This is a genomic window from Pseudomonas sp. NFR16 (assembly GCF_900108875.1).
Classification (GTDB): domain Bacteria; phylum Pseudomonadota; class Gammaproteobacteria; order Pseudomonadales; family Pseudomonadaceae; genus Aquipseudomonas.
In genome coordinates this window covers 1-44,661 of record NZ_FNYJ01000010.1, presented here as the reverse complement: position 1 = coordinate 44,661, position 44,661 = coordinate 1, and the positions used below count along the sequence as shown (strand labels likewise).

At 60.2% G+C, this 44,661-nt stretch carries 37 protein-coding genes and 3 pseudogenes; 20 read left to right on the top strand and 20 right to left on the bottom strand.

What is annotated here, in order from left to right:
* Window positions 1-266: 266 nt before the first annotated feature.
* The 3 genes from yjiA to BMZ10_RS26975 form a co-directional block, all read right to left on the bottom strand.
* On the bottom strand, window positions 267-1,244 hold the full coding sequence (gene yjiA, locus BMZ10_RS26985; RefSeq protein ID WP_093469795.1) for a GTPase: 978 nt from the start codon (window positions 1,242-1,244) through the stop codon (window positions 267-269).
* Window positions 1,245-1,392: 148 nt separating this feature from the next.
* Complete coding sequence (locus BMZ10_RS26980; protein WP_081566497.1) at window positions 1,393-1,590, bottom strand: YbdD/YjiX family protein; 198 nt, start codon at window positions 1,588-1,590, stop codon at window positions 1,393-1,395.
* A gap of 26 nt (window positions 1,591-1,616) precedes the next feature.
* Complete coding sequence (locus BMZ10_RS26975) at window positions 1,617-3,686, bottom strand: carbon starvation CstA family protein (RefSeq protein ID WP_093469793.1); 2,070 nt, start codon at window positions 3,684-3,686, stop codon at window positions 1,617-1,619.
* 150 nt (window positions 3,687-3,836) lie between these two features.
* Here BMZ10_RS26975 and BMZ10_RS26970 point away from each other — a divergent pair, with 150 nt between their 5' ends.
* Entirely contained in the window at window positions 3,837-4,205 is a 369-nt protein-coding gene (locus BMZ10_RS26970) for a PilZ domain-containing protein (protein WP_093469791.1), read from the top strand.
* Between the two features lie 134 nt (window positions 4,206-4,339).
* On the opposite strand, the gene radA is transcribed toward BMZ10_RS26970, so the two are convergent.
* The gene (radA, locus tag BMZ10_RS26965) at window positions 4,340-5,710 is read right to left on the bottom strand and encodes a DNA repair protein RadA (RefSeq protein WP_093469789.1); all 1,371 of its coding nucleotides are present in this window, start codon (window positions 5,708-5,710) and stop codon (window positions 4,340-4,342) included.
* Window positions 5,711-5,907: 197 nt separating this feature from the next.
* On the opposite strand from radA, the gene mscL reads away from it, so the two are divergent.
* On the top strand, window positions 5,908-6,357 hold the full coding sequence (mscL, locus tag BMZ10_RS26960) for a large-conductance mechanosensitive channel protein MscL (protein WP_093469787.1): 450 nt from the start codon (window positions 5,908-5,910) through the stop codon (window positions 6,355-6,357).
* 162 nt (window positions 6,358-6,519) lie between these two features.
* Here the strand turns inward: mscL and BMZ10_RS26955 are convergent, their stop codons facing one another.
* Window positions 6,520-7,296, bottom strand: coding sequence for a ferredoxin--NADP reductase (locus BMZ10_RS26955; protein WP_093469785.1), 777 nt, complete (start codon window positions 7,294-7,296; stop codon window positions 6,520-6,522).
* A 322-nt stretch (window positions 7,297-7,618) separates the two neighbouring features.
* On the opposite strand from BMZ10_RS26955, the gene BMZ10_RS26950 reads away from it, so the two are divergent.
* On the top strand, window positions 7,619-7,864 hold the full coding sequence (locus BMZ10_RS26950) for a helix-turn-helix domain-containing protein (RefSeq protein WP_093469783.1): 246 nt from the start codon (window positions 7,619-7,621) through the stop codon (window positions 7,862-7,864).
* Window positions 7,865-8,010: 146 nt separating this feature from the next.
* The gene (locus BMZ10_RS26945; protein WP_093469781.1) at window positions 8,011-9,135 is read left to right on the top strand and encodes a methyltransferase; all 1,125 of its coding nucleotides are present in this window, start codon (window positions 8,011-8,013) and stop codon (window positions 9,133-9,135) included.
* Window positions 9,136-9,226: 91 nt separating this feature from the next.
* Here the strand turns inward: BMZ10_RS26945 and BMZ10_RS26940 are convergent, their stop codons facing one another.
* The 8 genes from BMZ10_RS26940 to BMZ10_RS26905 all read right to left on the bottom strand — a co-directional run bounded on the left by BMZ10_RS26940 (window position 9,227) and on the right by BMZ10_RS26905 (window position 18,344).
* Window positions 9,227-9,409 (bottom strand): DUF2474 domain-containing protein, encoded by a 183-nt coding sequence (locus BMZ10_RS26940; RefSeq protein WP_093469779.1) that lies wholly within the window; start codon window positions 9,407-9,409, stop codon window positions 9,227-9,229.
* Between the two features lie 58 nt (window positions 9,410-9,467).
* Window positions 9,468-10,475 (bottom strand): cytochrome d ubiquinol oxidase subunit II, encoded by a 1,008-nt coding sequence (cydB, locus tag BMZ10_RS26935; RefSeq protein ID WP_093469777.1) that lies wholly within the window; start codon window positions 10,473-10,475, stop codon window positions 9,468-9,470.
* A 3-nt stretch (window positions 10,476-10,478) separates the two neighbouring features.
* Window positions 10,479-11,918: a cytochrome ubiquinol oxidase subunit I gene (locus BMZ10_RS26930; protein WP_093469775.1), complete on the bottom strand. Its 1,440-nt coding sequence runs from the start codon at window positions 11,916-11,918 to the stop codon at window positions 10,479-10,481.
* A 403-nt stretch (window positions 11,919-12,321) separates the two neighbouring features.
* A complete protein-coding gene (locus BMZ10_RS26925) occupies window positions 12,322-13,251 on the bottom strand; it encodes an alpha/beta hydrolase (RefSeq protein ID WP_256214608.1) in 930 nt (309 codons plus the stop codon).
* A gap of 133 nt (window positions 13,252-13,384) precedes the next feature.
* Window positions 13,385-14,326 carry a choline ABC transporter substrate-binding protein gene (choX, locus tag BMZ10_RS26920; RefSeq protein WP_093469771.1) on the bottom strand — a complete coding sequence of 314 codons (942 nt, stop codon included), beginning with the start codon at window positions 14,324-14,326 and terminating at the stop codon, window positions 13,385-13,387.
* 291 nt (window positions 14,327-14,617) lie between these two features.
* Window positions 14,618-16,825, bottom strand: a complete 2,208-nt coding sequence (locus tag BMZ10_RS26915; protein WP_093469829.1) for a xanthine dehydrogenase family protein molybdopterin-binding subunit — start codon at window positions 16,823-16,825, stop codon at window positions 14,618-14,620.
* A gap of 11 nt (window positions 16,826-16,836) precedes the next feature.
* Window positions 16,837-17,823, bottom strand: a complete 987-nt coding sequence (locus tag BMZ10_RS26910) for an FAD binding domain-containing protein (RefSeq protein ID WP_093469769.1) — start codon at window positions 17,821-17,823, stop codon at window positions 16,837-16,839.
* Window positions 17,820-18,344 (bottom strand): (2Fe-2S)-binding protein, encoded by a 525-nt coding sequence (locus tag BMZ10_RS26905; RefSeq protein WP_093469767.1) that lies wholly within the window; start codon window positions 18,342-18,344, stop codon window positions 17,820-17,822. Before BMZ10_RS26905 ends, BMZ10_RS26910 begins: the two co-directional genes overlap by 4 nt.
* A 509-nt stretch (window positions 18,345-18,853) precedes the next feature.
* Here BMZ10_RS26905 and BMZ10_RS26900 point away from each other — a divergent pair.
* The 3 genes from BMZ10_RS26900 to BMZ10_RS26890 all read left to right on the top strand — a co-directional run bounded on the left by BMZ10_RS26900 (window position 18,854) and on the right by BMZ10_RS26890 (window position 22,892).
* Window positions 18,854-20,146: an NCS2 family permease gene (locus BMZ10_RS26900; protein WP_093469765.1), complete on the top strand. Its 1,293-nt coding sequence runs from the start codon at window positions 18,854-18,856 to the stop codon at window positions 20,144-20,146.
* Window positions 20,143-21,228, top strand: a complete 1,086-nt coding sequence (gene trmA, locus BMZ10_RS26895; RefSeq protein ID WP_093469763.1) for a tRNA (uridine(54)-C5)-methyltransferase TrmA — start codon at window positions 20,143-20,145, stop codon at window positions 21,226-21,228. Before BMZ10_RS26900 ends, trmA begins: the two co-directional genes overlap by 4 nt.
* A 371-nt stretch (window positions 21,229-21,599) precedes the next feature.
* Window positions 21,600-22,892 carry an MFS transporter gene (locus BMZ10_RS26890; protein WP_093469761.1) on the top strand — a complete coding sequence of 431 codons (1,293 nt, stop codon included), beginning with the start codon at window positions 21,600-21,602 and terminating at the stop codon, window positions 22,890-22,892.
* 134 nt (window positions 22,893-23,026) lie between these two features.
* Here BMZ10_RS26890 and araD1 read toward each other — a convergent pair whose 3' ends face one another.
* The 5 genes from araD1 to BMZ10_RS26865 all read right to left on the bottom strand — a co-directional run bounded on the left by araD1 (window position 23,027) and on the right by BMZ10_RS26865 (window position 29,571).
* The gene (gene araD1, locus BMZ10_RS26885) at window positions 23,027-24,022 is read right to left on the bottom strand and encodes an AraD1 family protein (RefSeq protein ID WP_093469827.1); all 996 of its coding nucleotides are present in this window, start codon (window positions 24,020-24,022) and stop codon (window positions 23,027-23,029) included.
* Between the two features lie 136 nt (window positions 24,023-24,158).
* Window positions 24,159-25,334 (bottom strand): L-rhamnonate dehydratase, encoded by a 1,176-nt coding sequence (locus tag BMZ10_RS26880; protein WP_093469759.1) that lies wholly within the window; start codon window positions 25,332-25,334, stop codon window positions 24,159-24,161.
* A gap of 934 nt (window positions 25,335-26,268) precedes the next feature.
* Entirely contained in the window at window positions 26,269-27,273 is a 1,005-nt protein-coding gene (locus BMZ10_RS26875) for a 4-hydroxythreonine-4-phosphate dehydrogenase PdxA (protein ID WP_093469757.1), read from the bottom strand.
* The gene (locus BMZ10_RS26870) at window positions 27,270-28,229 is read right to left on the bottom strand and encodes an amidohydrolase family protein (RefSeq protein ID WP_093469755.1); all 960 of its coding nucleotides are present in this window, start codon (window positions 28,227-28,229) and stop codon (window positions 27,270-27,272) included. Before BMZ10_RS26870 ends, BMZ10_RS26875 begins: the two co-directional genes overlap by 4 nt.
* The gene (locus BMZ10_RS26865) at window positions 28,222-29,571 is read right to left on the bottom strand and encodes an MFS transporter (RefSeq protein ID WP_093469753.1); all 1,350 of its coding nucleotides are present in this window, start codon (window positions 29,569-29,571) and stop codon (window positions 28,222-28,224) included. Before BMZ10_RS26865 ends, BMZ10_RS26870 begins: the two co-directional genes overlap by 8 nt.
* Before the next feature lie 333 nt (window positions 29,572-29,904).
* Between BMZ10_RS26865 and BMZ10_RS26860 the strand changes: the two genes are divergently transcribed.
* A complete protein-coding gene (locus tag BMZ10_RS26860) occupies window positions 29,905-32,013 on the top strand; it encodes a TonB-dependent siderophore receptor (RefSeq protein ID WP_093469751.1) in 2,109 nt (702 codons plus the stop codon).
* Between the two features lie 66 nt (window positions 32,014-32,079).
* Here the strand turns inward: BMZ10_RS26860 and BMZ10_RS26855 are convergent.
* A pseudogene (locus tag BMZ10_RS26855) lies at window positions 32,080-32,990 on the bottom strand (LysR family transcriptional regulator).
* A 159-nt stretch (window positions 32,991-33,149) separates the two neighbouring features.
* Here BMZ10_RS26855 and BMZ10_RS26850 point away from each other — a divergent pair.
* From BMZ10_RS26850 to BMZ10_RS26810, 10 genes and pseudogenes are all read left to right on the top strand, one after another.
* Window positions 33,150-34,160 carry a zinc-dependent alcohol dehydrogenase family protein gene (locus BMZ10_RS26850; protein WP_093469749.1) on the top strand — a complete coding sequence of 337 codons (1,011 nt, stop codon included), beginning with the start codon at window positions 33,150-33,152 and terminating at the stop codon, window positions 34,158-34,160.
* Between the two features lie 237 nt (window positions 34,161-34,397).
* Window positions 34,398-35,021 carry an isochorismate family cysteine hydrolase YcaC gene (ycaC, locus tag BMZ10_RS26845; protein WP_093469747.1) on the top strand — a complete coding sequence of 208 codons (624 nt, stop codon included), beginning with the start codon at window positions 34,398-34,400 and terminating at the stop codon, window positions 35,019-35,021.
* A gap of 195 nt (window positions 35,022-35,216) precedes the next feature.
* Window positions 35,217-36,011: pseudogene (locus BMZ10_RS28445) on the top strand (MCP four helix bundle domain-containing protein); the annotation flags it as partial.
* Window positions 36,003-36,866, top strand: coding sequence for a methyl-accepting chemotaxis protein (locus tag BMZ10_RS28440; protein WP_371266329.1), 864 nt, complete (start codon window positions 36,003-36,005; stop codon window positions 36,864-36,866). The pseudogene BMZ10_RS28445 and the gene BMZ10_RS28440, both read left to right, overlap by 9 nt.
* Window positions 36,867-37,118: 252 nt before the next feature.
* Window positions 37,119-38,150, top strand: a complete 1,032-nt coding sequence (locus BMZ10_RS26835) for a Bug family tripartite tricarboxylate transporter substrate binding protein (protein ID WP_093469743.1) — start codon at window positions 37,119-37,121, stop codon at window positions 38,148-38,150.
* Between the two features lie 61 nt (window positions 38,151-38,211).
* Window positions 38,212-38,745, top strand: a complete 534-nt coding sequence (locus BMZ10_RS26830; protein WP_093469741.1) for a tripartite tricarboxylate transporter TctB family protein — start codon at window positions 38,212-38,214, stop codon at window positions 38,743-38,745.
* The gene (locus BMZ10_RS26825) at window positions 38,742-40,268 is read left to right on the top strand and encodes a tripartite tricarboxylate transporter permease (RefSeq protein ID WP_093469739.1); all 1,527 of its coding nucleotides are present in this window, start codon (window positions 38,742-38,744) and stop codon (window positions 40,266-40,268) included. The genes BMZ10_RS26830 and BMZ10_RS26825 overlap by 4 nt, the downstream gene beginning before the upstream one ends.
* A 71-nt stretch (window positions 40,269-40,339) precedes the next feature.
* Window positions 40,340-41,278 carry a LysR family transcriptional regulator gene (locus BMZ10_RS26820; RefSeq protein ID WP_093469737.1) on the top strand — a complete coding sequence of 313 codons (939 nt, stop codon included), beginning with the start codon at window positions 40,340-40,342 and terminating at the stop codon, window positions 41,276-41,278.
* Window positions 41,279-41,454: 176 nt separating this feature from the next.
* Window positions 41,455-41,943 (top strand): Hcp family type VI secretion system effector, encoded by a 489-nt coding sequence (locus BMZ10_RS26815; protein ID WP_093464123.1) that lies wholly within the window; start codon window positions 41,455-41,457, stop codon window positions 41,941-41,943.
* Between the two features lie 10 nt (window positions 41,944-41,953).
* The gene (locus BMZ10_RS26810; RefSeq protein ID WP_093469735.1) at window positions 41,954-42,916 is read left to right on the top strand and encodes a hypothetical protein; all 963 of its coding nucleotides are present in this window, start codon (window positions 41,954-41,956) and stop codon (window positions 42,914-42,916) included.
* A 607-nt stretch (window positions 42,917-43,523) separates the two neighbouring features.
* Here the strand turns inward: BMZ10_RS26810 and BMZ10_RS27605 are convergent.
* Complete coding sequence (locus BMZ10_RS27605) at window positions 43,524-43,754, bottom strand: hypothetical protein (protein ID WP_143070354.1); 231 nt, start codon at window positions 43,752-43,754, stop codon at window positions 43,524-43,526.
* Window positions 43,755-43,969: 215 nt separating this feature from the next.
* Here BMZ10_RS27605 and BMZ10_RS27600 point away from each other — a divergent pair.
* Window positions 43,970-44,140, top strand: a pseudogene (locus BMZ10_RS27600) (LysR family transcriptional regulator); the annotation flags it as partial.
* A gap of 170 nt (window positions 44,141-44,310) precedes the next feature.
* Window positions 44,311-44,661 (top strand): Hcp family type VI secretion system effector (locus BMZ10_RS26795; protein ID WP_143070353.1); only part of this gene is annotated, 351 nt, incomplete at its 3' end.

Sequence of the window (44,661 nt, the reverse complement as noted above, 5' to 3'; positions counted from 1 at the left end):
TTCTGCGCTCGACACAAATCCCTTGTAGGAGCGCGGCTTGTCCCGCGATCTGGCACGCAGCGGCAGCAGAATGGGATGACGCGGTGCATCAGGCAGACCGCATGTGCAGGTTTTACGACGGCTGCGTCGCCGATCGCGGGACAAGCCACGCTCCCACAGGTAGTGCGTTTGACACAAAACCTGGCAACGTCACAAATCCCTTGCAGGAGCATCATGTCTTCGCGAGCAAGCGCGCTCGTGCAAGGTTACGCAGTGCGCATGAGGGCTCAGCCAGCCGCCACTTTGGCAAACCCTTCTCGTATCTTTTCTTCCGGCAAGTCATCGGCAATGAACACGATCACGCTTTCGCGCTGTTCATCGGGCGCCCACTCCACGTCGAAGTCGAAGCCATACAGTTTCAGCACGCCCTGAAACACCAGCTTGCGGTCTTCGCCCGCGATGTTGAGGACGCCCTTGTAGCGCAGCAATTGCTTGCCGTGGTCTTCCAGCAGCGTGTTCATGAATTCGCTGAGTTTGTCGATATCCAGCGCCTTGTCGCTGCGCAGGACCAGGCTGCTGATGCGGTCGATCGATCGGCCCGCTGGCGACGCCGGACGCAACACCATGCCCCCGACGTCGGCATTGAGGTTGAACCCACGCACGTCCAGCAGTTCGGCCAGATCGATCTTGCCATGCTCGACCACGCGTATCGGCGCGCGGCGGTTGATCCGTGTCAGGCGCTCGCTCAAGGCAGTGAACGCGGCCTCGTCTACCAGATCGGTCTTGCTCACGAGCAGGCGGTCGGCAAATCCGATCTGCGCCTGGGCGATGGTTTGTTCCAGATGAGTGTCGGCATGGGCCGCGTCGACGAGCGTGATGATGCCGTCGAGGATGTAGCGCTCGCGAAGCTCTTCATCGATGAAGAAAGTCTGGGCAACAGGCGCCGGATCGGCCAGCCCGGTGCATTCGATCACCAGCCGGTCGAAGAAAATAGCGCCGCTGTCCAGCCGCTCCAGCAGCAGAACCAGTGCCTTGGTGAGATCGGTGTGGATGGTGCAGCACACGCAGCCGTTGGACAGGGTCATCACTTGCACGGGCTCATCGCCGAGCAATTGGGTGTCGACGCCCGCGTCGCTGAATTCGTTTTCGATCACGGCGATCTTCAAGCCGTGCTCTTCCTTGAGCAGGTGACGCAGCAACGTGGTCTTGCCTGCGCCGAGAAAACCACTCAGCACCGTGACGGGAATGGGTTGCGAAACGGTCATGCCGACTCCTGCTTTTAGATGCGTGCCGACGCACGCTTGTGGGCGCGAATTCGTTCCCGCAGCGTCGGCACAGACAATAAAGTATCCAAATGAAAACGCGCCACGACAAGCGTGGCGCGTCAGTCAAACGTGTCGATAGCCTAAGCCATCAACAGCACTTGGGCCCACCCTTGCCACCGTAGCGTGCGTCCTGACGTTCGCGAAAGAACGCTTCGTACGACATCACCGGCTTGTCCGGGTGTTTGTTCTGCATGTGCTCGACGTAATTGTCGTAGTCAGGCATCCCGACCATCAGACGCGCGGCCTGGCCGAGGTACTTACCCAGACGACTCAGATCATTGAACATACGCAGCTCCTCGCCTCACAGCGCACTCAGTGGGTTTTCGGGAAGGCCTGGAATGGCGCTTCCTTGTCGGTACGCTCTTTCTTGACCCATGCCGCGCGACCCACTTTGATTGCGTAGAACAGGATGCTCAGCACCACGAACAGGAACAGCGTGGTGAGTGCCGCGTTGGTGTAGGCGTTGAAGATCACGTGCTGCATCTGTTCCATGCTCTTGGCAGGCGCCAGCACCTGACCGGCATCCGCCGCCGCGCTGTACTTCTTCGCCAGCGCCAGAAAGCCCACCGCCGGGTTGGAATCGAACAGCTTGATAAAGCCTGCGGTCACGGTGCAGATCAGCAGCCACGACGCGGGCAGAATGGTCACCCATGCATACTGCTGGCGCTTCATCTTGATCAGCACGACCGTTGCCAGCATCAAGGCGATCCCGGCGAGCATCTGGTTGGAGATGCCGAACAGCGGCCACAACGTGTTAATGCCGCCCAGCGGATCGATCACGCCCTGGTACAGCAGGTAACCCCACAAGGCGACGCAACCACCGGTGCCGATGGCGTTGGCGGTCCAGGACTCAGTGCGTTTCAGCGCGGGCACGAAGCTGCCGAGCAGGTCCTGCAGCATAAAACGACCGGCGCGGGTACCAGCGTCAACGGCGGTCAGGATGAACAGCGCTTCGAACAGAATCGCGAAGTGATACCAGAACGCCATGGTGTTCTGGCCGGGGAAAGCCTGATGGAGGATCTGCGCGATACCCACAGCCAGCGTTGGCGCACCACCGGCACGGGCCAGGATGGTGTTCTCACCGATGTCCTTGGCCGTCGCAACCAACTGATCCGGGGTGATCACGAAGCCCCAACTGCTGACCATCTGCGCGACCGCGTTGACGTCCGTGCCAACGATGGCCGCCGGGCTGTTCATCGCGAAGTACACACCGGGCTCGATGACCGACGCGGCCACCATGGCCATGATCGCCACGAACGATTCCATCAGCATGCCGCCGTAACCGATGTAGCGCGCGTTGACTTCGTTATCCAGCAGTTTTGGCGTGGTGCCCGACGAGATCAGGGCGTGGAAGCCCGACACCGCACCGCAGGCAATGGTGATGAACAGGAATGGGAACAGCGTGCCCTTCCAGACCGGGCCGGAACCGTCGGTGAACTGGGTCAACGCCGGCATTTTCAGCTCGGGCGCGAGGATCAGAATGCCGATCGCCAAGGCAATGATGGTGCCGATCTTCAGGAAGGTGGACAGGTAATCACGGGGCGCCAGCACCAGCCAGACGGGCAGCATGGCGGCGACGAAGCCATAACCGACCAGCATCCAGGTGATCTGCACGCCAGTGAAAGTGAACAGCGGCGCCCATTCAGGGCTGGCCGCGACCTGACCGCCGATCCAGATCGACAGCAGCAACAGCACCACGCCGACCACAGAGATTTCGCCAATGCGACCCGGGCGGATGTAGCGCATGTAAATGCCCATGAACATCGCGATCGGGATGGTCGCCATGACCGTGAACATGCCCCACGGGCTTTCGGCCAGGGCCTTGACCACGATCAGTGCCAGCACCGCGAGGATGATGATCATGATCAGGAAGCAGCCGAACAGCGCGATGGTACCGGGAATTCGACCCATTTCTTCGCGGACCATGTCGCCCAGCGACCGGCCGTTACGGCGAGTGGACAGGAACAGGATCATGAAGTCCTGCACCGCACCGGCCAGCACCACGCCGGCAATCAGCCAGAGCGTGCCGGGCAGGTAGCCCATTTGCGCGGCAAGCACCGGACCGACCAGCGGGCCCGCGCCAGCGATGGCAGCAAAGTGGTGACCGAAGAGGATGTGCTTATTGGTGGGAACGTAATCGAGCCCGTCGTTGTTAAGCACCGCGGGCGTGGCCCGGGTCGGGTCGAGTTGCATGACACGTGTTGCGATGAACAGGCTGTAGTAGCGATAGGCGACCAGATAAATGGCCACCGCAGCCACCACGATCCAGAGTGCGTTGATCGCCTCCCCGCGACGCAATGCAACTACCCCCAGGGCCCAGGCCCCAAGAATCGCAACAATCAGCCAGGGCACATGGCGCAGCAGACTATTATTATTTTTCATTTTTTATTTCCAGCTGAGTGGACTTATTTGGAGCAGCAAAAAGAGTTTAGCGCTGCTGAAGCGAAAGGCCACCCCCCACGATGGTCTGACGCCGGTTTTGTCCTATAGTCAACTCAGCTATGGCCAAGCACGCACTGGAGAAGTCGGCTTATGACAGCATCCCATGAAGACCGTCGGCGCTTTAAACGCATTTCGTTTGACGCCAGGACTGAACTGACCCAAGGCGATAAAAGCTGGCCCGTTCACTTGATCGATCTCTCGCTAAAAGGCCTGCTGATCGAGCGGCCTTCGCCCTGGCTTGGCGACCCGGACCAATCATTCATTGTGGACATCCACCTGAACGTCGATATCGATGTGCAGATGGAAGTGCGCCTGACCCACGACGACCATAATCATCTGGGCTTCGTGTGCGAGCACATCGGACTGGATTCGGTCACCCATTTGCGTCGGCTGATCGAGCTGAATCTGGCCGATCACGACGAGCTGGAGCGAGAGTTGGCGGCGTTGATCGAGGTGTGACTGCAGGCCGAAATCCAGTCCTCTGCAGGAGCGCTTGCCTGCGATGCGATGGCGGACCCGACCTTTGATTGCCGGTGCACGAATGTTTTCGCCAGCAAGCGCGCTTCTACGATGTTTTTGCCGCTCCCTCCGAATTACTCCTCGAACAACGCATCCAGCGCCTGATCCAGTCGCGTCACGCCAATCACGGTCAGGCCCTGCGGCGACTCTTTCGGCGCATTGCCTTTGGGCACGATCGCCCGTTTAAAGCCGTGCTTGGCCGCTTCCTTGAGGCGTTCCTGCCCACTGGGCACCGGACGGACTTCGCCTGACAGCCCCACCTCGCCGAACACCAGCAGATCCCCCGGCAGGGCGCGGTTGCGCAGGCTGGACATGACGGCCGCCATCAACGCAAGGTCAGAGGCAGTCTCCAGCACTTTCACCCCGCCCACCACGTTGAGGAACACGTCCTGATCATGGGTCGGAATGCCGCCGTGCCGGTGCAGAACCGCCAACAGCATCGCCAGCCGGTTTTGATCAAGGCCCAGCGTGACGCGGCGCGGGTTGGACAAATGGCTGTCATCGACGAGCGCCTGGACTTCTACCAACATGGGCCGCGTGCCTTCCCACGTTGCCATGACCACGCTGCCGGCGACTTCCTCCTGCGCCCGGGTGAGAAAGATCGCCGAGGGATTCGAGACTTCTTTCAGACCTCTGTCGGTCATGCCGAAGACGCCAAGCTCGTTGACCGCGCCGAAACGGTTCTTCACTGCGCGCAACAGGCGCAGGCGACCGTCTGACTCGCCTTCGAAGTACAGCACGGTGTCGACCATGTGCTCCAGAACACGCGGGCCCGCCAGCGCACCTTCCTTGGTCACGTGGCCGACCAGAAAAATCGCCGTGCCGCTCTGTTTCGCGTAACGCACCAGCAACGCCGCGCTTTCCCGAACCTGCGACACGCCGCCGGGGGCCGATTGCAATTGTTCGGTGAAGATGGTCTGGATCGAGTCGATCACCATGACTTTGGGCTGCTCGACGCGCGCGGTCGCGATGATGGTTTCGATGCAGGTCTCGGTCATCACGCGCAACTTGTCCTGGGGCAGCCCGAGGCGCCGGGCGCGCATGGCAACCTGCTGCTGCGATTCTTCGCCGGTCACGTACAACGCAGGCATGCGCTCGGCAATGGCGCACAGGGTCTGCAACAGAATCGTCGATTTGCCGATGCCCGGATCGCCGCCGATCAGCACCACCGAGCCATCGACCAGACCGCCGCCCAGCACACGGTCAAGTTCGGTCGAGTTGGTGGAGAACCGCGGTATTTCCTCGACACTGACCTCCGCCAGGGTCTTGATCTGCGCCTGCTGGCCGGTCCAGCCCGCGCGACCGCTCGGGGCCGCTGCCGTGCTGCTGTCGATGACTGTTTCGACCAGGGTATTCCAGGCGCCGCACTCACCACATTGCCCGGCCCATTTGGGAAAGGTCGCGCCGCACTCGGTGCAGCCATACATGCGCTTGGCCTTGGCCATGAAACCCCCGATGCGAAAAAAGGCAATGATACCCCATGGCTCAACACGCTGCGTCCAACACCGGTGCAGGCCGCCTTTTTGGGGAATTGGATAAAACTAACCGGGCATGAGCCGGTCGATTGGAGGGATTACGCGGGATGCGGATAGCTGACATACACTGCATCCACAACACTCATCTGTAACAAAGGAACACACCCATGAGCGTACTAAGCGAGTTCAAAGCCTTCGCCGTCAAAGGCAATGTGGTCGACATGGCCGTCGGTATCATCATTGGCGCGGCATTCGGCAAGATCGTTTCGTCGTTCGTCGGCGATGTAATCATGCCGCCCCTGGGGCTGCTGATCGGCGGCGTGGACTTCAGCGATCTGGCCGTGACCCTGCGCGCTGCCGAAGGCAATGCCCCCGCTGTGGTCCTGGCCTACGGCAAGTTCATCCAGACCGTGGTCGATTTCATCATTGTCGCGTTCGCGATCTTCATGGGCGTCAAGGCGATCAACCGTCTGAAACGCGAAGAGGCCAAGGCTCCGACGCTGCCGCCGACTCCCAGCAAAGAGGAAGTGCTGCTGGGCGAGATCCGCGACCTGCTCAAGGAGCAGAACAACAAACCCGCCGCGCCGATTCAGGTGACGCCAGACCGGTTGGTCTAAGCAAAGCGCCTGGCCATAGCCCGCGCGGCTTGGCGTGAAATTCTGGGAAGGAATTCATTCGCGGTGCCGGCCCATCAGACGCCAGGTCTTTAGCTGGATGTAACGGCGTCTGGTGAATGAATGTGCTTCCACCGCGACGGTATCCGCCAACTGATACCTGCCCTACCAATAATTCTCCACTGCGATCTGCCCCGGCTTGCGGGTCAATGCCAGCCGCATGTCGCGGGCCTTCAGCACTGCGCGGGTGTCTTCGATCATCTGCGGATTGCCGCAGATCATCACGCGCGAATGTTCCGGGCCAAGCGCTACCCCGGCGGCCTGTTCCAGCTCACCGTTTTCAATCAATGTCGTGATGCGACCATGCAGCGCGCCGGGAAGCTCTTCGCGAGTGACGGTCGCGATGAACCGGAACTTGTGCGCGTATTCGGCCAGATAGTCGCGCTGGGTCAGCTCAGCGATCAGTTGCTGATACGCCAGCTCCTTCGCCTCACGAACGCTGTACACCAGAATGATCCGCTCGAATTTTTCCCACACTTCGAAGTTCTGAAGTATCGACAGGAACGGGGCCACGCCCGTCCCGGTGGACAACATCCAGAGATCGCGGCCATCGGTAAATCGATCCAGCGTCAGATACCCGACCGGCTGTTTTTCCACCATCAGCGTGTCGCCTTTTCGCAGCCTGCTCAGCTCGCTGGTGAACTCGCCGCCCGGTACGACAATGGAGAAAAACTCAAGAAACTCATCGAACGGCGAAGAGACGACTGAGTACGCCCGCCATACCGTGCTGCCGTCGGCTTTGGTCACGCCCAGTCGTGCGAATTGTCCGGCGGTGAAGCGGAAACCGGCATCCCGCGTCGTACGAAAGGTAAACAGACTTGGCGTCAGCGGGGTAACGTCCAGCAGCGTTTGCCGGGTGAATTTCTCTGCACTGGCAGTCATGAGGGCGCTCCTGGCTCCTGTCATTCCAAACGGACGTCCAGTTTCCCGCAAACCGACGCGGATAAACACCGCAGGTTTGTAGTGGTATCACGAAGCGCCCGCCTCGCTTTTAAGATTGTTTGGCTATTGGGGCTATCGCGCCAAGCTCTCAGCAGCCTGGCGTACGTCGTAACCCGTTGATTCGATGAGGGGTCGCTGGAGCGAGTCGGACAGGTCAACATGGCCCGGCGCCAGACTGCGATGGATGCGTGTATCGCGTCCTTATTTTCTTCCTAGACTTTGATCACATGGACGAAAGCGCGATCCGGCCTGGAGGCTGATGATGGAAGACATGATGGCTGCAACCTCGCGCATGGAGGTCGTGAGTGCTGAGCACGACGGCCTCACCGTACGAGAAGTCGAAGTACTGAAATGGTCCGCCGAAGGCAAGACAGCAGCGGAAGTCGCGATGATTCTGGAGTTGAAAACCCGCACCGTGAACTATCACATTGGCCGCGCGATTCAAAAGTTCGGCGTTGCCAACAAGACCTGCGCAGTGGTGAAAGCAGCCCGCAGAGGGCTGTTTTGAGGCACACGGCCCCGACTGGAAAAACCTCGGATACGAACGCACAGAAAACACGTAAAATCGGCGCTTTTCGCGAGCCCGATCACTGCGGCGCTTACGTGACCCACGCCGATTTCTGATTGCGTCCTCAACGATGGATTTTCCCGCTCATGCCCCTGCTTACCACGCCCTTTGCCCAGCTTGACCTGATCCGCCAGCCGGAGCAGTCGGACGAGCCTTTGCAGGCTTTCGATGCCGCTGACGAATACTTGCTCAATCATGTGGCCGAACATGGGCTGACGCTTCAGACCCGCGTGCTGGTGCTCAATGACAATTTCGGCGCACTGGCCGCCAGTCTGGCGCCCCACGCGGCGGTGTTCAGCAGCACCGACTCGTTTCTGGGCGTGCAGGCGCTCGAGAAGAATCTTGTGCGCAACGATCAGGCCTACGATGCCGTGCCGGTGATTCCTGCGAGCGAACCGCTGCAGGGGCCCTTCGACTGGGTATTGATCCGCGTCCCGAAAACCCTTGCCCTCCTCGAGGAGCAATTGATTCGTCTGCAAGGCCAGCTGGCGCCGAACGCCAAAGTGGTCGCGGCAGGCATGATCAAACACCTGCCGCGCTCGGCGGGCGAGCTGATGGAGGAATACATCGGGCCGGTGCAGGCCTCGCTTGCGGTGAAGAAGGCGCGGCTGCTGTTCTGCACACCACAAGACAAGCCAGCCCAGACTTCGCCCTTCCCCACCCGTTATACGCTGGACGATCCGAAGATCGTTCTGATCAACCACGCCAACGTCTTCTGCCGCGATGGTCTGGACATCGGCACCCGTGCGTTTCTGCCCCACTTGCCTAAAAACCTGGGATCGGCGCGTGTGGCTGACCTGGGCTGCGGCAACGGTGTGCTCGCGATCGCAAGCGCGCTGGCTAACCCGGACGCCCATTACACGCTGGTGGACGAGTCGTTCATGGCCGTGCAATCGGCCCGGGAGAACTGGGACCTCGCGCTGGGTGAGCGACCTGCGGTGATCCGGGCCGCCGACGGCCTGGCGGGCCAGGAAACCGATTCGCTCGATGTGGTGCTGTGCAATCCACCCTTCCATCAACAGCAGGTCGTAGGCGACTTCCTTGCCTGGCGGATGTTCCAGCAAGCGCGCTCGGCGCTGGTGACCGGGGGATCGCTGTACATCGTCGGCAACCGGCATCTGGGTTATCACAGCAAACTGGCACGGCTGTTCAGGGGTGTCGAGCAAGTGGCGGCGACGCCCAAGTTCGTCATTCTCAAAGCGCGCAAGTAATCTCGACTGCGGGCACAGCGTCCGGTCAGGCGGATGAATGGCCAGCCAACAAAAAACCCGCCGAAGCGGGTTTTTATTGCGCAAGCGGCGCTCAGTGAGTCTTCATCCCGGCAGCCGTCATGAACATGCGCAGCAGGCTGGCGACGATGAACAGCGCGAAGACGCTCCCGGCCCAGATGATCGCCAGCCAGCCCAGTCGCTTCCACAGCGGCGTGTTCTTGGCGGGGTCTTCTTCATGGGCAGGTTTATCGTGGAAAGATTCTTTGCCAGACATCACAGGACCCTCGTCTCAAATTCCGCGCCGGTGCAGCACGCATCGGCGCGGACCGTACTCAGTGGTAGCCGTCTTCGTGGGTCACCTTGCCGCGGAACACGTAGTAGCTCCAGAAGGTGTAACCCAGGATGAACGGGATGATGAACAACGTACCGACCAGAATGAAGCCCTGGCTTTGAGGCGGCGATGCGGCGTCCCAGATCGAGATCGACGGCGGCACGATGTTCGGCCACAGGCTGATGCCCAGACCGCTGTAACCGAGGAAGACCAGCACCAGCGTCAACAGGAACGGCGTGTAATGCGCGTTGCGTGCCACCGCTTTGAACAGGCCGTACAGGGTCACCAGCACCAGCGCCGGAACCGGCATGAACCAGAACAGGTTCGGGATGCTGAACCAGCGATCGGCGATGTCCTGATGCGCCAGTGGCGTCCACAGGCTGACGATCGCCATCACGACCAGCAGAACGATCGCCAGCGGCCGCGCCAGGTCGTGCATGGCCTTCTGCAGATCGCCTTCGGTCTTCATGATCAGCCAGGTGCAGCCCAGCAGCGCGTACGCCACGATCAGTGCCAGACCGCAGAACAGCGAGAACGGCGTCAGCCAGTCCAGTCCGCCGCCGGCATAGGCCCGGTTCACCACCGGAATGCCGTCGATGAATGCCCCCAGCGCCACGCCCTGGAAGAACGTCGCCACCAGCGAGCCGCCGATGAACGCCTTATCCCACAAATGACGCTTGGCATCAGTGGCCTTGAAGCGGAACTCGAAGGCCACGCCACGGAAAATCAGGCCAATGAGCATGAAAATCAACGGCAGATACAGCGCCTCGAGGACGACCGAATACGCCAGCGGGAACGCGCCGAACAGGCCCGCGCCACCCAGCACCAGCCAGGTTTCGTTGCCGTCCCAGACAGGCGCCACGGTGTTCATCATCACGTCACGGTCGGTTTTGTCCTTCATGAACGGAAAGAGAATTCCGATCCCGAGGTCGAAGCCATCCATGATGACGTACATCATGATGCCGAAGATGATGATCACGGCCCAGATCAGTGGAAGATCGATACCCATGGCTCAGTTCCCCTCACGCAGGCTGGAAGGTTCGCCTTCGCCGTCGCCTTCATGGGCGGCGGAGAGAGGGCGTGCGGGTGTGCGTTTCTGGCCAGGCCCGCCATGTGGCGTATCTTCGCCTTCATGGGTTTTCGGCCCTTTGCGCACCAGACGCATCATGTAGCCGAAGCCTGTACCGAACAGCGCGAAGTACACCACCACGAACAGCACGAGGGTCAGACTCATTTGCCCGACGCTGTGGTTGGACGATGCATCGGCGGTGCGCATCAGGCCGTAGACGACCCATGGCTGACGCCCGATTTCAGTGGTGAACCAGCCTGCGAGCAGCGCGATCAGGCCGGACGGGCCCATGCACATCACCAGCCTCAGGAACAGCCGGTTGCTGTATAACCCGCCGCGCCAGCGCAGCCAGGCGCTCCAAAGACCGACGGCAATCATCAGCATGCCGAGGCCAGCCATGACCCGGAACGACCAGAAAATGATGGTCGAATTAGGACGGTCTTCAGGTGGAAACGACTTGAGCGCCGGAATCTGTTTATCCAGGCTGTGGGTCAGGATCAGGCTGCCCAGATAAGGAACCTCGATTGCGTACTTGGTCCTTTCCTCTTTCATGTCCGGAATGCCGAACAGGATCAGCGGGGTCGGTTCGTCACCGACGTTTTCCCAGTGCCCTTCAATGGCCGCAATCTTGGCCGGCTGATGTTCCAGAGTGTTCAGACCGTGAGCGTCGCCGACCATTGCCTGAATCGGCGCGACGATCAGCGCCATCCACATGGCCATCGACAACATGCGACGAATGGCCGGGTTGTCGCGGCCGCGCAATAAATGCCATGCCGCCGAAGCGCCGACGAAGAAAGCAGTGGCGACGAACGCGGCAATTGCCATGTGCGCCAGGCGGTAAGGGAACGACGGGTTGAAGATGACGGCCAGCCAGTCCACCGGCACGACGCGACCATCGACAATGTCGAAGCCCTGAGGCGTCTGCATCCAGCTGTTGGAGGCCAGAATCCAGAACGTCGAGATCAACGTGCCGACCGCGACCATCGCGGTGGAAAAGAAGTGCAGCCCACGTCCCACGCGGTTCCAGCCGAACAGCATGACACCCAGGAATCCCGCTTCCAGGAAGAAGGCGGTCAGCACCTCATAGGTCAGCAACGGGCCGGTGATCGCCCCGGCAAAATCGGAGAACCGACTCCAGTTGGTGCCGAATTCATACGCCATGACCAGCCCGGAAACCACGCCCATCCCGAAGTTCACGGCAAATATCTTGGACCAGAAATGGTAGAGGTCCCGGTAGGTATCGTCGTGGGTTTTCAGCCACAGGCCTTCGAGCACCGCGAGAAAGCTCGCCAGACCGATGGTGATGGCAGGGAAAAGGATGTGAAATGAAACAGTGAATGCGAACTGAATTCGGGCGAGATCGAGTGCCTCTAAACCGAACATAGGTCTTCCTCTATCAGGTGAAACCGGCTTCAGACCTCGGGGCCTGCAGCATCTGCCCCCACGGATTTATTGAGTGCGACATTGTGCGTTTGTTCTTTTTAGTTCGCGCTCAGGTTGTCGACGCGGGAGTTGTGTCAAGCGGCCCGGTCAATCAATCCGTGTAAAGACATTGATTCAGGTCAACCGACCCTCAAAGAGTAGTCTCATTTTGTCACATGCTCCGCGTGGTCTTTTGTCGCGTGGCGAGTTGCCTCACCCTCAGATGCAGAGCAGTTCGCGCGTGACCGGATCAGTTGAGTGTCCCGGCGGGCTTGGGCGGCGCCGAGAATCAGAGCAGCCGCGCGCAGCGGGCTATCTCGCCGGGCATCCGGCGGCAGTGAGCCGTCTTCGCCGGAGTGATTGCTTACAACGGCGAACGGATGAACCCCAGCAACGCCGAGACAAGTCGCCGGTAGAGAGCGTCGACCTCGGGCGCCAGTCCCTTCGCCCGCAAGCTGCCGTGCACCAGCCCCGATCCCGCATCGAATTCAGTCGTGACGCCCGCTTCGCGCAAAGCACGCTCGTAGCAGACACCGTCGTCGCGAAGCGGATCGAATTGGGCGACCGCGATAAATGCCGGCGCCAGACCGCGGAAGTCGGTAGCCTGGAGCGGTCGGGCGTACGACGAATGCTCGCCTTCCTTCATGTAGAGCTGGTCATAAAACGCCAGCTCGGAGGTGCTGAGCAGTGGCGCGTCAGAACATTCCGTCCGCGAGGGCAGATTATCGGCGCCACCCAGCGCGGGATAAATCAGGGCTTGTCCCACCGGCTGTCGGTCGCCGGCGTCACGCAACGCCAGACAGACGGCGGCTGCAAGATTGCCGCCCGCGCTGTCACCGGCAATGGCCACCCGACGCGGATCGATATCCAGCCGTTGGGCCTGAATCTGCACCGCATGCCAGACTGCCAGGCAATCGCCGAAACCGGCCGGAAACGGATGCTCCGGCGCCAGACGGTAATCCACAGCAATCACCACCGCATTGAGATCGGCCGCCAGTGCGGCAGTCAAGAAGTCATGGGAATCAAGATCGCCCACCACCCAGCCACCACCATGCAGGAAAACCACGCATGGCGCCGGATGCTCGGGGGAAAGAAGATGCGGCCGATAGCTGCGCACGGGCACGCCAGCCAGGGTGAAATCCCGGACCTCCAATCCTTCCGGACGCACCGGGGTGAAGGCCTCGCACATGCGCGAGTAAGAACGGCGCTGGTCATCGAAATCAGGCGAGTCGCTGCTCAAGCTCAGCGTTCGCGCAATGAAGTCAGCCATGGCGGGTGAAAGTCGGTAGGACATGACAGCACTCCCCTCAGCGTTGAACTGCTCATCCCGCAGCCGACAAACGCACGAAGCAGTCAGGCCTCTCAGCGGTCGTCACCAGGGACGCTGCCGACAGGCCGGACTGCCAGGTGATCAGCCTGTCCGCCGCTTATTTATTAACGGCCACCTGTACGGCAGCTGCTGCATCCTTTCCGTCAAACGTAGTGACGCCATCGAGCCAGCGGCGCATGTCGTCCGGATGATCCTTGAGCCACTGTCTGGCAACATCGTTCGGCGCCTTGCGGTCCATGATCGGCACCATCATCTGACTCTCCTGCGCCGCCGTGAATTTCAGATTGCTCATCAGTTTACTGACGTTCGGGCAACGGGTCGCATAGTCCGGGGCGGTCACCACCGACACGGTTGCGGCGCCTTCGTGCGGGCCGAACACGTCATCGCTGCCGGTCAGGTAGGCGATTTTCATGTTGATGTTCATCGGGTGCGGGGTCCAGCCGACGAAAACCACCCATTCGTTACGCTTGATCGCACGTTGAACCGCAGCGAGCATGCCGGCCTCGCCGGATTCGACCAGCTGGAAACCGCCGAGGCCGAACTGATTTTTCTCGATCATGCCCTTGATGTTGGCGTTCGCGCCGGTGCCGGGCTCAATGCCGTAAATCTTGCCACCGAGCTTGTCCTTGAATTTGGCAATGTCGGCGAATGTTTTCAGCCCGCCTGCGGCCACGTAATCGGGCACGGCAAGCGTTGCCTGGGCATCGCTCATGCTCGGGGCGTCGAGGACTTTCACCTGATTGGCGGCCAGGAACGGCGCGATGTTCTTGTCCATCGCCGGTTTCCAGTAACCCAGGAACACGTCGAGACGATCATCACGCAAGCCGCCGAAAACGATCTGTTGGGCCGCGCTGGTCTGTTTGACGTCGTAACCCATGTTTTGCAGCAAGACCTCGGCGACGGCGCTGGTGGCGACCACGTCGGTCCAGTTGACCACGCCCATGCGCACACTCTGGCACTTGGCTGGCTCCGCCGCCAGCAACACAGTGCTGCTCAGCATCAACACACCGCAACTGATGTGACGAATAAATCTCTTCATGCGTGCTCCTCGGGTCGGCTCGTTATTTTATTCAGCTCTTTGCGGCAGTTTTAAGGCTTCAAGACCCACGGCAATTCGAATGCTGCCGCGTAGATGCAAATTACGCAGCAGCCCCTTGCATGAAGCGCACCAGCGCGACCTGTGCTTGCACTGGGGCGACATTGAATGAGTAGCGATGATGAGCAAATTGCAGGATTTGCATCCGCCGCGCTCGCGCGCATCAGGCTTCCCTCGATAAGCCTGATGCGTTGCAGACGCGGGTGGGATGCGTACCTGTATAAGGCGCTGCGGTTAAAGCACTTTATCCAGGGTAATCGGGAACTCCCGAACCCGCTTGCCAGTAGCGTGGAAGATGGCATTGGCGATCGCGGCAGCCACACCGACGATGCCGATTTCGCCGACACCTTTTGAGCCGAGGTCGTTGACGATGCTGTCATTTTCCTCGACGAACACCACATCGATGTCGCCAATGTCGGCGTTCACCGGGATGTGATATTCAGCCAGGCTGTGGTTCATGACGCGCCCCAGATTGTGATCGGTCTGGGACTCTTCCTGCAGGGCCTGACTGATGCCCCACACTACGCCACCGAGTATCTGGCTGCGCGCCATCTTCGGATTGACGACCCTTCCCGCCGCCACTGCACTGACCACGCGGTTGACCTGAACGGAGCCCAGGTCTTCATCGACTCGTACCTCGACGAACACCGCCGAATGGGTCGCCGTCGCGTAGCCTTCGCGTTTCTCATCCGGTTCGCAGTCGATCTGAACGTCGAGCACGTCGTGCGAAGAGTCCCTGACGATGTCGGCGTAGGAAAAGCGCTGGTCGTCGATATGCAGATAGCCGTCGCCAAAGCCCACGTCCTTTATGTCCACGACAGCGTATTGCGGGTTGGCCATGCGCACGGCATCGAGCAGCTTGGCGCGCAGTGCATGGCAGGCCTGCTGGACGGCAGTCCCTACAGACGAGACCGTGAAAGATCCCCCTTGAAGCGGCGCCGTCGGCAACGAGGAATCACCCAGGACGAAAGTGACGTTCTGCGGCATCACGCCTGCGGCTTCGGCCGCGATCTGCGTCATGACCGTGTAGGTACCCGTCCCGATGTCGGTGGTCGCACTGCTGACGGTCAGTTTGCCGTCGCTGTCGATGCTGGCCTTGGCACTGGCCTTCATCTGCATGGCTTCCCACACACCGCCCGCCATGCCCCAACCGACCAGCTGGCGACCTTCGCGCATGCTCCGAGGCTCCGGATTACGCTTGCTCCAGCCGAATCGTTCAGCGCCCTGCTCATAACAGGCGCGCAGCTCTTTGCTGGAGTACGGCTTGTCTTCATTGCCGTTGCGCTCGGCGAAATTGACCACGCGCAGTTGCACCGGATCGATGCCCGCTGCGCAGGCAAGCTCGTCCATGGCGCACTCCAGCCCGATCATGCCCGACGCAGCGCCCGGCGCGCGCATGTCCAGCGGCGTATAGACGTCCAGCGGCGCCAGTTTGTAAGTCAGCTGCACGTTGTCGCACTGGTAGAGCATTCCGCTCCACTCCACCACGTGCTCAGTGAAATCCTCGAACCGCGACGTCTGGCCGATCACGTCGTGTCCGACAGCGACCAGTTTGCCGTCCGCCGATGCACCCAGGCGCAGGCGCTGCAAGGTATTGGGGCGGTAGCCGAAGGTGAACATCTGCTGGCGCGTGAGCGTCACGCGCACTGAACGCTTCAGGTGCAAAGCGGCCATTACGGCCAGCGGCAACTGATATTGGGGACGCAAGCCGGAACCGAATGCGCCGCCGACAAACGCTGCAAAGATCCGGATCTTGTCCTTGCCCAGGCCGAATACCTTGTGCAGATAGTCCTGACAGTTCTGGGGGCCTTGGGTCTTGTCATGGATTTCCAGGCAGTCGTCGTCACGGTACAGCACGGTGGACGCGTGCGGCTCCATCGGGTTGTGGTGTTCGTTCGGCGTGGTGTAGTGGGCGTCCATGGTCACCGCCGCGCTGGCGAAGCCGGCCTGGAAATCGCCTCGCGGCTTCGGCGTCTCGGCCGGCGCGGTGTGGGCCGTTTCCTTTACAGCAGTGAGATTGGTCTCGTGACCATCGACCTGGTATTCGATTCGCACAAGCGACCCGGCGTAGCGAGCGAGCTCGAGCGTATCGGCGACCACCAGCGCCAGAGGCTGGCCGCTGTAGAGCACGCGGTCGTTATAAAACGGTCGGAAGGGCGAGCCTTCGGCCGAGTCGGCGTCGGTGTAATCCTCATCGTAGCTGGCGATGTGGGGACGATTGGTGTGGTCGAGAACCGCTACCACGCCCGGCACCTGCATCGCTGCGGAAGTGTCGATGCTGACGATCCGTCCGCTGGCGATGGTGCTGGACACCACGCTTGCGTACAACAGGCCCAGTTCCTGGTATTCGCCGGCGTAACGTGCCTGTCCGGTGACTTTCAGCAGACCGTCGACGCGGTCCATCGGTTGCCCGAGCGACGGCGTGGTGCCAGGTGGAGACATTTTTGCGTTCATCAGGATTGCCCTCCCACAGCGGCATCGCTCAAGGCGCGCACAATTGCGCGACGCGCCAGCTTGATCTTGAAAGCGTTGTGCGCAAGCGGCTGAGCATCACGCAGCATGGCATCGGCCACCGCGACGAAATTCTCGCGGGACACCGGCTTGCCCACCAACAGCTGCTCGACTGCTTTGTCGCGCCACGGCTTGTGCGCAACGCCGCCCAATGCCAGACGCGCATCGCTTACCACATCGCCATCCAGCTCCAGCGCGGCGGCGACAGAAACCAGCGCGAAGGCATAGGATGCGCGGTCGCGGATCTTCAGGTAATGACTGTGCCGGGTGAACCTTGCCGGTGGCAGCTCAATGGCGGTGATCAGCTCATCGTCGGCCAGTTGGTTGTCGCGCTGCGGTGTGTCCTCGGGCAGACGATGGAAATCGGCGAATTCGATGGTGCGTTTGCCAGCGCGGCCCTCGACGTGAACCACGGCTTCCAGCGCCGCCAGCGCCACGCACATATCCGAAGGATGGGTGGCGACGCATTCGGCGCTGGCGCCAAGGATTGCGTGAATCCGGTTCAAGCCGTCTTTGGCGGGACAACCGCTGCCTGGCTCACGTTTGTTGCAGGGCACGCTTGCGTCGTAGAAGTAGTAGCAGCGGGTGCGCTGCAAGAGGTTGCCGCCAGTGCTTGCCATGTTGCGCAACTGCGGCGACGCGCCAGCCAGGATCGCCTGGGACAGCAACGGGTAACGTTGCTCGATCAAGGGATGCCACGCGAGGTCGGCATTGCTGACCAACGCGCCAATCATCAATCCGCCGCTGCCCGTCTCGCGCACTTCCTTGAGCGGCAGCCCGGTGATGTCGATCAGATGCTCGGGGCGAGCGATGTTTTCCTTCATCAGATCAAGAAGGTTCGTCCCTCCCGCGATGAAACGGCTGGCCGGGCCTGCGAGATTGATCGCTTGGCTGACATCTTCCGGCTTGCTGTAGCTGAACGGATTCATTGACCACGCCCTCCCTGGTCCGGCGCCGCGCTCATCTGCGGCAACACCTCTTCGACCGCCGCGCGAATGTTGCTGTAGGCCCCGCATCGGCACAGATTGCCGCTCATCAGTTCCTTGATTTCATCATCAGTGCGCGCCCGACCTTCATTGGCCAGGCCCACGGCCGAGCAGATCTGACCCGGTGTGCAATAGCCGCACTGAAATGCGTCATGCTTGATGAAGGCTTGCTGCATCGGGTGCAGCACATCGCCGCTGGCCAGACCTTCGACAGTGGTCAGCTCGGCGCCATCGCACATCACCGCCAGTGTCAGGCAGGCATTGATGCGTTTGCCATCGCGCAACACGGTGCAAGCGCCGCATTGGCCGTGATCGCAGCCTTTTTTGGTGCCTACCAGATCCAGCTGATCACGCAGCAGGTCCAGCAGAGTGGTCCAGGGCTGCACTTCCAGTTGTCTGGTCTGGCCGTTCAATGTCAGGGCAATGGTGTGCTCTGCGAAGGCCTGTTGGTTCGTCGCGCTCATGGGAAACCTCACGGTAAGTACTCGTTCAGCGCAGTTGATAGCCATGTGATGCTCTGCGTCTTAAGGGGTACGACTTGCGGGTTTTGGCAAACGTTCACGGTTTGTGATGAGCGTGCGGGATCACGGGCGGCCGGCTTACTGCGGGTATGGGCTGACTCCAGCCTCGGTGGGTGCGTGCTTGCTCGGGAAGACGTCAGTTCATCCGGCATGGCTCTATCTGCGGCAAATCCGTACCCCGCACGGAATGTGGGAGGTCGGCATGGGTAAGAACATGCCCGCAGGTGAAAAATCGCTTTGCGCGCCCGGATCCTGCACCTTGAGACTGCAATCGGGGCAGGTACGCCTGGCTCTTGAAGACCGATCAACGCCAGCAGCCTTTCCCGGGGGACGCTGGTATGATGCGCCGCTTTTTGCAAGTGGCAGAATTTGTGCAAGCCGTTTCGGCTAGCTGTGCTTTGCTGTTTTAGTCGATTACATAAATGACGCGGAGCGTCACCGGGGAGCCATACATGCTGGAGCGGCTGTTTCAACTCAATGCACATAACACCAATGTGCGCACCGAAATTCTGGCCGGGGTCACGACCTTTCTGGCCATGGCCTACATCCTGTTCGTGAACCCGAGCATTCTCGGCGAGACCGGCATGGACAAGGGCGCCATCTTCGTCGCCACCTGCCTGGCCGCCGCCATCGGTTCCACGGTCATGGGCCTGATCGCCAACTACCCGATCGCACTCGCGCCGGGCATGGGTCTGAACGCCTTCTTCACCTACACCGTCGTGCTGCACATGGGCCACACCTGGCAAGTGGCGCTGGGCGCGGTGTTCATTTCGGCGGTGATGTTCTTCCTGCTCTCGATCTTCCGGATCCGCGAATGGATCATCAACAGCATCCCGCTGCCCCTGCGTTCGGCGATCGCCGCCGGTATCGGCCTTTTCCTGGCACTGATCGCGCTGCACAACGCCGAAATCGTGGTCAGCAATCCGGCGACCATGGTCGGTCTGGGCGACCTGGCCAAACCGGCACCGATCCTCGCCGCGCTCGGTTTCGCACTGATCGTGGCGCTGGACGCCCTGAAAGTGCGCGGCGCGGTGCTGATCGGCATTCTCGCCGTCACCGTGATTTCCATCGTGCTGGGTTTCTCGCCTTTCGGCGGTGTGATTTCGATGCCGCCATCGCTGGCACCGACCTTCCTGCAGCTGGACATTCCTGGCGCGCTGAACATCGGTCTGGTGAGCGTGATCTTCTCGTTCCTGTTCGTTGACCTTTTCGATAACTCGGGGACCCTCATCGGCGTCGCCAAGCGCGCGGGGCTGATGGGCAAGGACGGTCATATGCCGAAAATGGGCCGTGCCCTGATCGCCGACAGCACCGCCGCCATGGCTGGTTCACTGCTGGGCACATCGACCACCACCAGTTACATCGAATCGGCGGCCGGCGTCAGTGCCGGTGGCCGTACCGGTCTGACAGCCATCGTGGTCGCCGTGCTGTTCCTGCTGGCGCTGTTTTTCGCACCGTTGGCGGGCAGCGTTCCGGCGTTCGCCACGGCGCCTGCGCTGTTGTTCGTTGCAGTGCTGATGACCTCGGGCCTGGCTGAAATCAACTGGGACGACATCACCGAAGCCGCGCCGGTGGTCATCACCGCGCTGGCGATGCCGTTCACTTATTCCATCGCCAACGGCATCGCCTTTGGTTTCATTTCCTGGACAGTGATCAAGCTGTTGTCGGGACGCGGCCGTGAGCTGAATTCGGCGCTGGTCGTGCTGTCGATCTTGTTCGTGATCAAGCTGGGCTTTTATCCATGAGTTCTACGTTCGACCCTTCGAGCTACACCCTTCAGCTCGATGAAAAAGCCGACCGTCTGCGTGAGTTGCTGGCGCCGTTCGACGCGCCGCAACCCCAGGTGTTCGATTCGCCGCGCGAGCATTACCGCCTGCGCGCTGAGTTCCGCCTGTGGCGCGACGACGGCAAGCGGCACTATGCGATGTTCGCTCCGGGCGACAAGCACACGCCGATCCTGATCAACGATTTCCCGATTGCCAGCCAGCAGATCAACGCGCTGATGCCAGTGCTGCGCGATCGGTGGGAAGCCAGCAAGACGCTTAATCACAAGCTGTTCCAAGTGGATTTTCTGACCACGCTGGCGGGCGACGGCATGATCACGCTGTGCTACCACCGCCCGCTGGATGACGCCTGGAAGCTGGAGGCCGAACAATTGGCGGCGGAGCTCTGCGTCAGTGTGATCGGGCGCTCCAAGGGCCAACGCCTGGTGGTCGGCCGCGACTACGTGACCGAAGAGCTGGAAGTCGCGGGCCGCACCTTCAGCTATCGCCAACCGGAAGGTGCGTTCACCCAGCCCAACGGCACCGTGAACCAAAAGATGCTGAGCTGGGCCTACGAAGCGCTGGGCCAGCGTGAAGATGACCTGCTGGAGTTGTATTGCGGCAACGGCAACTTCACCTTGCCGCTGGCCACACGGGTACGCAAAGTCCTCGCGACGGAAATCAGCAAGACGTCGGTCAATGCGGCGCTGAGCAATCTGGCGGACAACGCGGTGGACAACGTGACGCTGGTGCGTCTGTCCGCCGAAGAGCTGACCGAAGCGCTCAATGACGTGCGTCCATTCCGGCGCCTGGCAGGGGTCGATCTGAAAAGCTACGAGTTCGGCAGCGTTTTCGTCGATCCGCCTCGCGCAGGGATGAACCCCGATACCTGCGAGCTGACCCGACGGTTCGAGCGCATTCTGTATATCTCCTGCAACCCGGAAACCCTGGCCGCCAACATCGCTCAACTGCACGACACCCATCGGGTGAAGCGCTGCGCGCTGTTTGACCAGTTTCCGTATACGCACCACATGGAATCGGGCGTGTTGCTGGTACGGCGCTGATCTGCTTTTCCAGTTTCATATCCACATTGTGAGAACGAGTGAGTTCGCGATTGGCCGTGTCAGGTGTATTGATGTTCAAGGCACCGATGCCATCGCGAGCAATCTCACGCCTACAAGGTTTGTGTCTGTCCGGAGATCCGTATGGGAGTGAGCCTGCTCGCGACGGCTGATTTCCAGACGCTGCATCTCTAGAGCATTCACCGGCCTCTTCCCCGCTGAAGCCGGTCCTACAGCGTGGGGCCATGTCCTTGCGCTATGCACAGGCCTTATATCCCGCCGCTTTCGTCATTAAATTTCTGACAGTAAGCGGCACACATCCGCTTACAGGTGTATAACACTCGGCCGTCTTTCGATTTGATGGATGTCCTGCCTTGAGTTCCGAATCGCCTGCTCCAGCTTCAGAATCCTCCTCTGAAAGCGTCATCCGCCAGCCTGGCTTCTTCGCTTTTCTGACGGCCCGCCTCGCCGCCGTGTTCGCCATGCAGATCCAGGCCGTGGTTGTCGCCTGGCAGGTCTACGACATGACGCGCAGCCCGATTTCGCTGGCGTATGTCGGTCTTGCGCAGTTCATTCCCATGTTGCTGTTGCTCATGCCCGCAGGCGACCTGATCGACCGTTATGACCGCAAGCTGATTCTGACCATCAGTTGGAGCGTGCAGGCGTTTTGCAGCCTCATGCTGATGTTGTTCTCGGTGACGCACCATCAGGACACCCGCCTCATTTACGCCACGCTCGCCCTGTTCGGCTGCGCCCGGGCCTTTACCGGGCCCGCGCTGCAGAGCCTGTTGCCGCAGGTCGTGCCTCGGGAAAAACTGGCGTCGGCGATTGCCACCAACAGCATGATCATGCGCATCGCCACGATCGCCGGCCCTCTGGTGGGCGGCGGTTTGTATGCCGCCGGTGGCGGCGGGCTGACCTATACGGTGTGCATGGCCAGCTTCATTGCCGGCGTGCTGTTGCTGACTCGGGTACCGGTGTTGTACGCCGGGAAGAAGCAGACTCTCGAATCCACGGCGTGGAAACGCTTCACGGCCGGCATTGCGTTCATCCGCTCGCGTCCGATCATTCTCGGGACCATCTCGCTGGATCTGTTCGCCGTGCTGCTGGGCGGCGTGGTGGCGCTGCTGCCGATCTACGCGCACGAAGTCCTGCATCTGGGTCCGCAGGGGCTCGGGGCCTTGCGCAGCGCGATGAGTCTGGGCGAAGTCGCGACCGGCTTGTACCTGAGCGTGCGGCCGTTCGACCGTCACGTCGGCATGGTCATGTTCATCGCGGTGGCGGTGTTCGGCCTGGCGAATCTGGTATTCGCGCTGTCCACGTTGTTCTGGCTGTCGCTGCTGGCGCTGATGATCGCCGGAGCAGCGGACATGGTCAGCGTGTACATCCGCTCGACGCTGGTGCAGTTCTCGACGCCCGATGACATGCGTGGCCGGGTCAACGCGGTGAACATGCTGTTTATCGGTTCTTCCAACGAACTGGGCGAATTCCGCGCCGGGAGCAGCGCAGCGCTCTGGGGGGCGGTGCCCGCGGCGGTGATTGGCGGGTTGTGCACGCTGGGCGTGGTGGGGACCTGGATGGTGGGCTTCAAAGCGTTGCGTCAGGTGAACCGCTTTGCGGATGCCTCGCCCGCCGAAGTCACTGAGAAACAGACTGCGCGAGTCTGACGGGACCAATGCGCACGACGGACACGCAGATCAAGGTGCAGCGCCTGACCCATTGATTCGCGAATCAACTCGCCCGGGACGCCGTCGATGCCGGCGCCCCGAATTACGTGGAATCAAGAGGCCCTTCGCCTCACTTATAGCGCCTTGATCTCACCTATTGCCACCGGGCGCGGGCCTTCGCCGATACCATTTTCAAGCGGCGCCCCAAACGCCTCCAGGCTAATCTGAAAGCGGTCTGCGGACTGCGTCTTCACGCCATCGGCGAATGACAGCGTGGCGGTGCCGAAGTAATGAATATGCACATCGCCAGGGCGCAGAAACTGCGCGTACTTGAAGTGGTGGTATTCAAGATTCGCCAGGCTATGGCACATGTTGTCTTCGCCGCTGAGAAACTCTTTCTCCCAGATCACCTCACCGTTACGGATGATGCGGCTCATGCCCGCCAGATGGCGGGGTAACTCACCGATGCGCAACTCGGGCCCGTACGCGCAGTAACGCAGCTTGGAGTGGGCGAGGTAGAGGTAGTTGCGCCGCTCCATGACGTGATCGGAGAACTCGTTGCCCAGCGCGTAGCCGAGTCGATACGGCTGACCGTCGTCACCGATGACGTACAGACCGGTCAGCTCAGGCTCCTCGCCCGCGTCTTCAGCGAACGGCGGCACCGGAAAGTCGCCGCCCGGACGCACGACGATGCTGCCGTCGCCCTTGTAGAACCATTCGGGCTGCGCGCCGATCTGGCCATGATCCGGCTTGCCGCCTTCGATGCCCCATTTGAAGATCTTCATGGTATCGGTCATACCGGCTTCGACCTGACCGTCATGCTGATGCATCTTGTCCCTGGCCGACGCGCTGCCCAGATGGGTCAGACCGGTGCCGCTGATCAGGCAGTGGGCAGGGTCTTCGTGATCCAGCGGTGGCAGGAGCCGGCCACTCTGCAGCAGCGGCGCGTAATCAGGACCCGGTTCGGTGCCGCGGCCTTGCACTTCAGCTTGCAGACTTCGCCGGCTGCGAATCGCCGCCAGGGCGAGTTCGCGAGTGCTGGTCGTGTTGCGGACGACATCGATCCGCGAGCCCTCGACAACGCCGACCTGGCGCTGTCCCTGTGGGTTTTCAAATTGAACCAGGCGCATGGTCTGAAACTCCGAAAAAGTGAGAACGATGTAAACCTGTGGGACGAACGCCACCCAAGCGTCGGATATGACGCCCTCTTCGCGAGCAAGCTCACGCCTACAGGTCTGCGTCGTCGTAATGGGCTAGCGATCGACATCACTCGATGATGTTGAACTCGCTCAGGTATTCGTCGGAGATTTCCAGGCCCAGGCCCGGCGTGTTGTCGTCCAGCTGGATGTAGCCGTTGACCGGCTGCGGCTCGCCTTTGAACACGTAGTAGAACAGCTCGTTGCCGACCTCGACGTCGAACACGGGGAAGAATTCGGCCATCGGCGACGCGGTGGTGGACATGGTCAGGTGGTAATTGTGCATCTGGCCCGCGTGCGGGATGACCGGCACCGACCAGGCTTCGGCCATGGCGTTGATCTTGCGCGCTGCGGTGATGCCTCCGACGCGGTTGGTGTCGTACTGAATCACGTCGACGGCGCGACGCTCAAGCATGTCTTTGAAGCCGTACGAGGTGAACTCATGCTCGCCGCCGGAGATCGGCATGATGCCCATCTTCTTCAGCTCGATGTACCCTTCGAGGTCGTCCGCAATCACCGGTTCTTCCAGCCAGCGCGGTTCGAACTCCGCGAGTTTAGGCAGCATGCGGCGCGCGTATTCCAGGGTCCAGCCCATGTAGCATTCCAGCATGATGTCGACGTCGGGGCCGGCCAGTTCGCGCAGCGCGCGGACTTGCTCGATGTTGCGGCGCATGCCGGCCGGGCCGTCCTTGGGTCCGTAGCCAAAGCGCATCTTCATCGCCGTGAAACCCTGACTCAGGTAGCCCTGCGCTTCCTCCAGGAAGAGGTCCAGGTTGTCATTGGCGTACAGCTTGGAGGCGTAGGTCCAGATCTTCTCTTTGGTCCGTCCGCCGAGCAGTTTGAAAACAGGCTTGTTCACGGCCTTGCCCATGATGTCCCAGATGGCGATGTCGATCGCCGAGATCGCCGCCATGCCAATGCCCTTGCGGCCCCAGGCATGGCTCTGGCGATACATTTTCTGCCAGATGTATTCGTTGTCGAACGGGTCTTCGCCAATGGCGATCGGCGCCATGTAGGTGTCGATGATTTCTTTCGCCACACGCGGCGCCAGCGCGCAGTTGCCAATGCCGACCAGGCCACTGTCGGTCTCGACTTCAACAACCAGCCAGCCGTGGAAACGGAACGAGCCCATGGCATCGCCGCGCTCGAACAGGATGTCGCTGGCGTTGGTGCAGAAGTGCGCCTGAGGTGGCACGACTTTGCCTTTCCATTCGAATACGCGGGTACGGATTGCTTTGATTTTCATGAGGAAGTCCTTGCCACTGCTGGTTGTGCCCAATGATTCCGTGGGGTTCGGGTCAGGGCTTCTTGTAGTTGTCGTTCGATCCGTTGCAGTACGCCGCAGGCTCTGCATCACGTGTCGATGAGAGAATTTAGCCAGCCGCGCAAGGGCTCCGCTAATCACTTATGCGTATCCAGTGATAGCTACAGGTGATGGGTAGCGATAGTTGATGGGCGTGGGGGTTATAGGGACGTAACGCACAAGCTGTGGGAGCGTGGCTTGTCCCGCGATCGGCGACGCAGTCGTCGTGGAACCGGTCAATGCGGTCTGCCTGATGTACAGCGTCGTTCGATTCTGCTGCCGCTGCGCGCCAGATCGCGGGCAAGCCACGCTCCTACAAGGGATTTGCGGCGTTGCCAGAGCTTGTGTCGAACGCAGAAGTTGTAGGAGCGAGCTTGCTCGCGATCGGCGACGCAGTCGTCGTAGAACCTATGCGGTCTGCCTGATGTACAGCGTCGTTCGATTCTGCTGCCGCTGCGCGCCAGATCGCGGGCAAGCCACGCTCCTACAGGGGATTTGTGGCGTTGTCGGAATTTGTATCGAATGCAAAAACTGTGGGAGCGTGGCTTGTCCCGCGATCGGCGACGCAGTCGTCGTGACCCCGGGCCAGGCGGTCTGCCTGGTGAACCGTGTCATCCGATTCTGCTGCCGCTGCGCGCCAGATCGCGGGACAAGCCACGCTCCTACAAGGGATTTATGGCGTTGCCAGAACCTGTGTCGAGCGCAGAACTTGTGGGAGCGAGCTAGCTCGCGGAGGCTGACTCCCAGTCGCTACTGACGGGTTGCCCTTGAACAGAGGCTCCCCGAGAAATCTCAAGTAAGACGCACGCAAAAAAGCCGCGAAGCGTCTGTTCAACGCCCCGCGGCCAGAAGGTGGTGTCTCGAAAGGGTTAATCGGTCAGACGTTGCTCTGCCCCATCCGGCAGGCGATTTCGAACGCCTGGCGAATCGCCCCGACATTCGCTTTGCCTTGCCCGGCGATATCGAACGCCGTTCCGTGCGCCGGTGTCGTGATGGGGATCGGCAACCCGCCCTGGACCGTCACCCCACGGGAGAAGCCCATCAGCTTGATCGCGATCTGGCCCTGATCGTGATACATCGTCACCACCGCGTCGAAAGCGTTGGCATCGCCCTGCACTTTCAGGAAAATCGTGTCCCCCGGATACGGCCCGTCGGCGTTCATGCCCTGCGCCTGCGCGGTTTTGACTGCAGGCCCGATGATGTCGATTTCCTCGCGCCCGAACGAGCCGTTGTCGCCGTTGTGCGGGTTCAGCCCGCAGACACCGATACGCGGCGCCTGCAGCCCGTTGCGCTTGAGCGCCGTGTCGATCAGCCGGATCGCCTCGACCACCCGCTCCTGCGTCAACATCCCCGGCACAGCCGACAACGCCACATGGGAAGTCACCCGAGAGGTCCACAAATTGTCCATCACGTTGAATTCGCAGAACGGACCGGTGAAGCCCAGCAACTCTGCGAACCAGTGAAGTTCGTCGTTATGGTTCATCCCGGCCATGTGCAGCGACGTCTTGTTCAACGGCCCGAACAGCACGGCGTTTGTGGTTTTCGCGGCCGTCAGTTCCAGCGCAACTTTCAGGGTGTCGAGGCAATAGCGGCCGCCGATGGCGCTCGCTTCGCTGCGTGGGAAGTCGCCGACGGTGTCGCCGCGAAAGTCATAGAACAACGTCGTGTCGTCACTGAGTTGCAGCGCGTCGAGGGTGTTGATCTGCCGATACGGAAACGACAGCCCGGCGATGTCCATGCCGCGACGCATTTCTGCCTCGTCAGCGATCAACAGCACCTGCGCCTGACTGCGGACGTTTTCATCGCTGAGCAGACGGGCAATCAGTTCCGGACCAATGCCTGCAGGGTCGCCCAGTACCATCGCGATTCGGGTTTTGTTCATGCCTGACTCCTCATCTGTTCCTGCTCCGCACGTTCTACGACGGCAGGTTCACAGCGGTAGATACGCTGCGCAGTGCTGTAGAAAAGACGCTCCTGATCGGCCGCCGGCAGATCACGAACGATGTACTTGAAACCGCTATAAATGTCGTCGAACGTGCCGCACAGGCTGTCGACCGGAAAGTTGCTGGCAAACATCGCGCGATCGGCGCCGAACATGGCGACGATCTCGCGTACGATCCAGGCGTTGTCCTGCGCACGCCAGGGTCTGCCGGGCTGTCCGAGCCCGGAAATCTTCACCACCACATTCGGTTGTTCGGCCAGTCTGGCCATCGCGCCGTGCCAACCTGCAAGGCCTTCGTCACTGCGGTCGGACGGCAATCCGGCGTGATTGAGAATCAACGTGGTGGCAGGAAAATCTCGAGCCAGCCGTTCGGCTTCCGGCAAATTCCACCAAGGCGTCTGCAGGTCAAAACGCAGCCCCAACTCATGCAGCGCGGCGTAACTGCGCCGCCAGTGTTCGTCGCTCATCAAGGTGCGCTGTGCGCCCACCTGTTCAGGCGCTGTCGGCCCGCCCGGCTTGTGCCGAACGCTGCGCACGCTGGGGAACGAAGCTTGCTCGGCGAGCAATGCAATCGCATCCGGATGATCGAGCCAGGCTTGCGCCACCACCGCGTTGGGCACGCCGTAACGCCTCGCGATCCGCTCGATGAAGCGCGTTTCGCCGATGGGGTCCTCGGGGTCCCACTCGGTTTCGACGTAGACCGTCTGGACCACGTGATGCCCGGCGGCGTCGGCGAAGTATTCGGGCGGCAGATACCGTCGTTTGATCGATGAGTAATCGCCATACCGAAACGGGATATTCGCGCCCTCCGCAAGCCAGGGATGGTAGTTGGTCTGCGGGTCCCAGAAGTGGTGGTGGGCATCGATGATCGGCCCGGCGTAAAGCGCATCAGCCATTGTTCACCTCACGCTGGCCGTCCAGACCGATGAGCAGCGTGGCGAGTACAAACAGCGCCGCGCAGATGGCGAAGAACGCCAGCACCGCGCCGAAGCCACCGAAAAACTGCAGGATCAGGCCCACCAGAATCGGCACGAAGATCCCGCCGATGCTGCCTGCCAGGTTCATCACGCCACCGATCAGACCGACGCGCGCCGGCGCGGCGAGCAAGGCCGGGAAGCTCCAGTACAGGCTGCCCCACATCAGGAAGAACGCGGTCATCGCGAGCAAGGCGACGGCGGCAATGGGATCGCTCAACTGAGGCAACAGGAGCAGCGCACCCAGTGCAATGACACCGGAAAACGTCAGCAGCCCTTTGACCGCGACGCCGCGCCGCACGCCCTTGCGGATCAGGCCATCGCACAGGAAACCGCCCGTCAGCGAACCGAGCGAACCGCAGATGAAGATCACGAATGTCGCGAAACCGATGCCCTTGATATCAAAGCCGCGCGCCTGCGCCAGATAGCTCGGTCCCCAGGTCAGCAGCCCGAAATACACCATCGCCCAGGTCGAACGGCCAATCAGCAGGCCCGTCAGTGACCTCGCCGCGATGCCCAGGCCTTTGACTTTCGCTCGCGCGGCTTCGGCGGCCGGGGTTTCGCGACCGGCGTTGATTTTCTCAAGCTCGGCTTCGTTGACCTGTGGATGCACCGAGGGATCGTCCCGCAGGTACCGCCACGACACCCAGCCAAGCAGCAACGTGGCGACGCCGGCAATCACGAACGCCGAACGCCACGAGCCCAGCACGACGATCAGGTAGGCGATGATTAACCCGCCCAGTGCGACACCCAGCGGGCTGCCGCTGTCCATCATCACCGCGCCGCGGCTGCGCTCGCTCGGGGCCAGCCACAGTGAAATCAACTTGCCGCCGGAGGGGAACAATGGCGCTTCTGCCGCGCCGAGGAACATTCGTGCAAACAACAGCGATGCACCGCCGGTTGCAAAGCCGGCCAGCACCTGAAACGTGCCCCACAACCCGGTTGACCAGGTGATCACGCGGCGCGGTCCGAATCGGTCGATCATCCAGCCACCCGGAATCTGCAACAGCGCGTACGCCCAGAAGAAGCTGCTCAGGATCAGCCCCTGCATTGCCGGCGACAGGGTGAATTCCTTGGCGATTGTCGGCATCGCGATGGACAGCGAAACGCGGTCGATCAGATTGACCATCGTCAGCACGAAGATGATTGCGAAAATGCGCCACCGCACGGTACTGGACCTGGCAACGTCGGCAACACTGGAAACGGGAGGGGCATACGGTTCACCTGTCGCTGACAGGTGCACGTTGGCGCTGCTGCGAGCCATGGGTGCGTTCCTCGATCTTGTTGTTTTTATTGGTGGCGATCTGCCGCGAGAACGCCGTGGGTGAACGCAACTATCAGAGCTGCAGCGATAACCGTCTAATCAAAAGTGGACATAGGGTGATAGCTGCAAGGTATAGGAGCCGGTTGATCCGGTAATCGCCCTGCCCTTCAAGGAAAGAATTGAAACGAGCTTAGTTCTGCATCAGCCTCCCGCCATCAGATGTGACGAAATGTGAAAAAAATGTCGAAAACATATACATGTTTGAGTTAGATTCGCATTTAGATTAGCAAACACACATCTTGTAGCAGTTCTGTCCCGCGTAGGAATTCCGCCTTGAAACGTCATTTCCCCGTCAGTCTTCTCCTGGTTGGCGCGTGCAGCGCTCTGCCCGTCGCGCATGCAGCCGACGACCTTACCTTGCCCGCAACCCAGATCGAGAGCAGCAGCGATACCGACGATGACATGAGCGTGGGGTATGAAGGCAAGGCGTCGTCCAGCACCACCAAACTGGGCCTGACCGACAAGCAAACGCCACAGGCAGTGACCACCATCACCCGACAGGCGCTGGACGATTTCAAGATCAATGGTGTGAAGGACGCCTTGCGCTCGGCGCCTTCTGTGACCGTCGAGCAAACCGAGACCGACCGCACCGAATTCACTTCACGCGGCTTCGACATCAACACGTTCGAATATGACGGCATGGGCATGCCGTTCGTGGGCACGGTGCTGGTGGGCGAGCAGGATCTGGCCGAGTACGAACAGATTGACGTACTGCATGGTGCCAACGGTCTGATGAGTGGCGCGGGTAACCCGTCCGCCACCGTCAACTTCGTGCGCAAGCGTCCTACCAAGGATTTCCAGGCGCAGATCCAGACCAGCGTCGGTTCCTGGGACAACCGTCGCATCGACGTCGACGTCGCCGGCCCGCTGACCGATACGGGCAACGTGCGCGGCCGTTTCATCTACTCCCATGACAAAGGCAACTCCTGGATGGACCGCTACAGTCACGAGCGCAACGTGGCTGCCGGCCTGCTTGCTTTCGATGTGTCTGACGCCGACACCGTGACCGTGGGCTTTTCCCAGCACAACAGTGATTCCAACGGCAGCACGTGGGGCAACCTGCCTCTGGTCGACGCAGCCGGCAACGCCATTCATTACAGCAGTCGCAGCAGCAGCATCGGCCAGCCGTGGACGTATTGGAACCTGCACACCACACGCACCTTCATCGAGCTCAAGCACGACTTCGGCAACGACTGGAATGCCACGGTCACGGCGACCGGCGTGCAGGAAAAGCAGAACACGAACATGCTATACGTCGGCGCGGTCAGCGGTGACGACGCGTCTGCCTACGCCAACCACACCAGCAGCGAAGCTCACCAGTTGCTGGGCGAGGCCAAGGTACAAGGTCCTTTCAGCCTGTTCGGGCGCGAACACCAGCTGACCTTCGGCGCCGCTTATGGCCGTACTCATCAGAAAGGTCAGGAGTACGATGAGAACGAAGAGGATCACAGCAGCTTCGAGACTCCGTTCGGCGGAATTCTAACGGGGAACACCCCGAAGCCGCCGTTCGGTTACACCAGCGATGATCTTTCGCAAAATTTTCAGGACACGCAAAAAAGCATGTTTGCCGGGGCGCGTTTCAGCCTGACCGACGATCTGCACTGGATCGCCGGTGCACGCATGCTAAGTGCCGATGGCAAAGGTGACAACTATGGCGCCGATTATTCCACTCGTGCGCACGGGAAGGTGACGCCCTACACCGGCTTGGTCTATGACATCACTGATACGTGGAGCGTCTATGGCAGCTGGACCAAAATTTACAGCCCGCAATACAACGTCGGCGAAGACCACTCCGTACTCGACCCGCTGGAAGGCAAAAGCATGGAAGTCGGCGTCAAGGGCGGCATGATGGATGAGCGCCTGCATCTGACCGCCGCCTTATTCAAAACCGAGCAACGCAACGTCGCCGTGGATGCGGGCTTCGACGGGGAACAAGAAGTCTACACGCCGGAAAACTTCAAGAGCCACGGCATCGAGTTGCAAGCGTCCGGCGAAGCCTTCGATGGCCTCGACGTGCTCGCCGGCTACACCTACGTGCGCATCGACAACGACGACGGCGAGAAGGCGCGCAAATACGTGCCGACCCACAGCTTCCGCGGCATGGCGACCTATCGTCTGCCCGGCATCCCGCAGATGAAAGTCGGTGCGCGGGTCAGTTGGCAGACTGCGGTCGAAAACGACGACAACAGCGCCATCAAGCAGAACGCCTACGGGCTGGTCGACCTGATGAGCAGCTACGACATCGACAGCAACTGGAGCACGTCGCTGAACCTCAACAACGTCACCGACCGCAAATACCTGCTGTCGTTGTACAACAACGCCCAGACCGCAAGCTACGGCGCACCGCGCAACCTGACAGCCTCAGTGACCTGGAAGTATTGACCGTGTCCGATGCCTTCGCAGCAGGCTGACGCGAGCCGCTGCAAAGGGCAAAGGTACAGGCATTTGTCACTCCAGCCAGCGATCGTAAAGCGCCGGGAAACTCTGCATCAACCAGTCAACGAATGCCTGAACCTGAGCGCAAGCTGTGACCTGCTCGGGTACAGCACGGAAACAGGTCTGGGCCGTGGTCGGTAGCGCTTGAGCACCTCGACCAGTGAGCCGTCGGCAAGGTATCGGTCCAGGGTCAAACCGGGTGCCTGAAGGATGCCGAAGCCTGCAACTCCGCACTGCACGTAGGCACTGGACTCATTGACGAGGATGCCATGACGGCTCACGTGACTCGTATCGCTGCCGTCCTGCAAGAACTGCCACGGAAGTTGCCGACGATTCTGGCCGGACAGGAAATTCACGCCTCGATGGTGGGCCAGTTGATCGGGCGTGTGCGGCTCGCCATAGGTCTGAAGATAGCCTGGCGCGGCGCAGGTAATCATGGTTGCCATTGCGACGCGCCGTGCGACGAGGCTCGAGTCCGGCAACTCACCAATCCGCAGTACGCAGTCAACGCCTTCCGCCACGAGGTCTACAGCTCGGTCGGTGACACCCAGTGTCATTTCGATGTCCGGATGAGCGACAGCAAAAGCCCGCAAGCTGGCGATGAACGCAGGCTGAGAAAATGCCGTGGGAATGTCGATGCGCAGTTTCCCGCGCAGTGAGGCGCCCGACGGGGCGAACATGGAGGTGGTCTCGGCAATGCTGCCCAGGATGCCCATCACACGCTCGTAAAACTGCTCTCCCTCGGTCGTCAATCTGACTCGCCGAGTCGTGCGCTGAAAAAGCCTTACGCCAAGCGAAGCTTCCAATTCCTGAATGGCGCGGGTCACCTGGGGCCGCCCGATCTGACTGGCATCCGCGGCCCGAGTGAAGCTGCCCGTTTCGGCGACGCGGGCGAACACCTGCATTGACTGAAGCAGCTCCATGGCGACCCCGTTTATTGCCTGACGAAAGAAGTTTTACGCATCCATTGTTGCTCCAGAGCATAACAGTCAGTTGGGCATCCAGGCATTTATTGCCGTACGCCGGCGCACAACAATGGCGGCACTTCACCGACGATGCGGTGACTCTTCTGGAGAAACGACATGAAAGCCTGGCTTCTCAACGACTTCGGTCTCGACAATCTGACCATGAGCGATACGCCCACACCCGAGCCCAAGGCCGGCGAACTGCTGGTGAAAGTCGGCGCTGTTTCGCTCAACTTCCGCGACAAGGCAATCGTTGACGGCATCTACGAGCCGCACACAGTGCCCAAGCCGTTGATTCCGGTCAGCGACGCAGCAGGCACCGTGATCGCGGTGGGTGATGGCGTCAGCCGTTTCAGCGTGGGCGACCGCGTCAACTCGCACCTGTATTCCCGCTGGATCGACGGCCCGCCCGGCCCGAACGAACCGGACTTCTGCTTCGGCTCTCCGTTGCCCGGAGGCTTGGCCGAATACATGATCATCCACGAAGACAGCGCCGTCATGGCGCCTCACAACATGTCTGACGAAGAGGCATCGACGTTGCCGATTGCCGCGCTGACGGCATGGTATTCGTTAGTCGATTACGGTCAGATCAAAGCGGGCGAAACGGTGCTGGTGCAAGGCACCGGCGGGGTGTCGATTTTCGCCATCCAGCTGGCGACGGCTCTGGGCGCCCATGTGATCGTGACGTCCAGCAGCGACGATAATCTGAATGCCGCGATGAAGCTTGGCGCTGTCGCCGGCGTGAACTATCGAACCCACGCCAACTGGGAAGAAAAGGTCCTGGAGCTCACCGGCGGCAAGGGCGTGGATCTCCTTCTGGATGTCGCTGGAGGCAAAGGAGTCAATCAGTCGATTGCTGCAACCAAGGCGGCAGGCAAGATCGCCCAGATCGGCTTTCTGACAGGACAGACGACCGAACTGAGCCTGATGCCGCTGATCTTCCGCCAGACAACCCTGCGCGGCATTGCCGTCGCGCCCCGCTCTTCGTTTGACCGGATGAACGCCTTTCTCGATCAGAACGCGATTCGACCCGTGATCGACAGAGTTTACGACTTCCAGCAAGCGCGGCAGGCCTATGAGCACTTGGCAAAAGGTGCGTTCGGCAAAGTCGTGATCAAGATTTCCTGACGCCCTTCGGCATAGATCCCGACGTGATGCCGCACGTGTATCGGGGCCAGGTTGTGGTCCCGATATCACACATTCTCAACTGTCCCCAAAAACGAATCAGTGAGTCTCTTATTAGCTGGATTGTTAACGTTTCGAAGCATCCCTAAAGTACACCCCATGCCGCAGCCACTGAGCCATTCGCCAGATGCGGCGCCGCTTTCGACCCTTAACTTTTTCGACTCATAAAGGAATGCACCGATGACTACTTACAAGCGCCTGGACAAGAACGACGCCGTACTGCTGATGGTTGACCACCAGACCGGTCTGATCTCGCTGGTGCAGGATTTCTCGCCGAACGAATTCAAGAACAACGTTCTGGCCCTGGCGGATTGCGGCAAGTTCTTCAACCTGCCGACGATCCTGACCACAAGCTTCGAACAAGGCCCGAATGGCCCGCTGGTGCCGGAGCTCAAAGAGATGTTCCCGGACGCGCCGTATATCGCCCGTCCAGGTCAGATCAACGCGTGGGACAACGAAGACTTCGTGAAGGCGATCAAGGCGACCGGCCGCAAGCAACTGATCATCGCCGGCGTCGTGACCGATGTCTGCGTGACGTTCCCGACCCTGAGCGCACTGGCCGAAGGATTCGACGTGTTCGTGGTGACCGACGCGTCAGGCACGTTCAACGAAGGCGTGCAGCAAGCGGCCTGGAATCGCATGTCGGCGGCCGGTGCGCAGCTGATGAACTGGTTCTCCGTGGCCTGTGAGCTGCATCGCGACTGGCGCAACGACATCGAAGGCCTGGGTAACCTGCTGTCGCAGCGTATCCCTAACTACCGCAATCTCATGAACAGCTATACCGCGCTCGCCGGCAAGCAATAATTCCCCGCGCATCAGACGGCGCGGCCGATTCTGAACCTTTCCCTGCCAAGCCAGGCCCTGCTCATGCGGGCCTGGCTTGTTTATTTGACGCCCACTCACCCACCCCGCGCACGTGACAGGAGGTAAAAACGCCAAAATAGATGGCCATTTGCCCTAAAGCTGAGAGAATCAAAGTCGATAGGCAAATACATATAGATGAATAGGCTCTCTCCGATGAATCTGCGCAGTCTGAATATCGCTCCCCGATCATTGACCTGTTTCGGTTTTTTCGCCTTGTTGATTACCGCCGTTGGGCTGTTTTCCCTGCAACAGGCTTCCCGGCTGAAGGAAACGCGAGAGACATTGCAGGACAACGTCTTGCCGACCTTGCTTGCCATCGATCAGATCAAGAACGATCTGCTGACCATTCGCCTGGGCAACACCAGTCTGCGAGCTGCACAAAATGAGGACGCTGCCGCTCACGCACGCAAACGCGTCGATCAGGGTCGCCTGGATCTGGAAAAGGACGTCAAGCAACTCAAGCCGCTGCTGCTGACCGAGCGAGGCCTGGCGGCTTATGCCGAGATGGCGCGCAATCTGTCCGCTTACCTCGATATTCATTCCCGCTATCTGCAGGCCGTGGCGGAGAAACGTGAAGACGTGATTACGGCAATGACCCAGCCCGGCGGGGAGCAAAACCGCGCCGCCGACTTGCTGGCCCAGGATATCGCCGCTGTTTCGGACCTGGCCCGGCAGAAGATGGCCGCCTCGGACGCAGCCGCCGATGACACTTACGCCCAGGCGGTTCGTGTGGTGATCGCTGCGATCCTGATCGCGTTGGTTGCAACCCTTCTGCTCGCCACCCTCTTTACCCGCAGCCTGATGGCGCCGATCCAGAAGGCCTTGGCCGTGGCCCAACAGATTGCCGAAAACGATCTGGGCAAGCCCATTCTGGTAGACGGTAAAGACGAACCCGGCCGTCTGTTGGCGGCACTGTCGGTGATGCAGCAAAACCTGCGAACCACTTTGTCCGAACTGTCTCACTCATCGAACCAGCTCGCTTCGACCTCAGAAGAAATGACCGCCGTTACCGAAGACGCCTTGCGCGGTATTCAGCGGCAGGACGACGAAATCAATCAGGCTGCTACCGCGATCAACCAGATGAGCACGGCGGTGGAAGACGTGGCGCGCAACGCTGCACAGGCATCCGAAGCGGCGCGTCATTCAACGCAGTCTGCCGAGAACGGCACTCGCCGGGTCGATGAGACGCTGCAGGTCATTCACGAGTTGCATACCACTGTCGGCACCACAGCGGTCGAGATCGACGGCCTGGCTGGTGAAGTACAGAACATCAGCGCCGTGCTCGATGTGATTCGCGGCATCGCCGATCAGACCAACCTGCTGGCCCTCAACGCGGCCATTGAGGCGGCGCGTGCTGGCGAGGCCGGACGCGGTTTTGCAGTGGTGGCCGACGAGGTGCGCGCCCTGGCCCATCGCACGCAGCAATCGACCGCCGAGATCGAAAAGATGATCGGCTCGATTCAGTCCGGCGCCAGCAAGGCCGTCGACGCCATGGGGCAGAGCAGCGAGAAAGCGCGTGCCAGCCTTGAAGTCGCCGAGGCCGCGGGCCGGGCGCTCGCAGAAATCACGGCGGCCATCGTGCACATCAACGAACGCAACGTGAGCATCGCCTCCGCCACCGAAGAACAGGCACAAGTGGCCCGTGAAGTGGACCGCAACCTGACCAGCATTCGCGACCTGTCGCTGCAGACCTCGGCGGGCGCCAATCAGACCTCCGCGGCCAGTTCGGAACTGTCGCAACTGGCCGTCGGGCTCAACCGACTGGTGCTTAATTTCAAGATGTAACCGAGACGATCCCAGGCGCACGCTCTGTCAGCTCACTCTATGGGGCAGGGCTGGCGCCGATTGCACGCCAGACAGCATCGGGACTGCCCGTTGGCGTCTGCCGTGTTCGCTGCTCAATCTACGCCGCTATAACCTCAGGCTATCGGTGTATGTGATGTTTTGAGTAGACGCGACATAGCAACTTTCACACACTCCCCGCATGGCCGATCGACAGGTCGGCTTCTCATAACAAATACAAGAAAGAGGATCACCATGCGAACCGCATCTTTTCGACGCGCGTCCCGTTTGCTGTTCGGCTGCACGCTGGCCTGCGCCACAGCGCTTCCCGTACTGGGCCTTTCCACTTCCGCTCTCGCCGCATGGCAACCTGACAAAAACGTCGAGATCGTCGTGGCCGGTGGTCCTGGCGGCGGTACTGATCAGCTCGGTCGCCTGATCCAGTCGATCATCAGCACCCACAAGCTGCTCGACGTCAACACCGTGGTCCTGAACAAGGGCGGCGGCAACGGCGCCGAAGCCTTCCTCGACATGAAGGTCTCCAAAGGCGACGCCGACAAACTGGTCATCGCCACCAACAACATCTACCTGCTGCCATTGGTTTCCAAGCTTGGCTATGAGTGGCAGGAACTGACGCCGGTTGCGGCGGTTGCCGAAGATGACTTCATCCTCTGGACCTACAAGAATGCGCCGTGGAAAGACGCAAAAGGCTTCTACGATGCCGTCAAATCCGATGCGTCGAACCTGCGCATGGGCGGCAGCCAGTCCAAGGATGTCGACCAGACCCTCACCCTGTTGCTCAATCAGACCAACCACACCAAGCTGGTGTACATCCCCTTCAAAAGCGGCAGCGAAGCGGCGACCCAGCTGGCGGGCAAACACATTGCCGCCAACGTCAACAATCCCGCCGAAAGCATCAGTCAGTGGCGCGGCGATCAAGTGCAGCCGCTGTGCGTATTCAGCAAGGAGCGCATGGGTTACACCGACAAAGTCGCCGGCGACAAGTCCTGGTCGGATGTGCCCACCTGCCACGAAGCAGGCCTGGGGATCGATCAGTACCGCTTCCCGCGCACCGTCTTCATGCCCGGCAATGTCAGTGCCGAGCAGCGTGCGTTCTATACCGAGCTGATGCGCAAGGTGTCGGAAACGCCAGAGTTCAAGGCTTACGTGAAGCAGAACGCGCTGGTGCCGACGTTCCTGGAAGGCGATCAGTTGACTGCCTACATCGAGAAAGACACCGCCCGCGTAACCCCGGTGTTCAAGGAAGCCGGCTGGCTGCGCAACTGATCCGCCCTGCCGCCGCTTGCCTGCGCCGCAGGCAGTGTCGGTCCTTCGCTGGAGGTGTTCGATGGCACATTCTTCTCACTCGTCTTCACTGGTCTGCACCCGTTGGGTCGAACTCGGGCTCGCCCTCTTCACCCTGCTGATCGGCGCGGTGGTCATGTCCGGCAGTGTCGAGCAAGGCATCGGCTGGGGCGACGCCGGCCCGGAACCGGGTTACTTCCCCTTTTACATCGGGCTGTTGCTGGCGACGGCAAGCCTGGCCAACGGCGTGCTGACGCTGATTCGCTGGAAACCGTTGAGCACAAGCTTCGTCAGCCGCGGCGCATTCCGCCAAGTGCTGTCGGTGTTCATCCCGATCGCCCTGTTCGTCTGCGCCATGCCGTTCTCCGGCATTTACGTTGCCTCGGCCGTGTTCATCGCCTGGTTCATGTGGCGTGACAAAGTCCGCGCCAAGCCGTACGGCAAACCCATGATCGTCGCAGTGTCGGTGGGTGCGGTGCTGGCGAGCTATCTGATTTTCGACCTGTGGTTCAAGGTCCCGCTGGACGCAGGCCCGATGGGCGACTGGATCGCCATGGCCGGGAGATCGCTGAAATGAGCGAGTTCGACTCTCTGCTGCAAGGCATGAACCTCATCCTCACGCCCGGTCACATCGGTCTGATGGTCGTGGGCGTTCTGTTGGGGATTCTGGTCGGCGTTCTTCCCGGACTCGGCGCCCCTAACGGCGTCGCGCTGCTGCTGCCGATCACGTTCACGATGTCGCCGGTGTCGGCCATCATCCTGCTGTCGTGCATGTACTGGGGCGCGCTGTTCGGGGGCTCGATCACCTCGATCCTCTTCAACATACCCGGCGAACCGTCATCGGTCGCGACGACCTTCGACGGCTATCCCATGGCGCGAGAAGGCCGCGCCGCCGAAGCCCTGACGGCCGCGTTCAGTTCGGCGCTGATCGGCGCGCTGGCAGGCGTGCTGTTACTGACGTTCTTGTCCACGCGCATCGCTGAATTCGCCATGACGTTCAGCTCGCCCGAGTTTTTCGCGGTGTATTTGCTCGCCTTCTGCACGTTCATCGGCATGAGCAAGAATCCGCCACTGAAAACCGTCGTCGCCATGATGATCGGTTTCGCGATGGCGGCGGTCGGCATGGACACGGTTTCCGGCAACCTGCGCCTGACGTTCGATCAGCCGGTGCTGATGACCGGCATCAGTTTCGAAGTCGCGGTGATCGGGCTTTTCGGGATCGGCGAGATTCTCTGCACGGTCGAAGAAGGTCTGGTGTTCCGTGGTGAGCATGCGCGCATCACGCCAATGGTGATCCTGCGGACCTGGGCGAAATTGCCGCGCTACTGGTTCACGATCCTGCGCAGCACTGTCGTCGGTTGCTGGATGGGTGTGACACCGGGCGGTCCGACGGCAGCCTCGTTCATGAGCTACAGCATCGCGCGCCGCTTTTCGAAGAACCGCGACAACTTCGGCAAGGGTGAAATCGAAGGCGTCATCGCCCCGGAAACCGCCGACCATGCTGCGGGCACCAGCGCCCTGCTGCCGATGCTGACCCTTGGTATTCCAGGCTCGGCAACGGCCGCGGTGATGCTCGGAGGCTTGATGATCTGGGGGCTGCATCCGGGCCCAACGCTGTTCGCCGAGCAGCACGACTTCGTCTGGGGCCTGATCGCCAGCATGTACCTGGGCAACGTGGTCAGCTTGTTGGTGGTGCTGGCCACGGTGCCGCTGTTTGCGTCGATTCTGCGGATTCCGTTCTCGATCATCGCGCCGATCATCATCATGGTCTGTGCAATCGGCGCGTACTCGGTTCACAACTCGATGTTCGACGTGCTGCTGATGCTGGGCTTTGGCGCGCTGGGTTATCTGTTCAAGAAACTCGGCTATCCCATCGCGCCGCTGGTGCTGGCGGCCGTACTGGGTGACAAGGCCGAAGATGCGTTTCGTCAGTCGATGCTGTTCTCCGACGGGCACCTGGGCATTTTCTGGTCCAATCCGCTGGTCGGCAGCCTGACCACCGCGGCGCTGCTGATGCTGTTCTGGCCGCTGATCTCGGCCGGCATCAAAACCGCCTTCGGCTGGCGCAATCGTCACGTAATCAAGCCGAAAACGCTGTGATGACACGCAATGCTGGAAATGCCCTGCAGTTCTTGTCAGGCTCGCCGCACCCTTCTGCGCGAGCCACTCACATGACCAGGATTCCCGAGGCCAACGTTATCCACAGCCGTCTGCGCTTGCGCCAGTTGCGGCTGATGCTGGCCTTGCAGGAATTCGGCTCGCTGCGCCGCGCCGCCGACAACATCGGCATGACCCAGCCGGCCGCCACCAAGATGCTGCACGAGGCCGAGGACCTGCTGGGGGTCGAACTGTTCGAGCGCCTGCCGCGAGGCATGCGCCCGACCCCGTTTGGGGACACGGTCATCTATTACGCACGCATGGTGTTCGCGGAGCTGAGCGGCATGCGCGAGGAACTGGTGGCGCTGGAGTCCGGCAATCTGGGGCGCGTGGCGGTCGGCGCCATTCCCGCCCTGGCGTCAGGATTGCTGACGCGCACCATCGCCACCTTGAAGCAAAGCCATCCGCGGTTGTCGATGAGCATTCAGGTCGACACCAGCGATGTGCTGGTGCAAGCCCTGTTGCAAGATCAGCTCGACGTCGTGCTGGGCCGGATTCCCGGCGGCGCCCGGGCGGAAGAACTGCTTTTCGACAGCCTTGGCGAAGAGGCGCTGTGCGTGATCGCAGGCGCACAGAACCCGCTGGTCCACGCTACCGACCTGAGCTGGGCGGCGTTGCAGAACGAGACCTGGGTGCTGCAACAACATCCAAGCCCCATGCGCGCGATCGTCAATCAGGTTTTTCATAACGCCCGCGTCGACATTCCCAACAGCATCGTCGAAACCACCTCGATCATGACGCTGCTCTCGCTGGTCCAGAACACCGACATGCTCGGCATCACGCCGGTTTCAGTCGTGGAAGACTACGCCGGGCGAGACCTCCTGGCCGTCCTGCCCATCAGCTTCGAAGCACGCCTGCCGCCTTATGGGCTGATCACCCGCAGGCATCGCATCCAGTCATCGGCCATGCAGGCGTTCATCAACTCGGTGAAGGCGGAGCAAGGCGGTAACTAAAGTCTGATTATTCGAACATCGCTGCGTTTTGACCAAATAGGAAAACGCCGTAAGACAGCCCTCATCGCCCGTGTAGGACTGTTCTGAAACTGCAAAACCTGCTTCCTCGCACTCCTTACCTCATCCGTTGGCCTGCCCCTATCCTCGAGGACTTCACTCAGAAAGGAATCGGCGACATGGCATTTGACGGATTTATCAAACTGGACGGCATTGCAGGCGAGTCGCTGGATCAGCGGCACAAAGACTGGATCGAGATCGTTGCCTATAACTTCGGCGTCAACCAGAGCACCTCGGCGAGCGCCAGTTCGAACGGCGGAGCGGGCTCGGGGCGGGCCAGCCTGACGGACTTCAGCTTCACCAAACGCCTGGACAAATCCAGCGCCCGGCTCTTCGAAGCCAGTTGCTCTGGCGAGCACATTAAAGAACTGACTTTGTGTCTGTACCGCGCCGGTGGCGAAAAGCTCAAATACTACGAAGTGCGCCTTGAGGAAGTCATCATCTCGGACTTCTCGCAAAACGGCGAAAGCGGCGAGCCGCTGGAAGAAGTGCAGATCAACTTCGGCCGGATCAACATTGTCTACACCCAACAGAAACGCAGCGACGGCGGCGCAGCAGGCAATGTCTCCGGCGGCTGGGACCGCATCGCCAACAAGCGCTTCAGTTGAGGCGCCGGACATGACCAAGCCGTACGTCTTTATCAACGACCGAATGCAGACCTACTTCTCCCTCAAGGACCGCTTGAGTGGAAACGACAAGTTCGACCAACTCAATGCACACCTTCGAAACATCGTGGTGGTCCCCGGCCAGTTGGTCATCGTGGGCGACCTGTCGACCCGCACGATAAACAGCGAAGAACTGGAGTTGATGAGCTATGCCAGCGGCGTGCACAAGAACTTGCGACAAAACCAGGCCGCCGGTGATGGGCATGTAATTAAAAACTATGACCTGCTGCAAAACGTCCTCGGCTACAGTTCGCTGGGCATCGGTTCAGCAACCGGAAGCTGGAAAAGCCATCTCGACGGTGTGAAGAAGACCCTCGACGACATCGAGCGACTGCACAAGCTGTCGCTCGCGCGGGGCACGCCGATTGCGCGGCAGGAATTTCTCAATCAAAGACAAGTGCTGTTCGCCGAACTCGATGCCCAACTCGAAGGCATCGCACGCTGGGGCACCAAGCTGCGTAATCGAGGATCGATCAAGAAAATGCTCGGGATTTCGACCAAGAGTTATTTGCATACGGGTGAGATTCAGGGATATGCAAAAAAGATTGCCGGGATTTCCAAGGCCTCCAGAATTCTTAAAGCGGGGACACCGATCGGGATTGGGTTGAACAGCGTTTCCACTTATCTGGAAATCAAAGAAGCCTGCTCAACTGGACGCGAGGAGATGTGCAGAAAGACGAAGTATGTGGAAGGATCGAAACTGGTTTCAGGTACCGTCGGAGGGATGGTCGGAGGTACCGTCGGTACCACGGCACTCACCCCTTTGTGCATAGTCGTGTTTAGTGTTCCAAGTGGAGGCTTGGGTTCAATTGGATGCAGCCTTCTCGCGGCATTGATAGGTGGATACGCCGGCGGTCTGGGAGGTGAAAAGTGGGGTGAGAAATTCGGCGAAATGCTTTACGAATGGAGGTCCTGAAGGTGGTTTTGATTGCTGCAGGTTTTATCTGGTTAGTGTCCTCATGCCTAAGCCTTATAGTTATGATGTGGTTCGCATACAAAAATATCGATATTATCGAACAACATTTGTCCGACTGCGAGGGCATTACCGCTACAAGCAACCTTTGGCAAGGAGGGATCATAGGTCGGCACATGCGACTTAGCATAGTCTTCGCCACAATGTACATGCCTGGCGTGATGTATCGCCGAGGAGATATCACAAAAGATGCTCACCTAAATATTCCTTTCCAGCTACGAAGAAAGATTTGGGCAATTTACATTTGGCTTTTCATCAATGCCGGATTCCTGGCTGTGTTGTGCTACGCGGTCGAGACTCCTCGATAGCCGATGATGACTTATATACGCGGGACCCTGCATCGTCGGGCCTAATCGCGAACAATGCCCATCTCACCTTCCTCGCTACCTGAGAGGTTCGATATAGGGATCTATCCTCGGCGTTTCTACAACGGCATTGCCATGGCTATCTGATGCTAATTTGATAAAGTCGTAGGCGAAATCGGTGGCGAAGATTTTGGAGAAAAGCTTTATGAGTGGAAGCCGTGATGCCAGTTCTAGCTATTCTAGTTTTAATTTGGTTTGTTTCCAACGTGATCAACCTGCTGGTGTTGATACGATTCACCTACAAGAACCTCGACATCATTGAAGATCATCTTTCTGACTGTGAGGGCGTCGTCAACACCAGAAACCTGTGGGGAGGAGGCGTCATTGGGAGGCACATGCGGCTCAGCATAATTTTCGCAGGCATGTGGATGCCCAAAATAATGTTTCGCCGAGGTGATTTCACTAAAAATGCTCACTTGAATATCCCCCGCCATCTGCGCTGGCGAATTTGGGCAATAAACATCTGTCTCGTTTTTAAATGTACGTGCATTGCTGTGTTGTCTTACGCGATTAAAATCTTCAAATAGCTATGAACCGGACATATCCAAAAATTAAAGATATGCCTTGTATCATTATCACAGCGCCGCCTCTTGGCTCGACAAAATAGGTGGAAATTACCCGGAAGACCCAGTCATTCGTGGAAGACTACGCCGGGCGAGACCTCCTGGCCGTCCTGCCCATCAGCTTCGAAGCACGCCTGCCACCTTATGGCCTGATCACCCGCAGGCATCGCATCCAGTCATCGGCCATGCAGGCATTCATCAACTCGGTGAAGGCGGAGCAATCCGACACCAAAGTCTGATTATTCGAATCATCGCTGCGTTTTGACCGCATAGGAAAACGCCGTAAGACAGCCCTCATCGCACGCGTAGGACTGTTCTGAAACTGCAAAACCTGCGTCCTCGCACTCCTTACCTCATCCGTTGGCCTGCCCCTATCCTTGAGGACTTCACTCAGAAAGGAATCGGCGACATGGCATTTGACGGATTTATCAAACTGGACGGCATTGCAGGCGAGTCACTGGATCAGCGGCACAAAGACTGGATCGAAATCGTTGCCTATAACTTTGGCGTTAACCAGAGCACCTCGGCGAGCGCCAGTTCGAACGGCGGCGCGGGCTCGGGGCGGGCCAGCCTGACGGACTTCAGCTTCACAAAGCGCCTGGACAAATCCAGCGCCCGGCTCTTCGAAGCCAGTTGCTCTGGCGAGCACATTAAAGAACTAACCCTGTGTCTGTACCGCGCCGGTGGCGAAAAGCTCAAATACTACGAAGTGCGCCTTGAGGAAGTCATCATCTCGGACTTCTCGCAAAACGGCGAAAGC

Bases quoted from the DNA above. Each gene is read 5' to 3' on its own strand.
- yjiA (WP_093469795.1), bottom strand. From the start codon at position 1,244: ATGACCGTTTCGCAACCCATTCCCGTCACGGTGCTGAGTGGTTTTCTC.
- BMZ10_RS26980 (WP_081566497.1), bottom strand. From the start codon at position 1,590: ATGTTCAATGATCTGAGTCGTCTGGGTAAGTACCTCGGCCAGGCCGCG.
- BMZ10_RS26975 (WP_093469793.1), bottom strand. From the start codon at position 3,686: ATGAAAAATAATAATAGTCTGCTGCGCCATGTGCCCTGGCTGATTGTT.
- BMZ10_RS26970 (WP_093469791.1), top strand. From the start codon at position 3,837: ATGACAGCATCCCATGAAGACCGTCGGCGCTTTAAACGCATTTCGTTT.
- radA (WP_093469789.1), bottom strand. From the start codon at position 5,710: ATGGCCAAGGCCAAGCGCATGTATGGCTGCACCGAGTGCGGCGCGACC.
- mscL (WP_093469787.1), top strand. From the start codon at position 5,908: ATGAGCGTACTAAGCGAGTTCAAAGCCTTCGCCGTCAAAGGCAATGTG.
- BMZ10_RS26955 (WP_093469785.1), bottom strand. From the start codon at position 7,296: ATGACTGCCAGTGCAGAGAAATTCACCCGGCAAACGCTGCTGGACGTT.
- BMZ10_RS26950 (WP_093469783.1), top strand. From the start codon at position 7,619: ATGGAAGACATGATGGCTGCAACCTCGCGCATGGAGGTCGTGAGTGCT.
- BMZ10_RS26945 (WP_093469781.1), top strand. From the start codon at position 8,011: ATGCCCCTGCTTACCACGCCCTTTGCCCAGCTTGACCTGATCCGCCAG.
- BMZ10_RS26940 (WP_093469779.1), bottom strand. From the start codon at position 9,409: ATGTCTGGCAAAGAATCTTTCCACGATAAACCTGCCCATGAAGAAGAC.
- cydB (WP_093469777.1), bottom strand. From the start codon at position 10,475: ATGGGTATCGATCTTCCACTGATCTGGGCCGTGATCATCATCTTCGGC.
- BMZ10_RS26930 (WP_093469775.1), bottom strand. From the start codon at position 11,918: ATGTTCGGTTTAGAGGCACTCGATCTCGCCCGAATTCAGTTCGCATTC.
- BMZ10_RS26925 (WP_256214608.1), bottom strand. From the start codon at position 13,251: ATGTCCTACCGACTTTCACCCGCCATGGCTGACTTCATTGCGCGAACG.
- choX (WP_093469771.1), bottom strand. From the start codon at position 14,326: ATGAAGAGATTTATTCGTCACATCAGTTGCGGTGTGTTGATGCTGAGC.
- BMZ10_RS26915 (WP_093469829.1), bottom strand. From the start codon at position 16,825: ATGTCTCCACCTGGCACCACGCCGTCGCTCGGGCAACCGATGGACCGC.
- BMZ10_RS26910 (WP_093469769.1), bottom strand. From the start codon at position 17,823: ATGAATCCGTTCAGCTACAGCAAGCCGGAAGATGTCAGCCAAGCGATC.
- BMZ10_RS26905 (WP_093469767.1), bottom strand. From the start codon at position 18,344: ATGAGCGCGACGAACCAACAGGCCTTCGCAGAGCACACCATTGCCCTG.
- BMZ10_RS26900 (WP_093469765.1), top strand. From the start codon at position 18,854: ATGCTGGAGCGGCTGTTTCAACTCAATGCACATAACACCAATGTGCGC.
- trmA (WP_093469763.1), top strand. From the start codon at position 20,143: ATGAGTTCTACGTTCGACCCTTCGAGCTACACCCTTCAGCTCGATGAA.
- araD1 (WP_093469827.1), bottom strand. From the start codon at position 24,022: ATGCGCCTGGTTCAATTTGAAAACCCACAGGGACAGCGCCAGGTCGGC.
- BMZ10_RS26880 (WP_093469759.1), bottom strand. From the start codon at position 25,334: ATGAAAATCAAAGCAATCCGTACCCGCGTATTCGAATGGAAAGGCAAA.
- BMZ10_RS26875 (WP_093469757.1), bottom strand. From the start codon at position 27,273: ATGAACAAAACCCGAATCGCGATGGTACTGGGCGACCCTGCAGGCATT.
- BMZ10_RS26870 (WP_093469755.1), bottom strand. From the start codon at position 28,229: ATGGCTGATGCGCTTTACGCCGGGCCGATCATCGATGCCCACCACCAC.
- BMZ10_RS26865 (WP_093469753.1), bottom strand. From the start codon at position 29,571: ATGGCTCGCAGCAGCGCCAACGTGCACCTGTCAGCGACAGGTGAACCG.
- BMZ10_RS26850 (WP_093469749.1), top strand. From the start codon at position 33,150: ATGAAAGCCTGGCTTCTCAACGACTTCGGTCTCGACAATCTGACCATG.
- ycaC (WP_093469747.1), top strand. From the start codon at position 34,398: ATGACTACTTACAAGCGCCTGGACAAGAACGACGCCGTACTGCTGATG.
- BMZ10_RS28440 (WP_371266329.1), top strand. From the start codon at position 36,003: ATGCAGCAAAACCTGCGAACCACTTTGTCCGAACTGTCTCACTCATCG.
- BMZ10_RS26835 (WP_093469743.1), top strand. From the start codon at position 37,119: ATGCGAACCGCATCTTTTCGACGCGCGTCCCGTTTGCTGTTCGGCTGC.
- BMZ10_RS26830 (WP_093469741.1), top strand. From the start codon at position 38,212: ATGGCACATTCTTCTCACTCGTCTTCACTGGTCTGCACCCGTTGGGTC.
- BMZ10_RS26825 (WP_093469739.1), top strand. From the start codon at position 38,742: ATGAGCGAGTTCGACTCTCTGCTGCAAGGCATGAACCTCATCCTCACG.
- BMZ10_RS26820 (WP_093469737.1), top strand. From the start codon at position 40,340: ATGACCAGGATTCCCGAGGCCAACGTTATCCACAGCCGTCTGCGCTTG.
- BMZ10_RS26815 (WP_093464123.1), top strand. From the start codon at position 41,455: ATGGCATTTGACGGATTTATCAAACTGGACGGCATTGCAGGCGAGTCG.
- BMZ10_RS26810 (WP_093469735.1), top strand. From the start codon at position 41,954: ATGACCAAGCCGTACGTCTTTATCAACGACCGAATGCAGACCTACTTC.